Genomic DNA, 55,560 nt, shown 5'->3' on the forward strand with positions numbered 1-55,560 from the left:
TCCTAAACCGACGTTTTATAGATTGCCATGGGTCGTCCTGGCCGATAACTTCACCTGATTTTTTTGCAGAATTTATTGGGTGAAAAATATGCAAATTGGCCATGTAAGGGTGTCAACAAATGACCAAAATACGGATCTTCAGCGCCACGCCCTCGAACGCGCAGGATGTGACCAGATTTTCGAAGAAAAAATGAGCGGAACAGTGGCAAACCGGCCAGCACTCAAAAAACTTCTCAAGGCACTGAATGAGGGGGATACGCTGGTGGTTTGGAGGCTGGATCGACTCGGTCGAAGTATGCGAATTATCTTCCGCTGGTAACTATCATTATTTGTGGTGTAAGTAATTGAAATTTCTACTTTTGAAATTAGAAGCATTCGATTAACATAATGTTGATAATGATTTATTCTAGGTATCACTCTAACTGTAAATGGTTTGAGTAATATAAATTTTAAGAAAAGTGAGGAAAAATGAACAAGCAAGAAGTTATCGATGGTCTCAATCTTTTCAAAAAAAGATTGCTTGGCGAAGTGTTACAGGCATTTCAGTCTCGTGGACGTGAATTTGGCAATGAAAGATTTAATGCATGGCGTAGAAAATTCTCTCAATTTTTAGACGAAACTCTACCTGGTGAAACAAAGGTTTTAAATGCAAAGCTAACACATTATGCATATTCAGTAAGGTATGGTGAAAGTGATGCTCAGCGATTTTGGCGAGAAGATGGGGAAACAATGGATGCTTACATTGACTCATTGATTTTGGATGTAGAGAATGATGAGTACGATATTCGTGAAATAAAAGATGACAAAAAATATGAAGTCGAAATAAGTCAAAGTGAAAAACCTAAGAATAAAGTTTTTATAGTGCATGGGCATGATGGCGAGGCCAAACAACGTACCGCGCGTTTTATTGAGAAGCTTGGCTTTGATGCGATCATTCTTCATGAGCAGGCTAGTAGGAGTATGACGATAATTGAAAAGATTGAAAAATACTCAAACGATGTTGGTTTCGGAATTGTTTTATATACACCAGACGACATGGGAAATGTAAAGAGTGTAGCTGAAAGCGGCGATTTAAATTACAGGGCTAGGCAGAATGTTATATTTGAACATGGTTTTTTAATAGGTAAGATTGGACGCGAAAACGTAACTCCATTGGTGGAGGGGGCAATTGAACTCCCTAATGATATTAGTGGAGTTGTTTATATAAATGATAGTGATTGGCAAGTTGACATAGCAAAAGAAATGAAGGCCGCAGGCTATGATATTGATTTCAATAAGCTTTTATAGATAAGTGATTTAAGGCTCTTTTATACTTTTTCTTAATATCTGGCTCTAATTGTTAAAGTGAGCCAGATTGTTGAATTTATTCAAAACTAGATTTTCGTTCTTTTTAATTGAAAGTCACATCTTTTCCATAGTCTATTTCTAAGCTATGGACGAATTTGGCTAGATATTTAGTGATTATATTAGTGCTTGAGATTATGAGAAAATTAACTTCGAGTCAGATCTCCTACAAACAATGACAATTCATTTTGATTCTTTCAATTTTGGATAGGGTTGCCATGTTCATTCGAACGTCAACTGTAAAGTGGGTCATAAAAAAAAGAGAAAAAAGTATAAATAAGGTTAAGTTCGGAGGCGAAATTATGTCAGGGAATAAATTGGAACTATTAAAAAGTCATTGTTGCCTGTATTGAGATTTATATAGTCATATTTTTCATGAGACTGGCCAGAAGAAATAGGCGTATGCGTGCCGACTTATTGCGAATGACGTAGACAGAAAACAGATGGCGATCATCTATGATGTGGCTGTTTGTACTCTTTTATAAAAAACTTTACTTCAAAACGGCTCAAATCTCTTCATATAGAGATGCGGTCATTAAGTAAAGTTATTGAAACTGTTCTATTGTGATTGCTTATTAAAAAAGAAACGAGAGCCTTAGTAAAAACCCTCGCTAAGAAATTCGATAATAGAGCAATTTTATTTATGGAATTAGGTCATCAATTAAATCATTGAAACCCGAGCCTTGCCGTGAAACAATCTCATATAAATTTATTAATGTGGAATCGCAATACCTGCTTTTCCAGAGAACTTCATAATTATCAGTGACTATCGCAAGTTGGGGTTCTTCGGTCCATGCCCACTCCACATCATCAAAGAAATGTTTATATTTCCTCAGATAGATAACAAGCTTTTTCCCTTTATAATCACAAGTATAAACCGCGCCGATACGATCCTCGTTCGCCTCAGTAAGCGCGAAAATAGCTTTTGAAAGTACAACTTTCCATACAAGTTTATCTTCCGATGTCTCCCTGCTTAATTTGACATAAAGTTTATTTAAATCATTGTCCTTAAACATTAGTCCCACCTCATGTCTTTCATTATTTGATCTAAATGTACTGTTAATGAAGATAAATCTTGGTATATATCCCACGCTTTATCTTTATTGCTAATTTTTATTACTTTTCGTCTTCCGAAGAAGCGAGTTTTTGGAGCAATCAAATCTAAAATGTTTATAACCGCATTTTTTTGGTCGCTTTCAACTTTACTCAGCAAATTATCAATTACTGGATAGCAAGTCTTAACCTCCATAGAAAACCTTCGGTTAAACTCAATCCAGTTATTGTCAAGTTCACGGCTTGTTAATATGCTAAATATTTTGTTAGTAGTTTGAGAGATTTCAGTCTTAATTTCAGGGAGCCTGCCTTTGTTTTTGAATTTTTTTTTCAAGAAATTAGTAGTCCTGATAACCCATAATGTCATGAAAAAACTTATGATGGTTAAAATGGTTGCCGCATCCGTAATCGATTGTGATATATGGAAACCCATACTCCTGCCCCTATGAACATCCCAAGCATATTATGTATAAGATTCATCAAATTGCAATCATTACATAGAGTACATAATGACCATGGTTTGAAGTTACAGCGTGTGTTCGTACTAAGTAGGATTTTGTGGTTAATGCAAAATTATCTTGACTTTGCTGTTATTAGAATGGGCATGGTTCATTCGTTTTGCTCATTATATGGATTCTGCAACAAATGTAGCTTCACTTTTGGTAGCATACCATTATCGCTTTGGTTAATTATCAACCGTTAATTTTCGCGTTTCCTACAAAATTATACCGGATGCCACAAGAAATTATCTCTTAAGCTAAAAGTTTGTAAACTATCTCCTTTGCTTCTTTCCCGGCCATATTCTGCCGCACCAAATCACGATCCGCTTCACAAGTTAGCACAACATATCATCAAGATCTTTATCAGCCGCAGATGTGACTAGATGAAAGCCTTCTGCTTAATGACCACGTTTAACCAGCGAGCTCCCCCCCAGAAAACAGGATCAAAGTGCAACTGCTCGTCACGTTCGCTCAGCAGGAAAACTTTAGTCTCTGGTGAGAAGTTGTAACTGCCAATCGGCTCTGGGTCATATACGATGACGCGATCGCCTTCATCGGCTAGATAAGCCAGATACTCTTCACGGCTTTCTGCTTGTGCGAAACGTCCACACAGAAACTTCCAGTCAGTAGACTGAATGTATAGGGCTGGGAGAAAAAGTAGCGCACTGGTTAAGTCTTACTAACGGATTCGAGGCGATTATGCTGATGAGTAAGAGATGCGTAAAGCGATACGTTGTGAAACTGGAAGGTGATACGCAAAAGTGTAAATTGTGGGGGCATAATTGGGGGCAAAATTGAAGCGGGGGCATGATTTGGGGCGTTAAAACGGCCTATATTGTCCGATAAAGTCCACACAGAGCTTTTTATAAGTCGCTGATTTATTAGTTACTTACTGATTTAATAGTGATTCTGATTTCTACCAAATAGTCTAACGCTGATTATGTTGTTGTGGTGATAAACATTGACTAAACCGGGGAAAAGCATCCCCCTTTTCGGGCGAAAAGGGGGAGAAGGGGTTACTTAAGCTCGTCAACCATAGTGACGGCGCGACCAATATAGTTCGCCGGGGTCATCGCCTTGAGACGCGTTTTCTCGTCCTCCGGCAGTTCCAGACCGTCGATAAACTGCTTCATGCCTTCAGCGTCCACGCGTTTGCCGCGGGTCAGCTCTTTCAACTTCTCGTACGGTTTTTCAATGCCGTAGCGGCGCATCACGGTCTGGATTGGCTCCGCCAGCACTTCCCAGTTGTGATCCAGTTCGTCCAGCAGACGATCGCGGTTCACTTCCAGTTTGCTCACGCCTTTCAGGGTGGACTGATAGGCGATCAGCGAGTAGCCAATGCCTACGCCGAGGTTACGCAGTACGGTGGAGTCAGTCAGGTCACGCTGCCAGCGGGAAACCGGCAGTTTGCTCGCCATATGCTGCAGCATGGCGTTCGCCAGGCCCAGGTTGCCTTCGGAGTTTTCGAAGTCAATCGGGTTCACTTTGTGCGGCATGGTGGACGAACCGATTTCACCGGCGATGGTTTTCTGTTTGAAGTGGTTCAGCGCGATATAGCCCCACACGTCACGATCGAAGTCGATCAGGATGGTGTTGAAGCGGGCGATGCAGTCAAACAGTTCCGCGATGTAGTCATGCGGCTCGATCTGGGTGGTGTATGGGTTCCACTGAATGCCCAGAGAGGTCACGAACTCTTCGCTGAACTGGTGCCAGTCCACTTCCGGATAGGCGGCGATGTGGGCGTTATAGTTGCCAACGGCACCGTTGATTTTGCCGAGGATCTCAACCTGTTCCAGCTGACGATACTGACGCTCCACACGGTATGCCCCGTTCGCCATCTCTTTACCCATGGTAGATGGGGTAGCTGGCTGGCCGTGGGTACGGGAAAGCAGCGGAATGTCGCGATATTCCACAGATAGCGCTTTCACCGCGTCGATGATTTTACGCCAGTATGGCAGCACGACTTCTTTGCGCGCGGTGGAGAGCATCAGCGCGTGAGACAGGTTATTGATGTCTTCAGAGGTACAGGCAAAGTGAATGAATTCAGACACGGCGTGCAGGGCAGGAACGCTTTCCACTTTCTCTTTCAGGAAATACTCAACCGCCTTCACATCGTGGTTGGTGGTGCGTTCAATGGTCTTAATGCGCGCAGCATCTTCTTCATTGAAGTCAGCAACGATTTTATCAAGGTAATCGTTTGCCTTTTCGTCAAAAGCAGGAACTTCCTTGATTGCTGCCTGGGCGGCCAGCTTCTGCAGCCAGCGCACTTCAACCTGAACACGGAACTTCAGCAAACCATATTCGCTGAAGATCCCGCGCAGCGCGCTGACTTTATCGCCGTAGCGTCCATCGACAGGGGATACGGCGGTCAGCGAGGATAATTCCATAATTCGCAACTCCGGGAGGTTAACAATGAGCAAGAATTTGTTTTGCCTGAGTGGTCAGGCGATTACGAGAAAACATTAACTGCAGGCGGCCGCCGCCGACCTGATGCCACAGCACGGCGGCGCGGATGCCTGCCAGCAGCGAGGCGCGAACCTTCGCCTGAACCTGTGGGCTTTGCAGTACCGCAGGAGAGCCGGTGACCTGAATGCGCGGGCCTAGCGGGCTGATGACGTCGACATAAATCCCCGCCATCGCGCTCAACAGCGTTTCCGACTGCAGGTCAAAATGATCGAGCTGACGCTGCAGCCCGGCAATGCGATCGCCCAGCGTATTCATTGCGCCTTTTGCGGCGTTCAGCTTACGTTCCAGTACCATCAGGCTTAACGTGTATCGGGTTAATTCCGCGTTTAACCCCTGACGGTTGCTGGCATTGAGCACGCCGAGCAGGGTTTCAAGACCGAGACGAAGATTGGCTTCACTGCCGCCGAAAACACCCAGCGTAGAGCCCGGGTTGAGATCGATAACGCTGTTAAGTGAAACGTGCAGGGCATCGGCGTCGCAGTGACCCTGATGCGCCAGCTGTTGCACCAGACGGGCTGACTGGCAAATTCCCGCCAGCGCCAGGGTGATGTCATAGTAGTTCTTCGCCACACGGTCTCCTTTATGTGTGCAATCGTATTAAACAGCAGGCAGCGGCATGCGCTGTTCAATGATCCCGCCGCCCAGGCAGATCTCACCGCTGTAGAAGACAGCGGACTGACCCGGGGTGACGGCTGCGACCGGCTCGTCGAAACGCACGTCAATGCGATCGTCATCAAGCGCGGTAATGGTGCAGGGAATGTCGGTCTGACGGTAGCGTGTTTTCACCGTGCAGCGGAGCGTGCCTTTCAGCGGCTCGCGATCGACCCAGTGCAGCTGCTGCGCGATAAGCCCAACGGACATAAGACGCGGATGATCGTGGCCCTGGGCGACAACCAGAATATTGTTTTCAACATCTTTGTCGACGACGTACCACGGATCTTCACTACCTTCTTTGGTCCCGCCGATACCCAGACCTTTACGCTGGCCGAGCGTGTGGTACATCAGACCCTGATGCTGGCCAATCTCTTCACCGTCGACGGTGACAATTTTACCCGGCTGTGCAGGCAGGTAACGTCCCAGGAAATCGCGGAATTTGCGCTCGCCGATGAAGCAGATGCCGGTGGAGTCTTTTTTCCTGGCGGTGATCAGGTCCAGCTCTTCGGCGATTTTACGCACTTCCGGCTTTTCCAGCTCGCCGACCGGGAACAGGCTTTGGGCAATCTGTTCGTGGCTCAGCGTGTAAAGGAAGTAGCTCTGATCTTTATTGCCGTCCAGACCGCGCAGGAGCTGGCTTTTGCCATTCACATCTGCGCGACGCACGTAGTGACCGGTCGCAATGTAGTCTGCGCCCAAATCTTCTGCGGCGAATTCCAGGAAGGCTTTGAATTTGATCTCTTTGTTGCAGAGAATATCGGGGTTCGGCGTGCGGCCCGCTTTATACTCTTCCAGGAACAGTTCAAAGACGTTGTCCCAGTATTCCGCCGCAAAGTTTACGGTGTGCAGTTCAATGCCAAGCTTGTCGCACACGGCCTGCGCATCGGCGAGATCCGCAGCGGCAGTGCAATATTCCTCACCATCATCTTCCTCCCAGTTCTTCATGAACAGGCCCTCCACCTTATAGCCCTGTTGCTGTAACAGGTAGGCGGAAACGGAGGAATCGACACCGCCGGACATGCCGACGATCACTTTTTTCTGGCTATTATCTGACATGGAATACTCACGACATTGAACTTCAAGGCGGCGTATTCTATCACGCCCCCCCACCGTTGACACCCTCTGTAAACGGCCAGTTAAATTCTCCGATGACATCCAGCGGCAGGCGAACCGCAGACTGCCAGCAGCGGATGCTTTCCGCAACCAGCGGCGAGCGCAGGTTTGGCGCGTTCAGGATCTCGTCGGCGGTCACCCACAAGCAGCGATCGATATCGTCATCGTGCGGTTCAGTGGCGCACGTTTCGCTAAGCTCAACGGTGAATAAAAAACGCAGGAAGGGGGTGCTATCGGGCGCGATCCACTGGTGCATGCGGATGAAATGCTGAGGCTCAGCGTGAATGCCGGTCTCTTCCCACAGCTCGCGCTTCGCTGCCTGGAGTAGGGTTTCATTGGCTTCAAGATGCCCGGCAGGCCGGTTCCACAGCGCTTTGCCGTTGATGCTCTCTTCAACAACAAGGAATTTGCCCTGGGCGTGAACCACACAGGCGACCGTAACATGCGGTTTGAACATCGTTTCTCCTTAAGGGACAGCGTCCCGCCATTCGCCGTTCGCCAGTGAATCCAGCGTGTAGCTGCCCATGGCGTAGCGAATCAGACGCAGGGTAGGGAAGCCAACGTGTGCCGTCATCCGACGAACCTGACGGTTGCGGCCTTCGTAAAGGGTGATTTTAAGCCAGCTTGTCGGAATGGATTTACGTTCACGAATCGGCGGGTTGCGCGGCCATAGCCATTCCGGCTCATTCACGCGCTCAATACCCGCGGGCAGGGTGGGACCGTCATTTAACGTCACGCCGCTGCGCAACGTCGCCAGCGTCGCGTCATCCGGTTCGCCTTCAACCTGCACAAAGTAAATTTTCCCGGTACGTTTACCCGGTTGCGTGAGCTTCGCCTGCAAGGCGCCGTCGTTGGTTAAGACCAGTAGCCCTTCGCTGTCGCGGTCCAGTCGTCCGGCGGCGTAGACGCCCTGCACGGGGATGTAGTCCTTCAGCGTGCTGCGCCCGGCCTCGTCGGTGAACTGCGGCAAAACATCGTAGGGTTTATTGAACAGAATCACCCGCGTCGGCTGGGTTTCTTGCGGTCTTCTGGTGGCTTGTCGCGAGCTGAATCGCTCAACCCGGTGTTTTGTAAAAGAAGTTTTCTTCATGGTATTTTCAGGCGTTATCAATTGCCGCATTATAGCCTAATAACGAAGACCTTTCATGGCGTCGGACATTCAGGTACTATCGAAGGGCTCATTACAATTTATTAACATAAGATCAGTAACAACCAGAAGCGCTCGAAGGAGAGGTTAATGGAAAGCAAAGTAGTTGTTCCGGCGGAAGGTAAAAAGATCACCCTGCAAAACGGCAAGATTAACGTTCCCCACAATCCGATTATCCCGTTCATTGAAGGCGACGGTATCGGTGTAGACGTTACCCCGGCAATGCTGAAAGTGGTTGATGCCGCTGTTGAGAAAGCCTACAAAGGCGAGCGTAAAATTTCCTGGATGGAAATTTACACCGGTGAGAAATCGACTCAAGTTTATGGCCAGGACGTCTGGCTGCCAGCAGAAACGCTGGACCTGATCCGCGACTACCGCGTTGCAATTAAAGGCCCTCTGACGACGCCAGTTGGCGGCGGTATCCGCTCCCTGAACGTGGCACTGCGTCAGGAGTTGGACCTGTACGTGTGTCTGCGTCCGGTTCGTTACTATCAGGGCACCCCAAGCCCGGTTAAGCACCCTGAACTGACCGACATGGTTATCTTCCGCGAAAACTCAGAAGACATCTACGCGGGTATCGAATGGAAAGCGGACTCTGCTGACGCAGAAAAAGTGATTAAATTCCTGCGCGAAGAGATGGGCGTGAAGAAAATTCGCTTCCCTGAGCATTGCGGTATCGGCATTAAGCCGTGCTCCGAAGAAGGGACCAAGCGTCTGGTGCGTGCGGCCATCGAATACGCGATCACCAACGACCGTGACTCTGTGACCCTGGTTCACAAAGGCAACATCATGAAGTTCACCGAAGGCGCGTTCAAAGACTGGGGCTACCAGTTGGCGACCGAAGAGTTCGGCGGTGAGTTGATCGACGGCGGCCCGTGGCAGAAGATCAAGAACCCGAACACCGGCAAAGAGATCATCATTAAAGATGTGATCGCCGATGCGTTCCTGCAGCAGATCCTGCTGCGTCCTGCTGAATACGACGTAATCGCCTGTATGAACCTGAACGGTGACTACATCTCTGACGCCCTGGCAGCGCAGGTTGGTGGTATCGGTATCGCCCCTGGCGCGAACATCGGCGACGAGTGCGCCCTGTTTGAAGCGACCCACGGTACTGCGCCTAAATACGCAGGCCAGGACAAAGTGAACCCAGGCTCTATCATTCTGTCCGCAGAGATGATGCTGCGTCATATGGAATGGTTCGAAGCCGCAGACCTGATCGTTAAAGGTATGGAAGGCGCGATTAACGCGAAAACCGTCACTTACGATTTCGAACGTCTGATGGAAGGCGCTAAGCTGCTGAAATGTTCAGAGTTTGGCGACGCTATTATCGCGAATATGTAATCTACTCGCTGGATTAAATATCAACGGGAGCCTAAGGGCTCCCGTTTTTTTAACCCGATAAGTGTTATAATCACGCTTGTTGTTGAAAATATTAAACCGAGTCAACTCAACCTGAAAATTTAGCCTTTCCCTTGATTAATTACTTTACTGAAAAGGGGAAGTATCGCTCTTCTGAATTTGTGCTTGATTTTAGTCTTAAAGGTTCTGCCTGCCATGAGCTCATTCCATATTTTCTTCTTTTTTATATGGATTTCGTGCGCATCCTGGGGAACATTAATCGTAGAGTTCTTGGCTTCATCAGAAAGATGCACAGGGTGAGGTACAACAGAATATACCTCAACCAATGACATATCTTCAAACAGCCCCCATTTATCAGACACAATCCAGACAGGGTAAAGTCCTTTTAGTAACGATCTTGCGGCTTCACTGTTTATGATATAACTATGTGCCGTCGTGGCAAGTAAGGTTTTATGTAAAGAATAATTGCCAGAAATAGCTTTTAATGGTTTTTTAAAATACTTGTTTGTGCGGCTTAGCAAGATAACCGAAGGACGCTCTGAAGGAACGGTGATGTTTTGGAGTACCTTTTGAAAATCTTCGGTCAAAACAACGTCATCTTCCAGGATCAGAGCATTATTGATATTTTCATCAATTATTTTTTTGTAGATTTGCTGATGGCTTAGTGCACAGCCGATCTCACCGGGAAGAAAAGCGTAATTTACTTGAGCGGTGACACTTTGCCTCTCTTTCTCTGACAACTCTCTGCCATCTACGGCCTCTACAAACTCAGCAGAAAGCCCCAGAGCAACAAGCTGGGCCTCAATTTTCTGCCTTCTTTCTACGGACTGTTTAAGATTTACAATAAAAATCTTCATAAAAAACCTATTATTAAAAGCCTTATTGTGGTCACGAGTCGAACTCTGTAGCTGAGCAGCAAAAAAGATGCATGGCATGAATATGTCTGTCTATCAAGCTCAACCCGTAACTACATCCCACTGCGGTATTATGCTTGTCGCTGTTACTGCTGCAATAGCTATCTTCATTCTTAAGCGAGAAATGTATCTGTGGATGGCTAAAACGGGTCGAAAGGGCTTTAATCGCCTGTTGAAGCAATCAATCAACTAACTGAGCCTTCCCTGGGCTTTTGTCGAAGAGCGTCGTCAGATATAATCGTGATATTGCCCTTTAATTGTCAGGCGTGAGACAGGTATGAACAACGATATCCCACTTAAATTTCATGACATCGTGGATGAGTACTCGACGGAAGCCGCTGAAATGGTGAGCGAAGCGGAGCGAGATCAGCTGGCACACTATTTCCAATTGTTGATCACCCGCTTGACGAATAATGAAGAGATCAGCGAGGAAGCCCAGCAAGAGATGGCCAGCACAGCAGGGATCCGCACGATGCGTGTTGATGACGTTGCGAATTTCCTGAATCAGTGGGGCAACGAGTAACACGTTGATGGCATAGGGCGTCGGGTCAACGTGTAGACATCCCAGCTCACCGCCCTTCAGTAATTTGAGTTATACTCTATCCGATTGAGTGAATCAGGATAACGTTTGGCAATAAGCTATATTTTGTTTCACTTTCTTCCCCTTCAAAAACGTGCTCGCAGAAATCAGGTTGAGACAAATTACGCAACCAACCAATACTGGTGGTTTCATTTGCATGGCTTAAGTACAATTTATTTTCCTCTTATACTGACCTTTGCTACAGTGACAAGAGTTGTCAGCCAGGGATATCAGGCGTGATAAGGTGGATTAGCTCGTGCATGTGAAAAACGCGTTTAACACAACAACCATTACCGTCATCATCGTCTCACTGATTATTTCGCTGTCGCTTGTCGTTCAGATCGCCACGTCCAGACAGCAATCAATTCAACAAATTAATACCAGCGTTGCCAACCTGAGCCATACCCTTGATGTGTACACTGAGGGGATTATGCGCCAAAGTGAAATGTTGATTACCACTGTCTCTGACATGATTGAAATTTATGGCATGACACCGCAGCAGGCTGTGAATATTCAGCGGATAATAACAAATCAGGATGATTTACTTTCTCAGATAAATAATGTCGTCGTCTACGATGCGAAAGGGGATATCTTCACGGCATTGCACGAGGGGTTTTCCGGTTCCCGTAAAGGGGCAGACAGGCCATTTTTCGTCTATCACAAAGAAAATAAAAATTCGCAGATTTTTATTGGTCAACCTGTGGTGAGCAGAACAAACGGTAAATGGGTGATTACCATCAGTCGACGCCTGGAAACGCACTCGGGGGCCTTTAACGGGGTTGTCGTGGTTACGCTGGGTATCGAAAACTTTCTTGCGCTATATGGACAAATTAACATTGGTCATTCTGGGGTTATCGGTTTAACGACGCAAACAGGTGTATTACTGGTTCGGCACCCTTTTAAAAATAACTATATTGGCGCGATTGTTTCTGACTCACCCCTCTTTAAAGAGTATCTCAAGGTACAGAACGCCGGGATAGCCAGTTCCGTCTCGCGGTTTGATAAAATTGAACGCATCTACGCGTTTGAGAAAAATAAACGCTATGGTTTGGTGACGACCGTGGCGGTCAGCAAGGAGGAGGCGCTGTCTCCCTGGCGCAAGCAGGCCATTCAGCTCGCCGTCGTTATTCTTATTTTAACCGCCGTGCTCATCGTGGCTTCCTACTTTTTGTATGTAGACTTATCCAGAAAAAACCGGGTTAACAAAGAGCTTCAGATCATTGCCTCTGAAGATGCATTGACCGGGCTTTTCAATCGCCGCGCATTTGATGAAAAGATCCTGTCTGAAATTGCGCGCTGTGCGGCTGACAATTCCCCGATTTCGGTGCTGATCGTGGATGCGGATTTCTTCAAAAAATATAATGACAACTACGGGCACCCGGAAGGGGATCGCTGTCTTAGCCTTCTGGGAGAGTGTCTCAGGAAAAGCCTTACCCGGAACAACCAAATTGTGGCGAGATACGGCGGTGAGGAATTTGCGCTCATCTTGCCTGACACCGATATCGAGGAGGCGTGTCGCCTTGGCAAATCGATTATTCGCAATGTCTGCTCCCTGAATATTGAACACGATTTCAGCCCCTTTGGGCGGGTAACGGTAAGCGTAGGAGTCTCAACCGCGCGTGCCGTGGAGATTGCAGGTAGCCAGCAGAACATTATTATTGCTGCCGATCGCGCGCTCTATCAGGCAAAACGGGCCGGACGAAACCAGCACGCCTTTATTGCGGTATGACGTGTCTGTCTTGCAGGCAAAAAAAGCCCACTCAAGAGTGAGCAAGAAATACTGGAAGCAATGTGAGCAATGTCGTACTGAATACCTGAGTGTTTCACTCAACTATTCAGTATTGAGAAAGATAATCTTTCTCAACAAAAGATGCAACCCCACACTTCATGTGGAACGGCATTTTTTATAGCTCAGATTTTACTCAATCAAACCCTGTGATGCTTATCACAAATTTCCTTTCTTAAATCCTGTGCCATCCTTTTCTGTGTCGTTGATTTAATGACAAAAACCATACAGAGAGGAAAGCTATGGGAATTTTATCCTGGATTATCTTTGGGCTGATTGCGGGGATCCTGGCGAAGTGGATTATGCCGGGCAAAGATGGTGGTGGGTTCTTCGTAACCGTCATACTGGGGATCGTGGGTGCAGTCGTTGGCGGCTGGATCAGTACCCTGTTCGGGTTTGGCAAAGTAGATGGCTTCAATTTTGGCAGCTTTGCCGTCGCGGTAATTGGCGCCCTGGTGGTTCTGTTTATCTACAGAAAAATCAAAAGCTAAATCTGTTATTTGCTGAAAAAGGCTGCCAGATGGCGGCCTTTTTACATTGGAGGTTTACCACCAGCCGAACTGTGAACCTGCGACAGCCACGATTGCCACGATCAACATAATGATGGTTGTTTTTCTCATTTATGCCCCCGGCGCAGCGTAACCGCCAATGAAAAACCAGGCTAAAAAAATCACCGCCGTTATAAAAATAACAACCGGGAAGAGGATCCCTATTCGCATGCCATCACCTTTATCGTTTTACGTAACGCCGTAGAGTGTACGGCGTTAATCCATCGTGAGAAAGCGTGTTTTGCTTTTTCCTTTTTTGTCTTGATACATCGCCATATCTGCCGCCTGTAACGCGCTGTCCGCATCGGTGCTGGTGGGATCGACTTCGACGATACCCAGACTCGCACCCGGATACACAATATGAACCTGACCGAACCAGTATTCACCCGCAATGCGGGCGCTAAGTCGGGTTTTCAGCAGATTAATTTGCGTCCTTTCGGCTTCCTCTGTGCTTTGACTCAGACAGGCTACCAGAAACTCATCGCCGCCTAATCTTCCGACGATCTCGTCCTCGGTCTGTTCGTCAGTGAGTCGTTTGCCCACTTCGATCAGGAATCGATCGCCCGTCTCATGCCCGAAGCGATCGTTAATCAGTTTGAAATCATCCAGATCGATAAACGCAATAATGGCGTTGCGTTTAAGGTGTTTAGCTAAGGAAAACAGGGTGGTGAGATTCTCGAAAATCGCCCGACGGTTGGGCAACCCCGTGAGGGCATCGGTATAAGAGTGGGCGATGAGTGCTGCATTGGCTTCGCGAAGCTGGGCCACCAGGGACTCTTTCTGAATGTACTGTGCAATTAAACCGGCAAACAGCTTCAGCACGTGTTCACCGCGCTCGCTAAGCTGCTTCTTCTCCGTGCTGGTCGCGCACAGGGTCCCGTAAATCGAACCATCAGCCAGGTGAATAGGGATACTCATGTAGGTTGTAATCCCAAGCGCTTTTGCGGCTTCGCAATCAGGCCAGCGACCCGGCACGTCGTTGCTGAACAGAGTATCGCTATCTATCGCACGCTTGCACAGGGTATCCCCCCACGGAACGCTCAGCCCTTCAGGGATCTGCATCTGCTTACTGTTGCGGGCATAAAGAATGTGCTGCAACCGTGCGTTGATATCCACCTTTGTCAGGTAGGTGGATTCCATTTCGGTCACAATTTCCAGCATCTCCAGCAGCTGGCGTACAAGACTTTCTAAGGATTGCTCGGTGGCGAGTGTTTCAGAAACACGGGCAAGGATGATATCCGACATGACGTGGGTTGACTCCCATACAGAAGACGTCTGCAACTGCATGTTATGCTGAAATTTTCCAATTTCGACATAGTAAAACATGAATATAACAAATTTTATACATTCTCCGGGGCGATTCAGGAGACAAAAAGGCCCCGGTACAGAGACCGGGGCAAAGACATCTTGATTACGGAATGATGTTCTCTGGTCATATCGAGAACACGCTGCACTGTAAGGGGCAAAAGTGCAGTAACGATGGAGAAATCATGGAGAAAACCCGCCTGACCCGTTACCCTGACGTTTTCAGGACGCTTTAAGGATCGCGATGATGAAATATCTGTTACTGGCACTGGCGTTACCGCTCGCAGCATGCACAACAAAAGCTACTCAACCTGACGCCCCTATGCCGCCGCATGCGGTAGGGATGGCGAACCCGGCCTCCGTGTTCTGCCTGGAGAAAGGTGGCGAACAGATCCCGGTGCAAAGTCCGCAGGGTGTGCGTACCGAGTGCAAACTGCCTGGCGGTGAAGTGATTGATGAGTGGGATCTCTATCGTCGGGATCATCCGCAACCTGCCAGGTGACAGCGGGATACTGTCTGCGATACACTTCTCTTTAGGATTATTCTTAGCCAGTTTCTGGCGATATTGACCGCGAGAGAAGTATGTTTCAGTTAAAGCCGGGTAGCCTGGCGATAATCATTGGCGCGCGTACGCCAGCTGGCCGCCGCAACGTTGGAAAATCAGTGGAGCTGTTTGGTCTTTGCCAGCCAGGTCAGCGTTTTGTTAATCCAGTAAACGGCGTGATGACGCAGCTGCCTGCAACGGCGGACCGTGCGCTGTGGCTGGTGACGGGAGATGTCTATGCGTTTGATAATCAGCATGGCTTTGCGTTTGTCCGCCCGGAACATCTGCTGCCGCTGACGCCGGACGAAACATCGCAGACCTGTGATGAACTGCCGATCGGTTGATTACAGATGGCGCAGCCAGTCAGCCAAAACCAGGGCATGATTTTGCGCCTCGTCTTTAGCGCCATAGAGCAGGGTTAAGGTCTGCCTGTTTGCCAGAGCTGCCAGGCGCTGGCCTTCGTCCTTATGCTGAGCCAGTTCTTCCCGATACGCCTTACTGAAGGCGGTGAAATCAATCGTTTCGCTATGAAATGCTTTGCGCAATTCATTTGAAGGCGCGAGCGTTTTACACCATTCATCATACGCGAGGTCTGTTTTTTTCACCCCGCGTGGCCACAACCTGTCCACCAGAACCCGATAACCGTCGTCCTGACTGGCCCGATCGTACAGGCGCTTGCACTGAATCATATTTCATCCCTCCCAATTTAAGGTATTGTGATAATTGCAGAAGATCGGTAGTCTGAGGTTCCTTATGTTATCTGATAATTCTTTGGCATAAGGACTCCCTCATGGAACACCTCCCGGTTAAAACGACGCTGCGCATTGCCCTTGTTGGCGATTATAACGCTAATGTGGTTGCGCATCAGGCGATCCCACTGGCAATTGACGATGCCGCTGCTGTACTGGATCTCACCGCCGATTATGACTGGCTTGCAACAACGGAGCTGACCAGTCCGGAAGACCTGGTAGGCTATGATGCCATCTGGCTGGTGCCTGCAAGTCCCTATAAGAACACCGAGGCGGCCTTCATCGCCGCACGCTACGCCCGTGAAAACAGTATTCCCTTCCTCGGGACCTGCGGTGGATTCCAGCATGCATTGATTGAGTACGCGCGCAATGTGCTGGGCTGGAGCGATGCTGCTCACGCCGAAACGGATACCGAAGGGACGATGGTGATTGCGCCGCTGACCTGCTCGCTGGTGGAAAAAACCGATGCCATTGAACTGCGCAACAATACGCTCATCGCGAAAGCCTATGGAAAGCCGGAAATTGTAGAGGGTTATCACTGCAACTATGGCGTGTCGCCAGAATTTGCGCAGGAGCTGGAGAGCGGTGATATGCGCGTGACGGGCTGGGACGAGCAGGGCGACATTCGCGCAGCCGAACTGGTTACGCATCCGTTCTTTGTGATCACCTTATTCCAGCATGAACGTGCAGCGCTTGAAGGGCGTCCGGTGGTGCTGGTGCAGGCGATGCTGCGCGCGGCGCGCGGATAAAACAAGGGCAGACTATCGGGTCTGCCCTTGTCATTAGCGGGGTGTGATCTCCCGGTCACGCCCGGCAAGCACGCCGCAAACCGCCATCACCGCGGCGGCCAGCGCGCAGGCCATCAGTGGAATGCGCCAGTCCCCGGCTGTGTCGTGAATTTTCCCCATCAGCGGTGGCCCGCAGGCGGCCAGCAGATAACCAATCGACTGCGCCATACCGGATAACGCCGCCGCCTGGTGCGCAGAGCTGGCGCGCAGGCCGATGAAGGTCAGGCCGAGGATCATGGTCGCACCCGAGCCAAAGCCAAACACCAGCGTCCATATTACCGCCATGTCAGGCGCAAACCAGAACCCCGCCGCGCTCACCGCGCACATCAGTGCCACGATGCCGGCGATCCCGCGCTGATCCTTCAGGCGATGGAGGAGCAGTGGGATAGCAAGACCCGGCACGGCGGTGGCCAGCTGTAGCAGGCCGTGCATCGAACCTGCCTGTGTTTCACTGTAGCCGTGACTGAGTAATATCGCCGGCAGCCAGCCGATGATCACGTAGTAAATCAGCGAGTTGATTCCCAGAAACAGAGTCACCTGCCAGGCAAGGGCAGAGCGCCAGATGGCGCGATTGTGCAACGCACCTGCGCCGGTCACGGTGGCGGCAGGGGTCTGACGCCACTGCGGCAGCCACAGCAGCAGGGCGACCAGCGGGAAGATCATCAGCATCAGCAGCGCGCCGTGCCAGCCCGCATCACCCAGCGCCAGGGGAACAATCAGCGCAGAGCCTAACGCAGCAGACGCCCCCATTGTCAGGGAATACGCCCCGGTGAGCTTAGCCACCTGTCCCGGGAAGTCGCGCTTGATTAACCCCGGTAACAGCACATTGCCCAGTGCGATACCACAGCCGATGACCGCCGTACCGATAAACAGCAGAGAGGCCGAAGGCAGGGAACGCACGCCAATTCCGGCGCAAATTAGCAGCAGGGCGAGAAACAGGCTGCGCTCCATGCCGATACGGCGGGCGACACCTGCGGCGAGGGGAGAGATTAACGCGAATGCCAGCAGAGGCAGCGTGGTGAGCAAACCCGTTTGCGCGGTGGTTAAGCCGTAGTCCTGACGGATGGTGTCAAGCAGCGGCGCCGCCCCGGTAAAGGTGACGCGAAGCGTGGTGGCAATCATCAGGATGCCTGCAATCAGCAGCGCGCCGTGTTTTCCTGACGTTCGAATAGCTGTAGTCATTATGTTCTCATACGTTCAAGCGAGCGCACACAATACCGATTTTCAGCCTGGTTGAAATCAAGCTAAAATGACAGTTTATCGCTAATATCGGACAACTTTATGATCGGTCTTGGGTTGGATGGCTACGATCCGGATAGCCAGCACGACGCTGCGGTGGCGTTTCGCATCCGCGTGGTGGCTGAAGAACAGCATATTTCGCTGCATCATCACCGTAAAGGTCAGCTGATTCTGGCGCTGGGGGGCGCGATCACCTGCGATGTGGAAAACGCCATGCTGATGGTGCCGCCGCAGTATGCGGTATGGGTTCCGGGGGAGATGCCGCACAGCAATAAGGCCACGCCAGGCGCACAGCTGTGTTTCTTATTTATTGAACCCGGCGCCGTCAGTTTGCCCGATCGCTGTTGCACCCTGAAAATCTCCCCGCTGGTGCGGGAACTTATTTTGTCGCTGGCGGATAAATCGCGTGAAGAGCTGCGCCTTGCGGCCACCTCGCGCCTTGTGGATGTCCTGTTTGACGAGTTACCGCTCCAGCGTCAGGAGCATCTGCAGTTGCCCGTGTCACCCCATCCTAAAATTCGGCTGATGAGCGAGAAGATGGCAGAAGAGCCTGCCGCCTGGCAAACGCTGGCGCAATGGGCGAGCCACTTTGCCATGAGCGAGCGCAACCTGGCGCGGCTGGTCGTAAAAGAGACGGGGTTAAGCTTCAGGCGCTGGCGACACCAGCTGCAGTTGATTGTCGCCTTGCAGTTGTTGATTGGCGGGAACTCCGTGCAGCAGGTGGCACAGTCACTGGGGTATGACTCTACCACCGCCTTTATTACCATGTTCAAGAAAGGGTTGGGGCAGACGCCTGCTCGCTATATTGCCAGCCTGACTACGACTTCCCAATAAACAGCGAAACCAGCCCGGCGGCAATCAGCGGCCCCACCGGCACGCCGCGGAACAGCGCTACGCCGAGCACGGTGCCTACCAGCAGGCCCGCCACCAGCGAGGGCTGGCTGCTCATCAGCGTCACGCCGCGTCCACCCAGCCACGAGACAAAAACACCCACCGCGATCGCCACCAGCGATTTCCAGTTCATGAACGAATGCAGCAGTGTCGAGGCGGGAAGCGTGCCGCTGGCGATCGGAGCCATCACGCCAATGGTCAAAATGATAATCCCGATGGTGAGGCCTTGTTTTTCTATCCACGGGAAAAAGGTATTGAGCGGGGTCACGCGCACAATAATTAGCACCAGAATCGAGATGGCGACCGTGGTGTTATGGCTGACAAAGCCGAGCGCGGCGAGTGCCAGGAGAATGAGCAGAGTAGGGTCAAACATAGGGAATCCTTGCCAAAATAATTAACCTGCTTACTGTACGCGCAAACGCGATGCAGGACAGTTTTAAAAAGATTTTGTTGTTGTCATAACCTTGTCATTTACGCGGATTAAAACGGAGGCAGATATCGCAAAAGGGGTCGCCATCATGAACGATCACATGTTTGTTGAAACGCTGATTATCTCCTCATCGTTTTTCGCTATTGCCGTGATTCTCGTCGCCTCCGTACTGTTTCTGGAAAGAAAAGGCTGACGGGGGCGTCAGCCTTAGCGGTTACGCTTTATGGAAGGTCACCAGCTCAGGACGGGCGATGCGCAGGTAATCCTGGGTATCCATAATGACGGATTTCTCCAGCAGGCCAGCGTTAAACGCGATCTCGTCGAAGCGCTCGAACAGCAGCGGGTCGGCCACCAGCGCCAGGTCAGGATGGAAGCTAAAGGGCGGGATAGCGCCGAAAACGCAGGCGGTCAGGGTATCGACTTCCGCCGGGCTGGCGAGCGAGGCCTTAAGCCCGCCAAAATGGCTGGCAAGCTTGCTCAGGTCGGCCTGCAGGTCGGCGGCCAGAATCGCCAGAACGTGTTTTTTTACGCCGTTGCCTTTCACTTTGCACACCAGCGCTTTTGCGCCTTGTCTCAGATCGGTCCCGCGAATTTCACTTACCGCTTCACATTTCCCCACTGCCTCATGCTCCATCACCCGAAACCGCGCGCCCTGCCCGGTAAGTAAGGTAATCAGTTGCTGGTGAGTTGCCGTCCCAATAACATCTTCAGACATAACGATTTTCCCGGTAATAAACCCATTTATAGCTTGCTACATTATCACGGGATGAACGGGGTCGAAAGAAAACAGCCAGCGGATTCGCTGGCTGCTGGGTTATGCATTGCTGGTGGCAGACTGCTTGTGGAACAGCTCCCGGAATACCGGATAGATATCATCCTGATCGCGGATATGCTGCATGGCAAAGTTATCGAACATCGACTGCAAATGTTCATACTCCCGCCACAGAGTCTGGTGCGCGCGGCGGGTGATTTCGATATAGCTGTAGTAACGCACGACGGGCAGAATTTTCTTCGCCAGAATTTCATGACACAGCGGCGAGTCGTCTGCCCAGTTATCGCCATCCGACGCCTGCGCGGCATAGATGTTCCACTGCGCCGGGTCATAACGCTCTTTCACCACTTCATCCATCAGCTTCAGGGCGCTCGATACAATGGTCCCACCGGTCTCTTGTGAGTAGAAGAACTCGTGTTCATCCACCTCTTTCGCCTGAGTGTGGTGGCGGATATAGACCACCTCCACGTTCTTATAGGTTCTGCTCAGGAACAGGTAGAGCAGAATATAAAAACGCTTCGCCATATCTTTGGTGGCCTGGTCCATTGAACCGGAAACGTCCATCAGACAGAACATCACCGCCTGGCTGGATGGCTCTGGACGTTTTTCGTAGTTCTTGTAACGCAGGTCAAAAGTATCAATAAACGGCACGCGGTCGATTTTTGCCCGTAGCTCGGCAATCTCTTTGCGCAGGCGCTCCTCTTCCAGCAGTTGCGCCGGTTCCGTGTTTTCCACGACCTTCAGGCTGGTTTCCAGCTCGCGCAGTTCACGTCGTTTACCTGCTGTCATCGCCGTCCGTCGCGCCAGTGAGTTCTGCAGCGAACGCACGACGCTGATATTGGCGGGCACGCCGTTTGCGGTATAACCCGCGCGATGGGTTTTGTATTCGTTAAGCTGGCGGTGCTGGTTCTTTTTCAGATTAGGCAGCGCCAAATCCTCAAACAGCAGGTCGAGATATTCATCTTTCGAGATCTGGAAGACAAATTCATCCTGACCTTCACCGTCCTGGCTGGCTTGTCCCTGACCGCTTCCAGAACCGCCGCCACCGCCTTGTGGACGCTCGATTCGGTCATTCTGAACAAAGTGATCGTTACCTGGGTGGACGCGATGGCGCAGACCGCCTCGCCCCTGATGAAACATCGGTTCGCTGATGTCATCAGTGGGGATGGAGACAGACTCGCCGCTGTCTACGTCAGTCACCGAGCGTTTGTTGATGGCCTCGGAGATCGACTGTTTAATTTGCGCTTTATAACGACGCAAGAAGCGCTGGCGGTTCACCGTGCTCTTGTTTTTGCCGTTAAGACGCCGGTCAATAAACCAGGTCATATACCCCCCGTACTGCATTTGCCAACTTGCATTTTGTAGGCCCGGTATGCGTAAACGCTACCGGGCACTTGTTTTAAGACGATTTGCGCACGCGCAGGTACCATTCGCAGAGCAGGCGGACCTGTTTGCGGGTATAGCCTTTCTCCATCATACGGTCGACAAAATCGTCGTGCTTTTTCTGCTCGTCGGTTGAGGTTTTGGCGTTAAACGAGATAACCGGCAACAGCTCTTCGGTATTGGAGAACATTTTTTTCTCAATGACCGTGCGCAGTTTTTCGTAGCTGGTCCAGTTCGGGTTACGCCCGTTGTTATGCGCTCTGGCGCGCAGGACGAAGTTGACAATCTCATTACGGAAGTCTTTCGGGTTGCTGATACCGGCAGGCTTCTCAATTTTTTCCAGTTCCGCGTTCAGGGATTCACGGTCAAACAGCTGGCCGGTATCCGGGTCGCGGTACTCCTGATCCTGGATCCAGAAGTCAGCATAGGTGACATAACGGTCGAAAATGTTCTGCCCGTATTCTGAATAGGATTCCAGGTAGGCGGTCTGGATCTCTTTGCCAATGAACTCGGCGTATTTCGGGATCAGGTAGCCTTTCAGGAACTCAAGGTAGCGTTCAGCGTGCTCCTGCGGGAACTGCTCGCGCTCGATTTGCTGCTCCAGGACGTAGAACAGATGCACTGGGTTGGCCGCCACTTCCGCATGGTCAAAGTTAAAGACACGGGAGAGGATCTTAAACGCGAAACGCGTGGACAGACCGTTCATCCCCTCGTCGACGCCAGCGTAATCGCGGTACTCCTGATAGGACTTCGCTTTCGGGTCGGTGTCCTTCAGGCTTTCACCATCATAGACGCGCATTTTCGAGTAGATGCTGGAGTTTTCTGGCTCTTTCAGGCGCGACAGAATGGAGAAGCGAGACAGCGTTTCCAGCGTTCCCGGTGCGCAAGGTGCGTGCACCAGCTCACTGTGGTTAAGCAGTTTCTCGTAAATTTTGATCTCTTCCGAGATCCGCAGGCAATAAGGCACTTTGACAATGTAAACACGGTCGAGGAACGCCTCATTGTTTTTGTTATTACGGAAGGTGACCCACTCAGATTCGTTGGAGTGCGCCAGAATGATGCCGTTAAACGGCAGGGCGGAAATACCTTCCGTCCCGTTGTAGTTCCCTTCCTGGGTGGCAGTCAGCAGCGGATGCAGCACTTTAATCGGTGCTTTAAACATCTCGACGAACTCCATAATCCCCTGGTTTGCACGGCACAGGGCGCCGGAGTAGCCATAGGCATCCGGGTCGTTTTGCGCGTGATGTTCCAGCTTACGGATATCGACTTTACCGACCAGGGCCGAAATATCCTGGTTGTTCTCGTCGCCGGGTTCCGTTTTGGCGATGGCAATCTGTTCCAGAATTGACGGCCAGACTTTGACGACGCGGAATTTGGTAATATCGCCACCAAACTCGTGCAGGCGTTTTGCCGCCCACGGTGACATAATCGTGCCGAGATAGCGGTGCGGGATGCCAAACTCTTTATCAAGGATCTGCGCATCTTCCTGCGGATTAAACAGGCACAGCGGATGGTCATTGACCGGGCTGCGTTCCCCGTTGGCACTCAGCACGTAAATCGGCACGCGTTGCATCAGCGCTTTAAGGCGCTCGGCAAGCGACGATTTACCGCCACCCACAGGACCCAGTAAATAGAGGATCTGCTTCTTCTCTTCCAGACCCTGAGCAGCATGCTTCAGGTAGGAGACGATCTGCTCGATGGCATCTTCCATGCCATAGAACTCTTCAAACGCCGGATATCGGGCGACGACCCGATTCGAAAAGAGACGGGAAAGCCGTGGCTCCAGGGCAGTATCAACCATGTTAGGCTCACCAATAGCCATCAATAGCCGTTCTGCCGCATTGGCATAGGCACTGCGATCTTGCCGACAAATGGTAAGAAACTCCTGCAGTGTGAACTCTTCGTCCTTGGCAGCTTCGTAGCGCTGGCGATAGTGATCGAATATATTCATGGCATGCCGTCCTTTCGTTTTTTAGCACAGGATAAGAGCCGTTCGTATGAGTAGTGGAGGCTCCCGGAAGAGAATTTCTCGCACCTCACTGCCAGAGCAGCAACCTGTGTGCCAGGTCAGACGCTAAGAAGTGCGGGGGTGTGCAGCAAAATCTCTTCTTAAATTAAAGCGTAGATGGCATTTGCAAAACTTGCATGCTGAGAAAATCTAATTTCAATGACATATCAATAACTCATCCAAAAATTCCCACGTGCGTAATAAGGCGAAGCCGCGTTTTTCATTCAGGGTTCACATAAATGAAAGCAGCCTGTCATCTGAAAAGTAAAAAATAACGGGTTAATCAGACTCATTAGTCAGCAAAAAATTTTGGGATGAACGGGAATGGCGGTTACACTTCACCCGCTGATTATTTGACTACAGGAAAGAATGGATTGTGACCAAACTCAAACTTCTGGCATTGGGCATCCTTGCCGCTACCGCAGTGAACACCGCACAGGCAGAAAGTCAGTGGACTGTTGGCGCGGGCGCGGGTGTCATTAACAGCCCGTACAAACAGTATGACCGCGACGTGTATCCCGTTCCCGTTGTCACCTATGAAGGCGATAACTTCTGGTTCCGTGGCCTGGGCGGCGGCTACTATCTGTGGAACGATACGGCTGACAAGCTGTCGATCATGGCGTATTACGACCCGACGCACTTCAAGCCAGGCGACAGCGACAGCAACGCGCTTCGCCAACTGGACAAGCGCAGAAGCTCGCTGATGGCGGGTCTTTCTTACGTACATAATACCCAGTACGGCTTCCTGCGTACTGCGCTGGCGGCGGATACGCTCGACAACAGCAACGGCTTTATCTGGGATCTGGCGTGGCTTTATCGCTACACCAACGGCGCGCTGACGCTGACGCCGGGCATTGGTGTGCAGTACAGCAGCGAGAACTACAACGACTACTATTACGGCGTCTCTAAAGCTGAATCTCGCCGTAGCGGTTTGAAAAGCTACAGCGCGGATGATGGCTGGGATCCGTACCTGGAGCTGACCGCGAGCTATAACTTCCTGGGTGACTGGAACGTTTACGGTACTGGCCGTTACTCCCGCCTGAGTGATGAAATCAAAGATAGCCCGATGGTCGACAAATCCTGGTCAGGCCTCTTCTCTGTGGGTGTGACCTACAAGTTCTGAGTGTGCATCATTAGCGTGCATTCTGTGCATCAAAACGGGGCGCTATGCGCCCCGTTTGTTTTATTTTGGTGCAACAGAACAGTGTTAACGCTTCACAATCTTAATTGTCTGTCCTAAACGAGAGGGCTTTTCTTCGCTTGCTTTTTGCGGCGTGCTCACGCAGGCGGTTTCTACGCAAACAAAGGTTTTATAACCGTCATCCGTTACGTCCGCCATGCTGACAGAAAGCGCCGGGCCTGGGTTCCAGCCGACTACGTCGCTGTGATGGCGATGAACCACTTCAATACCGCGATTCAGGGCACCGTCATGGATCACGCTGCATGCTTCCGGATGCAGGTAAACGCGGTCGGTACGGTCAGGGAACGTTTGCACCCCGTCGCTCAGCTTGCCTTCCTTCGCGTTATCCACCTTGTCGATAAAGGTATCACCAAGACCGCTCACTTTTACCGCGCTAATATCACCCACGTTGAAATAGGTGTGCAGGGCTGACGTGGTTTCAAACTCGCCATGGGCTTCCAGCTCAATTTCGCAGGTTTTCGCCAGCTTGAAGCGGGCATAAAGGGTGAAATCGTGCGGCCACAGGGCGCTAGTTTCATCGTTTGCCTGCAGTTCAAAGGTCAGCACCGCGCCGTTATCATCTTCGTTGTGTGCTTTCAGCGTCCACTGTTGATTACGGGCAAAACCGTGAGACGGCAAACCCGGTTGTGCGGAAGGGCCAAACCACGGCCAGCAGATCGGCACGCCGCCACGGATAGCTGCTCCTTTTTTGAATGAGGTCGCATCGCTCAGCCATAAGCCTTCCACTTCTCCTTCCGGTTTCCAGGAGAGCAGGTGAGCGCCGTTCAGCGCCACGGATGCTTTTACGCGCGGATGGTCTACAACGATAATATCAGCACCGTCGATCTGACGGCGGGAGAGCACAGGGGTAAGTTGTTCGACTACCGGAAGTGCAAAAATTTTATTAATCATTAAGCAATCCTCTGTCTTAAAACAATAAAAAAGGCGACCGAAGTCGCCTTTTGGATCAAACACTCATCTCAACTTATTTGGAGATGTGAGCGATCAGGTCCAGTACTTTGTTAGAGTAGCCGGTTTCGTTGTCGTACCAGGAAACCAGTTTAACGAAGTTGTCGTTCAGTGCGATACCTGCTTTAGCATCGAACACGGAAGTGCACACTTCGCCGTTGAAATCGGTAGATACAACGTCGTCTTCGGTGTAGCCCAGAACGCCTTTCATTGCGCCTTCGGAAGCAGCTTTGATTGCTTTCTTAATTTCTTCATAAGAAGCAGCTTTTTCCAGACGAACGGTCAGGTCAACAACGGACACGTTAGGAGTTGGAACGCGGAACGCCATACCCGTCAGTTTGCCGTTCAGCTCTGGCAGTACAACGCCTACAGCTTTAGCAGCACCGGTAGAAGATGGGATGATGTTCTGAGCTGCGCCACGGCCGCCGCGCCAGTCTTTGTGAGACGGGCCATCAACAGTTTTCTGAGTAGCGGTAGTTGCGTGAACGGTGGTCATCAGGCCTTCAACGATACCGAAGTTGTCGTTGATAACTTTAGCCAGTGGAGCCAGGCAGTTGGTGGTGCAGGATGCGTTGGAAACGATGTCCTGGCCAGCGTATTTTTCGAAGTTAGCACCACGAACGAACATTGGGGTGTTGTCTTTGGAAGGACCCGTCAGAACAACTTTCTTCGCACCAGCGGTGATGTGTTTACGTGCGGTTTCGTCGGTCAGGAAGATACCGGTAGCTTCAGCTACAACGTCAACACCAATTTCGTTCCATTTCAGGTTAGCTGGGTCTTTCTCAGCAGTAACGCGGATGGTTTTACCGTTAACAACCAGGTGGCCGTCTTTCACTTCAACGGTGCCGTCGAAACGACCGTGAGTTGAGTCGTACTTCAGCATGTACGCCATGTATTCAGCGTCCAGGAGATCGTTGATACCAACGATTTCGATGTCAGAACGTTTCTGAGCAGCACGGAAAACAATACGGCCGATACGGCCAAAACCGTTGATACCTACTTTGATAGTCATATATTCCACCAGCTATTTGTTAGTGAATAAAAGGTTGCCTGTAAAATTACAAAAACCTTACGCAGCGTCAAGCGGAATCGTGTCAATCATTGCGACAAATCAATCCTGTGACTAACGTTTGTGCGACTGACTCGCCTCACTTTCCCTTTGAGCTAGCAACCACATGGGGGCTGCGGCCGGAATTTTAAAGGCCTCGCAGGATAAAAATGTGAAACAGATCACAATTGCCTGACCGCCTTTTCGCGACACATAAGTTTAGAACAAAAGTGCACGCAAGGGTGTTAATGTTTTGTTAGAATTCGGGTCAGAAGATGTCTGTTTCTACAGCGAGATGTAAGCATATGTCGAACCAACGTAACCCCGACGATTTGAAAAAAAACCTCACAGAAATGCAGTTTTACGTGACGCAGAACCACGGAACGGAACCGCCATTCACCGGGCGTTTACTGCACAACAAACGAGACGGCGTCTACCACTGTCTGGTGTGCGATGCGCCGCTGTTTAATTCGCAAACAAAATATGATTCAGGCTGTGGCTGGCCAAGCTTTTACGAGCCGGTGAGCGATGACGCGATCCGCTATCTGACGGACTCCTCGCACGGCATGGTACGCACTGAGATTCGTTGCGGAAACTGTGATGCGCACCTCGGGCATGTCTTCCCTGATGGGCCTCAGCCAACGGGTGAGCGTTTTTGCGTGAATTCAGCCTCGTTAAGCTTCACTGATGACGAAAATGGCGATCACACTAAAGGTTGAAAAATCGATTCAGCAAATTATTCCTTTAAAAGGGAGACATCATGAATATTGATGACATGATTAGCGGTATGACACCGGAGGTTTATCAGCGTCTGGTGACGGCCGTTGAACTGGGAAAATGGCCAGATGGTGTGGCGCTCACCCCGGAGCAAAAAGAGAACAGTCTGCAGCTGGTGATGTTATGGCAGGCGCGCAACAACACTGACGCGCAGCACATGACTATCGATACCAAAGGCCAGATGGTGATGAAAAGCAAGCGCGAGCTGAAAGAAGACTTCGGCATCACGCCGAAGCCGATTGCGACCATGAAAATGCAATAACGGTGCGGGTTGATGCCCTCACCGAACCCTCTCTCACGGGGAGAGGGCTTGATGTCTTACTACTTATGCGGGATCCCGAGCGACTCCGCCAACTGCTTCGCTAACTGATTGTTGTCGTCCGCGCCGTACTCCCAGAACATCGCCCCTGCCAGACCTTTCTCTTTGATGTAGTCCGCTTTGATCGCCACAGAACGTGGGTTCTCATAGGAAATTGCAAACAGCGCCTTCCCGTCGGCAGTATTCACCGACAGCCATGGCACCTTCGCCTGGTCATCCCAGTGCTCGGTAAAGCGCTTCTGCGGATCGTTCAATAGCTTCTTCACGATATCGTTGTACTTCACGTAGGTATCTTTGGTCAGGTCATAACCGAGTGACGTGAACAACCCGATCTCCTGAGGTCCGAAGTAGGGCTGGGTCACCGGATTTTTTTGCGCATCCGGTTTCGTCCAGTCGATCCCCGGCTCGACGGCGCGTTTCGGCACGCGGCCATAGAAACCGATCCCGAGGTTCATCTGCTGTGGCTTCAGCCCGGCGGCCAGATAATTGTTCACCACAAAATCGACGCTGTATTTATCGGCCGCGGCAACCGTCGGCCAGGCGCTGGAGTCGTAAAGGTTCGCGTTGAAATACTGCGTCCCGTACGCCATGTCGTAGGTCATCAGGTTGATATAATCGAGCAGCGGGGCGATGGCTTTGACATCCACCCAGCTTTTCGGACTTTCCGCATTCGCGCCTACCGCGATGGTGACCAGTTTTTCCTGCCCGAACGCCTCACGCATCTCTTTCAGCAGGGCGGTGAAGTTATCCCGGTCGGCAGGCGTGCTGGCAACCAGCCCCCACGCGCCATTGACCGGATACTCCCAGTCGAGATCGATCCCGTCCAGGCCGTATTTACCGACGATCTCCTGCGCGGAGCGGATGAACACCGCGCGCGTCTCTTTAGTTGCCGCTGCGCCAGAGAAGCCACGCGCCCCCCAGCCGCCAACAGAAAGCAGCACTTTGAGGTTCGGGTTTTGTTTACGCAGGGTTGGGATCAGTGCCAGGTCGGAGGCGACTTTTGGCGATAGCCAGATCTGATGCAGCTTTGCCGGATCTTTTAGGGCGGCGTTGGTTTCGTCTTTCTCACTGTTGTAAACAAGACCAAACGAGTAGTTCAGGTGAGTGATCTGGCGGACGTCCAGTGTATTGATATCGCCACCCCCGTTAAAGTAGCCCACGGACATCAGGGTACTGGCGGAGGCAACTGACGCGCAAAGCAAGGGTAATGCTGCCAGCAAGGGCAAACGTTTCATACAAGTTCCTCTTTGACTTATCAAAAAAAACCACGCCACAGAAAAAGCGTGGCGGAAAAATAACCTGATGAGAATAGCATTGCCGCTTCGCTGAGGATGCGAGGGAGTTCACTTTATGGGAGATGGAGAGGGGGTTGCCGGGTGGCGCTGCGCTTACCCGGCCTACAAAACCAGAGAAGTCGGCCGGGTAAGGCAACGCCGCCACCCGGCTAAAAAGGCTTACGCCTGCGTTTCCAGCCAGTCTTCCAGCGTATACAGCGTTGCGCCTTCGGCGGCCATATCCATAAACGCCTGGGCGCTGTCCTGCGGGTTAATGTTCACCCCGCGGCAGCCGTCGGTGATGACGCTGACGGTATACCCCAACTGGAGCGCGTCCAGCACGGTAAACTTCACGCACTAATCCGTCGCCAGGCCCAGCACAATCAACTCCGTGATTTCGTGGTGACGTAACCATGCGTCCAGCGCCGTTTTCTGGCGATGCCCGTTATCAAAAAACGCGCTATAGCTGTCGATAGTCGGGTTTTCCCCTTTATGGAACACCGCGTCGATGGCCTTATGATTCAGGAGGGGATGCAGCTCCGCGCCTTCCGTCTGCTGTACACAGTGATCCGGCCAGAAGGTTTGCGCCAGCCCGTCGAGTTCACCCTGGGTGAAGGGCGCAACGTCGTGCTGGCTGGCAAAACTGCCGTGGTTCGCCGGGTGCCAGTCCTGGCTTGCGACAACCGCCTCACCGCGGGCTTTGCACCAGTCAATCAGCGTATTCGCCACATCAACGGTGCTGTCACCTTCCGCGACGGCCAGCGCGCCGCCCGCGCAGAAATCATTTTGCAAATCGACCAGTAACAGGGCGCGTTGCTTCATGTGGCCTCCTTATTCGTCCGGGGTCAGCTCGCCGCGCAGGTTTTGCATCATCGCGCTACGAATGGACTGGATGTCCAGATCCTGGCTCAGTAAATAGTGAAGTTTAGTCAGCGTTGCCTCAACGGTCATATCGAAGCCGCTGATGACTCCGGCATGTGCGAGCGCGTTGCCGGTAGCGTAGCCGCCCATGTTCACCTTGCCGGACATACACTGGGTCAGGTTCACCACCACGATCCCGCGCTCGCTGGCTTCCTGAAGCTCTTTCAGGAATTCGCCGTTCTGCGGGGCGTTGCCGACGCCGTAAGAGCGCAAAATCAGCGCTTTCACTGGCTGACGCAGGAAGTTACGTACCACGTCCGCAGAGATCCCAGGGTAAATCGTCACCACGCCAATCGGTTGTGGGGTAATCGGGTGCACAATCAGCTCACCGGCGGTGTTCGGCGCAGGCGGCGTGCCCAGACGACGGATATGAATACCCGCTTCCAGCAGCGGCTGCAGGTTAGGTGAGGCGAAAGCGTCAAAGCCGTCTGCGTGCGCTTTGGTAGTGCGGTTCCCGCGATACAAACGGTTATTGAAGAACAGAGACACTTCGTTAATCGGATAATTCGCCGCAACGTACAGTGAATTAAGCAGGTTGATCTGCCCGTCCGAGCGCAGCTCCGCCAGCGGGATTTGCGAGCCAGTGACGATAACCGGCTTGCCCAGATTCTCCAGCATGAAGGAGAGCGCGGAAGCGGTAAACGCCATGGTGTCGGTGCCGTGCAGGATCACAAAGCCGTCGTACTGGTCGTAATGGGCTTTAATATCATCCGCGATGTGCTGCCAGTCTTCCGGCGTCATGTCGGAGGAGTCCATCAGCGGCTCGTATTCGTGGATGGTAAAGTCAGGCATTTCCGGGCGGTGGAATTCAGGCATCAGTGCAAGCTGACGCTGCAGGTGGCCGGAGACAGGAATATAGCCGTTTTCAGAGCGCTGCATCCCGATGGTACCGCCAGTGTAGGCTACATAAATCGATTTCTTCTGCATGGGTGTGAGTTCTTGTTCTTCAAAAGAAAAAATCCCCTCTTCGTGGGAAGAGGGGACGGTTTTTAACGGACGTTCGCGCAGGTCAGGCAAAACGCGTAACGACTTTGTGGATCATTAAAGGCCGCGAGCTTATCGCTTTCCGCCTTCATCGCTTTCGCCGCCGTGGCAACAGGCGCAGGCAGGTAAGCCTGCAGCGCCTCCGGCAGCATGGCGCGAACGGAAACGGACATGCTGTCCATCACCATATCGAAGAACGACGGCTCGTCCTGATAATACTCAACGTGCCACTGCTTGAGCTTCGCCAGTTCGGCCGCTTTCTTAACGGCGTCGTCAAAGTCACCCAGACTGTCGACCAGACCGTTGTTCTTCGCGTCCTGCCCGGTCCAGACGTGGCCCTGCGCAATCTGGTCAATCTGGTCTGGCGTCTTTTTACGCGAGTCGGCAACCAGCGTGATAAAGCGCTTGTACCCGTTTTCAATGCTGAGCTGCATCATCTCAGAGACTTCAGGCGGCAGAGATTTCGTCACCGACACATCCGCCAGCGGAGAAGTAGAAACGCCATCGGTATGCACGCCCAGATAGTCCAGACTGTTTTCCACAGTGTTGATCACCCCGAAGATGCCGATAGAGCCGGTCAATGTGCTTGGGTTGGCGACAATGTAGTTCGCTGGCGTCGAGATCCAATACCCGCCCGATGCGGCCATTCCGCCCATTGATACCACCACCGGTTTGCCAGCGGCGCGAGCCGCGGCCAGTTCGGCGCGGATCACCTCTGAAGCACTCACGCTGCCGCCAGGGCTGTTTACGCGCAGAACAATCGCTTTCACTTTCGGATCAAGGCGCGCATCGCGGATTTGCGATGCGGTGGTGTCCCCGCCAACGTTCCCCGGGGTCTCCTGTCCGTCCATGATAGCGCCGTTAGCAAATACCACGGCAACGCTGTCGCCGGTCTCATCCGGTTTTTTTGCTGCGTAGTCATACATGCTGATGGCGCTGAAGTTTTTATCCTCTTTGCTCCAGCCAAACTGTTTGGTCAGCGCTTTTTCGACATCCGCACTGGAGCCCAGCGCGTCAACCAGCTTGTTGTCGAGCGCATATTTCGCGGTATCGCCGTCAACCTTACGCAGCCCGTCCAGCATGCCGCGCGCGCCAGGGAAGACCTGTTCAGCGGTAATCTGACGGTTGGCGGCAATGGTGCCGAGATAGTTCTGCCACAGTTCGCCAATCCAGCGGCTGTCCGCTTCACGGGCAGCAGGGGACATATCGTCGCGGATAAACGGCTCAACCGCAGACTTATAGGTACCGACGCGGAAGACGTGGGTGGTGACTTTCAGCTTGTCGAGCAGCGACTTGTAATACAGCCCGTTGGTGGCAAAACCATGAAGGTCGACCGTACCCTGCGGCGAGAGCCAGATTTTATTGGCAAAGCTCGCCAGATAATATTGCCCCTGGCTGTAGCTGTCGCCCACGGCAATCACCGGTTTGCCGCTGTCGCGGAACTCGCGCAGCGCTTTACCGATGTACTGCATGGAAGGCTGATCGCCTCCGGCAAAATCTTTCAGATCCAGCACGATCCCGGTGATGTTGCGGTCGTCTTTGGCCTGACGAATGGTATCGACGATATCGAACAGGGAGTTTTCCTGCAGACGGTCGGATGTTGCGCCAAACAACTGGCGGCCAATCACGCCCAGACGGTTGCTGGTAGAGGGTTTATCAACGATGACGCCGGTGATGTCGAGTAACAGCGCCCCACGGGTCGAATGTTGGGCCTGGTTGGCGTTGCTGATGTGCATCCAGACGCCTACGCAAACCAGCACCAGGAAGATGAAAAAGATGTTCATCACCAGGTTGCGGACGAAGTTGAGCAGTCGCCACGTCCATTTAAAGAAACCGGCAAAGATTCGCCAAAGGGTTCGCATGTATTCTCCCTAACCAGAAAATGACTGTTTCCGTCGCCACGTGACGGTAATGTTGGGCTATCGTAATGACCCAACCGCCACTTGTCAGCAGGAATCGCCTGACACGCTGTAACAAAATCTGCCGCCGTGTTAATTTTGTGAGTAAATTTCAAGAAAGGAGTTAACCAATGGATGCACTTGAACTGCTTGTTAACCGCCGTAGCGCGTCGCGTCTGGCCGAGCCTGCTCCAGCGGGCGAGCAGCTGGAAAACATTCTGCGTGCGGGCCTGCGCGCGCCGGATCATGGCACGCTCCAGCCCTGGCACTTCTTTGTGATTGAAGCCGAAGGCCGCGACCGCTTCAGTGCGTTACTGGAAAAAGGCGCGGTTGCTGCTGGTCAGGATGAGAAAGGGATTGATAAAGCCCGCAGTGCGCCTTTCCGCGCGCCGATGATCATCGCTGTCGTGGCGAAATGTCAGGCCGACCATAAGGTGCCGGTCTGGGAGCAGGAAATGTCCGCAGGCTGCGCGGTGATGGCGATGCAAATGGCCGCCGTCGCGCAGGGCTTCAATGGCATCTGGCGCACCGGGCCGCTGACCGAGAGTTCGGTCGTGCGTGATGGCTTTGCCTGTGGCGAGCACGATAAAATTGTCGGCTTCCTCTATCTTGGCACCCCGCAGCTTAAAGCCTCCAGCACCATCAGCGTGCCGGACACCACGCCTTTCGTCAGCCGTTTCTGATAACCCGCGCTAAACTGTCTGGATTCTGAGCATCCGCCGCAGAATTCAGACAGTCATACTTACCTCTTTATGGAATGAGCGCTACCATAGCGCGATTGAGATGACAGGAGACGTCCATGAGCGAGCAAACCATTCGTTTAACGCAATACAGCCACGGAGCCGGTTGCGGTTGTAAAATTTCCCCGAAAGTGCTGGAGACCATCCTGCACAGCGAACAGGCGAAGTTTGTCGACCCGAACCTGCTTGTCGGTAACGAAACGCGTGACGATGCAGCGGTTTATGACTTAGGTAACGGCACCAGCATTATCAGCACCACTGATTTCTTTATGCCGATTGTCGACAACCCGTTCGATTTCGGGCGCATTGCGGCGCCCAACGCCATCAGCGATATCTTCGCGATGGGCGGTAAGCCGATCATGGCGATTGCCATTCTGGGCTGGCCGATTAACACCATTCCACCTGAGATTGCCCGTGATGTGATTGAGGGCGGGCGCTTTGCCTGTCAGCAGGCGGGGATTGCCCTGGCCGGTGGTCACTCTATCGATGCGCCGGAGCCGATCTTCGGCCTGGCCGTTACGGGCGTGGTACCGACCGAGCGTGTGAAGCGCAACAGCACCGCGCAGGCGGGCTGCAAGCTGTTCCTCCCCAAGCCGCTGGGCATTGGCGTACTCACCACCGCCGAGAAAAAATCCCTGCTGAAGCCCGAGCACGTGGGTCTGGCAACGGAAGTGATGTGCCAGATGAACCTCGCGGGTGCGGCTTTCGCCAACATCGACGGCGTGAAGGCGATGACCGACGTGACCGGTTTTGGTCTGCTGGGGCACCTGAGTGAAGTCTGCCAGGGCGCTGGCGTTCAGGCGCAGGTCTGGTATCAGGACGTGCCGAAGCTGCCGGGCGTGGAAGAGTATATTGCTCAGGGCGCGGTGCCGGGCGGTACCCAGCGCAACTTCGCCAGCTACGGTCACCTGATGGGCGAGATGCCTGAAGCGTGGCGCAACCTGCTGTGCGATCCGCAAACCTCCGGCGGCCTGCTGCTGGCGGTTACGCCGGGATCCGAAGCCGACGTTCAGGCGACCGCCGCTGAGTTTGGCATCACCCTGACGGCGATCGGCGAGCTGGTGACCGCGCGCGGCGGCCGACCGATGATTGAGATCCGTTAATTCGATGCGGTTGTTTATTGCCGAAAAGCCGAGCCTGGCCCGCGCCATTGCCGATGTGCTGCCTAAACCGCATCGCAAAGGCGACGGCTTCATCGAATGCGGTAACGGGCAGGTGGTCACCTGGTGTATTGGTCACCTGCTTGAGCAGGCGCAGCCGGATGTCTACGACAGCCGCTATGCCCGCTGGAACCTGAACGATCTGCCCATCGTGCCGGAAAAATGGCGCCTGCAGCCCCGGCCTTCGGTCACCAAACAGCTCAACGTGATCAAGCGCTTCCTGCATGAAGCGGCTGAAATCGTGCATGCGGGTGACCCGGACAGGGAAGGGCAGCTCCTGGTCGATGAAGTGCTGGACTACCTGGAGCTGGCGCCGGAAAAGCGCCAGCAGGTGCAGCGCTGTTTAATTAACGACCTCAACCCGCAGGCCGTCGAGCGGGCAATCTCGCGCCTGCGCGCCAACAGCGAGTTTATTCCACTGTGCGTCTCGGCTTTAGCCCGCGCCCGCGCCGACTGGCTGTACGGTATCAATATGACTCGCGCCTACACCATCCTCGGGCGCAACGCGGGCTATCAGGGCGTGCTCTCCGTGGGCCGCGTGCAGACGCCGGTGCTGGGGCTGGTGGTTCGCCGTGATGAAGAGATTGAAAACTTCGTCGCCAAAGATTTCTTTGAAGTGAAAGCGCATATCGTCACCCCAAAAGACGAGCGCTTTACCGCCGTCTGGCAGCCGAGCGACGCCTGCGAGTCATACCAGGATGAAGAGGGGCGTCTGCTCCATCGTCCGCTGGCGGATCACGTGGTTAACCGCATTACCGGGCAGCCCGCTATCGTCACCAGCTATAACGATAAACGGGAATCAGAACCCGCGCCGCTGCCATTTTCGCTCTCTGCACTTCAGATTGAGGCGGCCAAAAAGTTTGGCCTGAGCGCGCAGAACGTACTGGATATCTGCCAAAAGCTCTACGAAACCCATAAGCTCATCACCTATCCGCGTTCGGACAGCCGCTATCTGCCGGAAGAACACTTTGCCGGACGCCACTCGGTGATGAACGCCATCGGCGTGCATGCGCCGGATCTGCTCCCGCAGCCGGCGGTCAACCCGGACACCCATAACCGCTGCTGGGATGATAAAAAGGTGGATGCCCACCACGCGATTATCCCGACGGCGCGTGCCAGCAGCGTCAATCTGACCGAGAACGAAGCGAAGGTGTACAACCTGGTCGCTCGTCAGTACCTGATGCAGTTCTGCCCGGACGCGGTGTTCCGTAAATGCGTCATTGAGCTTGAGATTGCCAAAGGCAAGTTTGTCGCCAAAGCGCGTTTCCTTGCGGAAGCGGGCTGGCGCACGCTGCTCGGTAACAAAGAGCGCGACGAGGAGAATGACGGCACGCCGCTGCCGGTGGTCGCTAAAGATGACGAGCTGCTGTGCGAGAAGGGCGAAGTGGTTGAGCGTCAGACCCAGCCGCCGCGCCATTTCACCGACGCGACGCTGCTTTCCGCCATGACCGGGATCGCCCGTTTTGTGCAGGATAAAGATCTGAAGAAGATCCTCCGCGCCACCGACGGTTTGGGTACGGAAGCAACCCGCGCGGGGATTATCGAGCTGCTGTTTAAGCGTGGTTTTCTCGAGAAAAAAGGGCGCTATATCCATTCGACAGAGCCGGGCCGGGCACTGATTCACTCCTTGCCAGAGCTGGCCGCGAGGCCGGACATGACCGCGCACTGGGAGTCGGTGCTGACGCAGATCAGCGAGAAGCAGTGCCGCTATCAGGACTTTATGCAGCCGCTGGTCGGGACGCTTTACCAACTGATCGATCAGGCGCGCAGCACGCCGGTGAAAACGTTCAGAGGGATGGTTGCACCCGGTGGTGGCGCGAAGAAAACGTTTAAAAAGAAAAAGAGCGCGGCAGCCTCTTAAACCGTAGGCCGGGTAAGGCGCAGCCGACACCCGGCGAAAAGCAGCTCTGCGGCCTTAAAAAAGCCCGGTGGCGCTAACGCTTACCGGGCCTACAAGGGCGAGAATGCAGCGAAAGCTTAAATCACGCCCTGCCCAATCATCGCATCCGCCACCTTCACGAACCCGGCAATATTCGCCCCGCGCACGTAGTTGGTTTGCGATGCTTCACCGCCGTACTCCACGCAGGCATGGTGAATATCCAGCATGATGTGGTGCAGGCGCGCATCCACTTTCTCCGCCTTCCAGCCGAGGCGCGCGGCGTTTTGCGCCATCTCGAGGCCGGAGGTCGCCACGCCGCCCGCGTTAGCGGCCTCGCCCGGCGCAAACAGCACGCCCGCTTCCAGGAACAGGTCCGTCGCGTCGATGGTGGTCGGCATATTCGCCCCTTCAGCTACGGCTTTCACGCCGTTGCTAATCAATGTACGCGCGGCTTCAACATCCAACTCGTTCTGCGTTGCGCACGGCAGGGCGATATCCACCCGCACGCCCCACGGCTGTTTCCCTTCCAGGTAGGTCAGGCCAAACTCTCGGGCATAATCCGCCACGCGACCGTCGCGGCTGGCTTTGATTTCACACAGGCGCGCCAGTTTCTCTGCTGTGAAGCCCGCTTCATCCACCACCGTGCCGCTGGAGTCAGAGGCGGTTACCACGCGAGCGCCAAACTGCATCGCTTTCTCAATAGCGTACTGCGCCACGTTACCGGAGCCGGACACCGCGACGCGCATCCCTTCAAAACCTAAGCCGTGACGCTTGAGCATGGCTTCGGTGAAGTAAACCAGGCCGTATCCGGTCGCTTCCGGGCGGATCAGACTCCCGCCAAACGACAGCCCCTTGCCGGTAAAGACGCAGGCGCTGTTATTAGAGAGTTTTTTCATCATCCCGGCCATAAAGCCCACTTCACGTCCACCGACGCCGATATCACCGGCAGGAACGTCGGTGTCAGGACCAAGATGACGATACAGTTCGGTCATTAGCGCCTGGCAGAAGCGCATCACTTCGCCTTCGCTTTTGCCTTTCGGATCGAAATCGCTGCCGCCTTTCCCGCCGCCCATCGGAAGCGTGGTGAGGGCGTTTTTAAAGGTCTGCTCGAAGCCGAGGAACTTCAGAATCGACAGGTTTACGGACGGGTGGAAGCGCATGCCGCCCTTAAACGGGCCAATGGCGGAGTTAAACTGTACGCGCCACGCACGATTGACTTGCACCTGATTGCGATCGTCAACCCATGTCACGCGGAACTGGATCACGCGTTCTGGCTCGACAAGGCGTTCAAGCAGAGACATCTGACGGTAGCGCGGATTTTGTTCAAGGAAGGGCCACAGCGTGGTCATTACTTCACGAACGGCCTGCGCGAACTCGCTTTGGTGCGGGTCGCGCTGCTGAACATGGGCAAGGAAACTTTCCAGAGTGCGTGTCTGATCCATAGATATAAGAACCTCTTATAGTAATTTATGTGTGTTGCTTATGCGATTTGTGTTGTTTTTTTGACTATACCACCCGTACCGCTTTGTGAGGCAAGCAGAAATGTGTGCCGAAAGGGAAATTCATGAGAGAGGGCGGGTCATAACCAAAAGCGATGGCGAGATAAATTAAAGGTTCTGCTCAGGTTTACCGTTATAGTCAATATCAGGACACATACAGGAAGACAAGTCGATGAACCGTTACGTGATGACCGCGTTATGTTTGATGTTTACCGCTGGCGCTCAGGCTGACCGCATTCGCCCGGATGTGGAAGTGAACGTGCCGCCAGAGGTTTTTAGCTCCAGCGGCCAGCGCGCGCAGCCGTGCAATCAGTGCTGCATCTATCAGGATCAAAACTATTCTGAAGGGGCGGTGGTTAAAGCGGACGGTGTTTTACTGCAGTGCCAGCGTGATGAACGCACCATTAGCACGAATCCGCTGGTCTGGCGTCGCGTAAAATAATAAAGGCCTCCAGCAGCGGAATATCCGCCGGGGCTAAGTCGTAGGCGAACGCCTCTTCCGGTGTACACCACACCAGCGCGCTGTGGTAGTGCGCCGTGAGCTCTCCACTGAAGACGGGAACATGCCAGGCGTGCAGGTTGATTAATCGCTGCGACACTTCGCGCTGGTGGCTTGCCACGTAGTGCGCAGGCTGAGCCTCAATACCCAACTCTTCACGCAGTTCGCGGATCAGCGCCTCGGGCTGGGTTTCACCGGCTTCGACTTTCCCGCCTGCAAATTCCCACATTCCCGGCTGGTCGGCGTGGGCAGGGAGCTGCGCCAGTAAAATGTTGTCGTCTTTTTCGATGATGGCGGCAACGACATCGAGTGTTTTCAGCATGGTCGTCAATAATTGTTAGCAAAAAAAGACATATTATCGTGCTCTTTCTCAGAGTCCAGCTATCAGGAGAATCAGGTGAAAAAGACCACCACCTGGGTTGCCCCCATCGAATCCCTTCCCGCCAGCCTTAAGCCGATTGCCGCCATGCAGAAAAAAAATTTTGGCGCGGTGCTTAATCCCACTCGCTGGTGGGGACGGATGCCGCGTCTGTTCTGGCTGGTGGCGCTGTTCGTCGGTTATCTGGAGCGCCGCAAGGCACCTCTTTCCCCGGTGCTGCGTTCACTGCTGATGACACGCGTGTCGCAGCTGTGTCACTGCGCATTTTGTATTGATGCCAACAGCCTGCGGCTTGCCGAGCGGGCGGGCGCGCTGGATAAAGTTCAGGCGGTGAGCCACTGGCGTGAAAGCGATGTATTCAGCGACGAGGAGTGCGCTGCGCTGGCGTATGCCGAAGCCGTCAGCGCCACGCCGCCTCAGGTGGATGACGTGGTCAAAGCGCAGTTGAAGCGCCACTTTACAGACGACGCGATTACCGAAATGACGGCGTTGATTGCGTTTCAAAACCTCTCGGCACGTTTCAATGCCGCGCTCGACATTCCTGCTCAGGGGCTGTGCGCTACCTTTAAAGAGAAACCCCATGCTTGATAAACACCTGCATCCTCGCCTGAAACCTCTCCTTAACCAGCTCGTGGCCGTGCTGGATAAATCCTTTATTACCCCTGATGGCCTGACGTTAACGGGATTTGCCGTCGGCGTGCTGGCGCTGCCGTTTCTGGCGCTCGGCTGGTATTTTGCTGCGCTGGTCGCCATCGTATTCAACCGCCTGCTGGATGGTCTGGACGGTGCGCTGGCGCGCCGCAGGGGATTAACCGATGCGGGAGGGTTTCTGGATATCGCGCTCGATTTTCTGTTTTACGCGCTGGTCCCGTTTGGCTTTGCCCTGGCTGCGCCCGCCGAGAATGCGCTGGCCGCCGCCTGGCTGTTGTTCGCGTTTATCGGCACCGGCAGCAGTTTTCTGGCGTTTGCGGCGCTGGCGGCGAAACACGATATCGACAACCCCGGCTATGCGCACAAGTCGTTTTATTACATCGGTGGGCTAACGGAAGGGACGGAAACCATCGCGCTGTTCGTACTGTGCTGCCTGTTTCCGGCGCACTTTACGCTGTTTGCGTGGATATTCGGCGCGTTGTGCTGGCTGACCACCACAACGCGCATCTGGAGCGGCTATGTGACGCTGAAGTCACTCAACGCTTAGAGGGTACTCTCAGGCCCGCGTTTGCCGGTAGAGACCGGATTTTGCGGATGACTGCTCCATTCGTACCAGCCGCCGTCATAGACGGCGACGTTCTTCCAGCCCATCGCGCGGGCGTACATAAAGCTTTCTGACGCCCGCCAGCCGGTGCCGCAGTAAAACGCGACGTGCTGCTCAGGCTGGATGTGCCAGGTCTTCCACATAGCGGCTATATCATCGGCGCTGCGCATGGTGCCATCCGGGTTATGGAAATCTTCCATGTGGGTCGCGTCGCTGCCCGCGTGACCCCAGCGCGCCCCGGCAATTTCACCTTTGGGCTTGATGTAGCTGTAGCCGCTGGTGTCACCGATAAACTCCGGCCACGAACGAATGCTGACCAGCGAGGCATCCTGACGATGCAGCATGCCGCGCGCCTGTTCCATATCCACCATCAGCTGCGGCTGGCCGGGGATCGGTGCACCGAAATCCGGGGCGGGCTTCACGTTTGCGGGCATACCGCGCTCAACCGGCAGGTTGGCCTCTGACCATGCTTTCCAGCCGCCGTCGAGAATGCGAACATCCTTCACGCCCGCATACAGCATGATTTGCGCCACGCGCGCGGCGGCGTAAACGTCACGGCCATACAGAATGACGGTGGTATCGTGACGGATCCCGTGCTTCGCCAGCATCGCTTGCAGCGCGTCGTCAGAAACCTTATTCCACAGCGGCTCGCTTTCCCCCTCGTTAGTGTCGATGTAACCCGCGCCGGGGATATGGTTCAGCAGGTAAAACTTCGGTGCGCCCCAGGCGGCTTCAATCACTTTCCAGTCGCCAGCCGGGGCGGCGGTGACCGGTTTGCCTTGTTGCAGCTGGTGGATCCACTGCGGGTAGACAAGTTGTTCAAAGTGCGGCAGGCGCTGCAGGCGGTCGGGCGTTTGCAGGGCATCGCTGAGAAGCGACACATGCGCGTATCCGGCCTTCTCCAGGCGGGCTTTAACGGCCTGGTTTTCGGCATCGCGACCGTAAAGGGCAATGGGCGTGGAGGGGGTAAGCTGATGCTGCTTTATCCACGCGCTAATCTGCTCGTCGCTCATGGCACTAAGCCAGGAGGCCGCCAGGTTGAGCGCGGCGGGTTCATGCCCGGAGGGGCCGCTGAGCGTTTGCGGCCAGCCGTTGTAAAACGCGCTGGGGCGGGTGTCGATGGCTTTGCCCTGTTGTGCCTGCAGTTCGGCCAGCGTAAGCGAAGAGGACATATCAGCCGCCACGGCGGAGAGTGAGGCGAGGCCGCAGAGCAGGGCCAGCGCGGTCAGTTGAGAAACACGTTTCATCGAATAACCTGACGTCAGTAAAAGAGGGGGGCATTGTCGTCTCTCCCGGATCTGAAAACATTGCGTTAGCACATTATTGCCAGCGAGAAATCTCGATCACCTTGCCACCGGGCGGAATGTCTTCCTCATCATGGGTGACCAGCACCGCTGGAATATTACGCGCACGAACGGCGTCAAACACCCAGGTTCGAAACGTCGTTCGTAACGCTTTATCGAGGCGGCTGAAAGGTTCATCCAGCAATAATGCCTGCGGCTCCGCAAGCAGGGCGCGCAGCAGGCTGACCCGGGCGCGTTCTCCGCCGGAAAGCGTAGCAGGGTCGCTGGCAGAGTAATTTTCCAGCCCGGCAGAACGTAGCGCCTGCTCAACGCGTTCTCGACGCGCCTCGCCTTTAATGCGGGAAGGCAGGGCGAGCATCAGGTTTTGCCCGACGCTGAAGTGGTCAAACAGCAGGGCGTCCTGAAAGAGGATCCCTAAACCACGCGTTTCCACGGGCAAGGTGTCACAGCGGCGTTCTTCAAGCCACAGTTCTCCCTGCGCCTTAAAATCAGAAGATAACGCCCCCACCATCCAGGAGAAAAGTGTCGATTTCCCGCTTCCGGACGGCCCCATCAGGGTCATTATCTCCCCGCGCGGTACACAAAAATTGACCTGCCGGAAAAGCGGTTCAATGGTGAGATTTTGCACCTTTAACATTATCGTAATCCTCGACGGTAGCGGCCTGCCAGTCTGGATAAGAGGGCGGCGGTGCCAAAAACGATGCCCGTCACTAACAGTAATCCCAGCGCGCGGGTAGCCAGGACTGGAAGACTTCCTCCGCTGCTGAGCGCCACGGTTTCAGTGGTCAGCGTGGCAAAACGCCCGGCACCCAGCCACAGTGTGGGCATGTATTGCGCCATGCTCACCGAAAACCCGGTGGCAAAAGCCAGTAACGCCGGGCGTACCAGCAGGGGGCATTTTAGCATCCAGAATATTTTCATCCGTCCCCAGCCACGCGTTCTGGCGGAGAGGAACAGTCGGGGATCCAGCTTTTGCCAGGCAGGTTGCAGCACCAGCAGCGTCCAGGGCAGCACCCACAGCAGGTGCCCCCAGAGCACGGCAGCGAACTGCCCGTCGATGCCCAGCGTGAGCGCAACGGCATATTGACCGGAGACAAGAGGTAGAGCGGGCAACGCGAGCGGCAGCCAGATCCACAGCGCGCGTCTTTTGGGCCCCCATTCGAGCCAGAGAAAACTCAGCCCAAGCGCCAGCACGCCAGAGAGCATCCCCAGCGTAAGGCTGGTGGTTAACGGGGACAGCGCGGCCGCTTCGGGACGCGCTAAACCGAGCAGCACGATGGCACAGAGGATCCCACATCCCGGTAGCCACCAGGCGAGCGACTTTTTCGGTACCGGCAGGGACGCGCGGCGCCTGACGCCGGAAAGGTTCGGCAAGGTGCGTCGCCAGGCTCTCCAGATGCCGAATCCCACGCCGGCCAGCAGCGCCAGAGTCAGGAGTAAGAGAAGGCAAACGAGCGTTCCCTGCGCCTGCTGCTGCGCATCGCCCTGGCTGAGCCACTGCCAGGCCAGCACCGCCAGCGTGGGGGGATTACCTGGCCCCAGAATAATGGCAACATCCACCACAGACAGCGACCAGGCCAGAACGGCCAGCATCACGGCCCCCAGCGCGGGGGCAATGGTCGGCAGGACCAGCCAGCACAGGCGCTGAAGGCGTCCGTAACCGAGGGTACGCAAAACCACATTCTTCTGCGCCAACTGCGCTTCAGGTAGCGCGGCATAGAGTGCCCACAGGACAAACGCGCTCCCTTTGACCGCGAGCGTCAGCCCCAGCCCGATGCCATAACGATCGAGTTGCCGTGAGCAGAAAGTGCAGACCTGATAAAACAGCCCTCCCTCGGCAAACAGGAGTAACGCGCTGGTCGCGAAAGCGACGTGGGGCACCGCCAGCATCCAGGGTAACTGCGTGCACAAGCGATGCCAGCGTTCGCCGGGCCACAGCAGCGTGATGAACCCCAGGGCAATCACCAGCGAACCCAGCGTTGCCAACAGCGTCGAGACCAGCGTGGCGGCAAACGCCTGCGGCAACTGGGGATCGTCGGCCAGTGCCTGCCAGCTATCGAGCGACAGCGCCGGGGTAAACAGCATAGCGACGGCAGGAAGCAGCGGGAGATAAATCACCGCCATTACCAGCCAGATCGCCGCGCTTAGCGGGTGCCGTAACGGCGAAGCCATTCCTGCTCCAGCGCGTTAACCCAGGCGGCGTGCGGTTCAGGAAGAACTGCCGGTAACGCTTCTGGCGTGTGGCTGCGAAGCCGCTTCGCCTCATCGGCGGGTAGCGTTCCCGCGTCCAGCACGCTCGGGTCACCCCACACGGCCGGGTCGGCTTTGCGGATCTGCGCCTGCGGTGAAAGCAGGAAGTTTGCCACCACTTTTGCCCCCGCACTGGCGCTGGCATTCGCCGGAATGGCGACAAAATGGACGTTACCGATTGTGCCGTTCTTAAACCCGAAGCTGTAGCTGTCGGCAGGCAGTTCACCGCTGGCGACCTTTTGCCGGGCATGCGCTGGGTTAAAGGTCATCGACAGAGTCAGGTTGCCGCTGGCGAGCAGGGCATCCATGCGCGCGGGCGAGGGCGGAAAATCTTGCCCTTTACGCCACAGTAGAGGATGCAGCGTGTCGAGGTAGCGCCACAGCGGCGCGGTAACCTGCTGGAAGGTATCATCCGGCGCTTTTTTTAGCGCGTCAGGCTGCGTGGTGAGCGTCAGAAGCAGCTGTTCCAGGAACGCCGTGCCGGTAAAGTCAGGCGGGCGCGGATAAGTGACATTGCCCGGATGCTGCTGCGCCCAGGCCAGCAATGCCTGAGGGGTATCTGGCGGCGCAGGCATGCTTGCTTTACGGGCGATAAAGGTCAGCTGCGCGCCGCCCCACGGCGATTCTGCTCCCTCGGTTGGTATGGCAAAATCCTCCGTAACCGGTTTACGCGTATCAACGTATCGCCAGTTCGGCAGCTGTTGCGCCCATTCGGTTTGGAGCAAACCCGCCTCTTTTAGGGTGCGGAAATTTTCTCCGTTAACCCAGAGTAAATCGACCGAGCCGTTGTGGTTTCGCCCTGCGGCATGTTCCGTCTGGATGCGTTTTACCGCATCGGCGGCATCCGCCAGACGAACAATTCTGAGGTCAATCGCGTAGTGCGTTTTCATTTCGCCGCTAACCCAGTCCAGGTAGCGGTTTACCGCCGGATCGCCACCCCAGGCATTAAACCAGACGGTCTGGCCTTTTGCCTGTTGTTGAAGGGATTGCCAGCTGTCTGCAGAAAAGGCTGGCGTCGCCAACAGCAGGCTTGTCAGAAACGCGCAAAAACGCACACAGCGCATAATGCCTCACTTTTTGAACGAAGAGGTGTAACGGGAAAAGAGCCAGCGGGTGGCCAGCGGGAATAACCCCAGTAGTGTAAAGGCGAACAGCACACCCGGCGACAAAATATCGCGCAGTGATGTCACTCTTCCTAGCTCGCGCCCGGCGTTGAGAAAGACAACCGTTGCAGGCAGCATGGCGGCCTGACTTACCCACCAGTAGCGACGCACCGTGATGCGGGTCAGCCCCATCAGCAAATTCACCAGGAAAAACGGAAACAGCGGCATCAGGCGAAGGGCAAAAAGGTACCCCGCGCCGTCACGCGCCATCCCGGCATTGACCGTTTTCATCTGTAGCGTAAAACGCCGTTGCACCCCGTCGCGAAGCAGATAACGGCTGGCGAGCATCGCCAGCGTGGCGCCGAGTGTGGATGCAAACGACACCAGCAGTACGCCTTCCCACAAGCTGAAAAGTGCACCACCCAGCAGCGTCAGGATGGCTGCGCCAGGGATCGACAGGGCGCTTACCACGACATAGATAACAAAATAGGTGAGCGCACTTCGCAGGGGGGCATGTTCGACCTGCGTGAGCAACGCCTGCTGGTGCGTTTTTATCACGTCGAGGGATAGCGTACCCGGTGGCAGGAGGATGAACGCCAGCGCAAAGGCGCCCAGAAGGGCGCACAGGAAAAGTGTTTTTTGAATGTTCACACAGGGTTACAGCTTGAATTTCGCCCACACCGGCGCGTGGTCAGACGGTTTTTCCATGCTACGGATATCGTAGTCAATACCGGTTTCGATGCAGCGTTCTGCCAGCGGGGAGCTGGCCAGCAGCAGGTCGATGCGCAGGCCGCGGTTGTCATCAAAGCCTTTTGAGCGATAGTCAAACCACGAGAAGCGATCCTGCGTCTCCGGGTTGGCGGTACGGAAGGTATCCACCAGGCCCCAGTCCAGCAGGCGCTGCATCCACTCGCGCTCTTCCGGCAGGAAGGAACATTTGCCGGTACGCAGCCAGCGTTTGCGGCTGTCTTCACCAATGCCAATATCCAGGTCGGTCGGGCTGATGTTCACATCACCCATAATCAGCACCGGGTTGTCTTTGTTCAGTTCGGTGGTCAGATAGTCCTGCAGATCCTGATAAAACTTGGCTTTGGCCGGGAATTTGGTCGGATGGTCGCGGCTTTCGCCCTGGGGAAAGTAACCATTGATCACGGTGATGTTCCCCAGCGGGGAAGGCAGCTCCGCCATGATGATGCGGCGCTGTGCTTCTTCGTCATCGCCGGGAAAACCACGGCGCTCAGAAACGGGCGTCTCTTTGGTCAACAGCGCAACGCCGTAATGGCCTTTCTGCCCATGATAAAAGACGTTGTAACCGAGTTTCGCCACCTCTTCGAGGGGGAACATGTCGTCGTGAACCTTGGTCTCCTGCAGGCCGATCACATCTGGCTGATGTTGCTCAACAATGGCTTCAAGCTGATGAGGGCGGGCGCGCAGGCCGTTGATATTAAAAGAGACAAATTTCATAGTCGCTGCCAGTGCAAGGTGAATAGTGCATGGATGGTAGCAGAAATTGTGTCGTCTGTTATCCGCTTCGCCCAATTACTGCGACAGATAATGCCAACGGTGCAATTTTTGCACCATTCTGACGCACCTTGCCCCCAAACAGAGCGTAAATGGTCAATAAATTTCGCGAGCGATCACAATTCCAGAATTATATTTGGCCTGTGCATACTCTTTCTGATTTTCATGCGGCAAAGCGCCGCTTGTCGTAAAAATATTCACTTTTTATGCATTAACAGTGAATAACTCCATATCGTAACCTGTTGATATTCTGTCTTGCTATCCCGTTTATGCATTTTTATCGCTGGCTGGCACGAAGCGTGCAATCTACATTCACAGTGCAAATACCCAATTATTTAACATTCAAATAACTTTTTATTTACCGGATGAGGTCGCTATGTCTCTGTCAATTACGCGTGAAAATTTCGATGAATGGATGATGCCGGTTTACGCTCCGGCGGCTTTTATTCCGGTACGTGGGGAAGGCTCGCGCCTGTGGGATCAGCAGGGCAAAGAGTACATCGACTTTGCGGGGGGGATTGCGGTGAATGCGCTGGGCCATGCGCACCCGGCGCTGCGTCAGGCGCTGAACGACCAGGCGGCGAAGTTCTGGCATACCGGTAACGGCTTTACCAACGAGCCTGCGCTGCGCCTGGCAAAAAAACTGATCGACGCGACCTTTGCCGAAAAAGTGTTTTTCTGTAACTCGGGGGCGGAAGCCAACGAAGCGGCGCTGAAGCTGGCGCGTAAATATGCCCACGACAAGTTTGGCACGCACAAGAGCGGGATTGTGGCGTTTAAAAATGCCTTCCACGGCCGCACGCTGTTTACCGTCAGCGCAGGCGGTCAGCCTTCTTACTCTCAGGACTTTGCGCCGCTGCCACCGGATATCCGTCACGCCATCTATAACGATCTGCAGTCCGCCAGCGAGCTGATTGACGACACAACCTGTGCGGTGATCGTCGAGCCGATGCAGGGCGAGGGTGGCGTACTTCCGGCGCAAAAAGCCTTCCTGCAGGGGCTGCGCGAGCTGTGCGATCGTCACAATGCGGTGCTGATTTTCGACGAAGTGCAGACCGGCGTGGGCCGCACCGGTGAGCTGTATGCCTATATGCACTATGGCGTTACCCCGGACGTGCTCTCAACCGCCAAAGCGCTGGGCGGCGGCTTCCCGATTGGGGCTATGCTGACCACCGATAAATTTGCCAGCGTGATGACCGTTGGCACCCATGGCACCACCTACGGCGGTAACCCGCTGGCTACCGCCGTCGCCGGGCAGGTGCTCGACATCATTAATACCCCTGAGGTGCTGAAAGGCGTTAAGCAGCGTCACGACTGGTTTGTTGAGCGCCTGAATGCCATCAACAGCAAAATGGGGCTGTTTAAAGAAATTCGCGGTCTGGGGTTGTTAATCGGCTGTGAACTCACGCCGGAGTTTGCCGGAAAAGCTAAACTTATTTCACAGGAAGCGGCAAAAGTGGGCGTGATGGTGCTGATAGCCGGTGCCAACGTGGTGCGGTTTGCCCCTGCGCTGATCGTCAGCGAAGAAGAGGTGAGAACCGGCTTAGACCGTTTTGCGCTGGCCTGTGAACAGGTGAAATCCGGGGTGTCATCATGATGGTCATCCGTCCCGTTGAGCGCGGCGATCTCGCCGGGCTTATGCAGCTTGCCGGTAAGACGGGAGGCGGGCTGACCTCGCTTCCCGCCGATGAAAAAACGCTGTCGGCGCGCATTGAGCGCGCCCTGCACACCTGGCAGGGGACGTTGCCAAAAAGCGAACAGGGCTATGTGTTCGTGCTGGAAGAGACCGACACGGGCACCGTGGCCGGGATCTGCGCCATTGAAGTGGCCGTCGGGCTTAACGATCCGTGGTACAACTACCGCGTCGGTACCATGGTTCACGCCTCGAAAGAGCTGAACGTCTATAACGCGCTGCCCACGCTGTTTCTCTGTAATGACCACACGGGTGCCAGCGAGCTGTGCACGCTGTTCCTCGATCCGGCGTGGCGCAAAGAGGGCAACGGCTATCTGCTCTCCAAATCGCGCTTTATGTTTATGGCCGCCTTTCGCGATCGCTTTAACGAAAAAGTGGTTGCCGAGATGCGCGGCGTGATTGATGAGACAGGCTACTCGCCGTTCTGGGAGAGCCTGGGCGAGCGCTTCTTCTCGATGGAGTTCAGCCGGGCAGACTATCTCTGCGGCACGGGCCAGAAAGCCTTTATTGCCGAACTGATGCCGAAACATCCTATCTATACCCATTTCCTCACCCCGGAAGCGCAGGCAGTGATCGGCGAAGTGCATCCGCAGACCGCGCCCGCCCGCGCGGTGCTCGAGAAAGAGGGGTTCCGCTACCGCAACTATGTCGACATCTTCGACGGCGGCCCAACGCTTGAGTGTGACATTGACCGCGTGCGCGCCATTCGTAAAAGCCGTCTGGTGACGGTCTCCGAAGGACAACCCGCGCCGGGCGAATGGCCAGCCTGTCTGGTCTCCAACGAAAACTACAATAATTTCCGCGCCATGCTGGTACGTACTGACCCTAAATGTGAGCGTCTGGTACTGACGGCGGCGCAGCTGGATGCATTGAAATGTAACGCGGGCGACTCGGTTCGCCTGGTGCGTCTCTGCCCTGAGGAGAAAACAGCATGACTTTATGGATTAACGGTGACTGGGTAACGGGTGAAGGCGACCTGCGGGTAAAAACCAATCCGGTCGGCCAGGCGGTGCTCTGGAAAGGAAATGATGCCAGTGCCGGGCAGGTAGAACAGGCGGGCCAGGCTGCTCGCCGCGCGTTTCCGGCATGGGCAAAACAGCCCTTCTCCGTGCGCCAGGCGATTGTGGAAAAATTTGCCGGGCTGCTGGAGGCGAATAAGGCCGAACTGACGCGCATCATTGCGTCCGAAACCAGTAAACCGCGCTGGGAAGCGACCACCGAAGTGACGGCGATGATCAACAAAATCGCCATTTCGATCAAGGCGTACCACACCCGCACCGGCGAACAGCATACCGAGATGCCGGACGGCGCGGCCACGCTGCGCCACCGGCCACATGGCGTGCTGGCGGTATTTGGCCCGTACACCCTCCCGGGGCATCTGCCGAACGGCCACATTGTGCCCGCGCTGCTGGCGGGCAATACCGTTATTTTCAAACCGAGCGAGCTCACGCCATTAACAGGCGAGGCGGTGGTGAAGCTGTGGGAACAGGCCGGTCTGCCGCCGGGCGTGCTGAACCTGGTGCAGGGCGGGCGCGAAACCGGTCAGGCGCTGAGTGCGCTGAGCGATATCGACGGCCTGCTGTTTACCGGCAGCGCCGGAACGGGCTATCAGCTGCACCGCCAGCTGGCAGGGCAGCCGGAGAAAATTCTGGCACTGGAAATGGGCGGCAACAACCCGCTGATTGTCGAAGATCCTGATGATATCGACGCCGCGGTGCACCTGACGATTCAGTCCGCCTTCATTACCGCCGGACAGCGCTGTACCTGTGCCCGCCGCCTGTTGGTCAAGCGTGGCGCGCAGGGGGATGCCTTCCTGAAGCGTCTGGTAGAGGTGAGCGCGCGTCTGGTGCCTGCCGCGTGGGATGCCGACCCGCAGCCATTTATTGGCGGGCTTATTTCCGAACAGGCCGCGCTGAACGTGCTGAAAGCCTGGCAGGACCACGTCGCGCGCGGCGCGAAAACCCTGCTGGAGCCGAAGCAGGTTCAGCCTGGTACCTCGCTGCTGACGCCGGGCATTATTGAGATGAGCGGCGCGAGCAACGTGCCGGATGAAGAGGTCTTTGGCCCGCTGCTGTGTGTCTGGCGCTATGACGATTTTGATGCGGCCATTGCGATGGCGAATAACACCCGCTACGGCCTGTCAAGCGGGCTGATTTCACCGCATCGCGAGAAGTTTGATCAGCTGCTGCTTGAAGCGCGCGCCGGGATTGTGAACTGGAACAAACCGCTGACCGGGGCGGCAAGTACCGCCCCGTTCGGCGGCGTGGGCGCGTCGGGCAACCATCGCGCCAGCGCGTGGTATGCCGCCGATTACTGCGCGTGGCCGATGGCGAGTCTGGAAACTCCAGCGCTGACGCTGCCGGAGACGCTCAATCCGGGGCTGGATTTTACCGGAGGGGATCGCCATGAAAGCGCGTGAGGTTAACTTTGACGGGCTGGTGGGGCTGACGCACCACTATGCCGGTCTCTCATTCGGGAATGAAGCCTCGACGAAGCACCGTTTTCAGGTCTCCAACCCGAAGCTGGCGGCGAAGCAGGGGCTGCTAAAAATGAAGGCGCTGGCGGATGCCGGTTTCCCGCAGGCGGTCATCCCGCCGCAGGAGCGCCCGAACGTGGCTGTCCTTCGCCAGCTCGGCTTTAGCGGTACTGATGAGCAGGTGGTAGAAAAAGCGGGGACGCAAACGCCGCACCTGCTCTCTGCCGCGAGTTCCGCGTCGTCAATGTGGGTGGCAAACGCGGCGACCGTCGCGCCGTCAGCCGACACGCTGGATGGCAAAGTCCATCTGACCGTGGCGAACCTGAATAACAAATTCCACCGCGCCACCGAAGCGGAAACCACCGAGCGCGTGCTGCGCGCCATATTCCAGAATGACGCCCGTTTCGAGGTGCATCAGGCCCTGCCGCAGGTGGCGATGTTTGGCGACGAAGGGGCAGCCAACCACAACCGGCTGGGCGGTGATTATGGCGATCCTGCCGTGCAGCTGTTTATCTACGGGCGGGAAGAGGGCGGTCACAACGCGCCCACGCGCTATCCTGCACGCCAGACGCTGGCGGCGAGCCAGGCGGTTGCCCGGCTGAACCAGGTCAATCCGTCACAGGCGATCTTTGCCCAGCAAAATCCGCAGGTGATCGACCAGGGCGTATTCCATAATGACGTGATTGCTGTCTCCAACCGTCAAGTGTTGTTCTGCCATGAACAGGCGTTTGCGCATCAGGAGAGGCTGCTCGCCACGCTGCATGAGCATGTACCCGGTTTTACGCCGATTCAGGTGCCCACACAGGCGGTGAGCGTGCAGGATGCGGTAGAAACCTACCTCTTCAACAGCCAACTGCTGAGCCGTGACGATGGCAGCATGATGCTGGTGCTGCCGCAGGAGTCCCGTAATCATCAGGGCGTGTGGCGTTATTTGAGCGAACTGGTGAACGCGGATAACCCGATTGATGAACTGCGCGTCTTTGATCTGCGTGAAAGCATGGCCAACGGCGGCGGGCCAGCCTGTTTACGTCTGCGCGTGGTGTTAACTCAGGACGAAATGCAGGCGGTAAACCCGGCGGTGATGATGAACGATACGCTCTTTGCGCGGCTGAACGACTGGGTCGATCGTTACTATCGGGATCGCTTGACCCAGGCCGATCTGGTTGACCCGCAGCTTCTGCGTGAAGGGCGCGAGGCGCTGGATGCGTTATCGACAATCCTGCAGCTGGGATCGGTTTATCCGTTCCAGCGCTAAGGGGCTGATATGGAAAATTTACTGGCGCTGACGCTGGCAGACGAAACGCCCGAACAGACTGAGGGCGATGGCCCCTCATTCCACTGGCGCTGGCTGGGACGGGGTGTACTTGAACTGACGCCGTTTGCGCAAAGCGACATATCGCTTCTGCTGTCGAGCGGTATTCACGGCAACGAAACTGCACCCGTTGAGATTGTCGACCTGCTGCTGCGCGCGTTGTACCGTGGAGAGATTACGCTCGCGTGTCGCGTGCTGGTGGTGTTTGGCAATCCGCCAGCGCTGGCGCAAAACAAACGTTACCTGGTGAGTGATATCAACCGGATGTTTGGGGGCCGCTGGTCGCAGTTCCCCCAAAGCGATGAAACGGCGCGCGCGCAGTGGCTGGAGAGCGTAGTGACGACGTTTTTTGTCACCGCGGGGGGAACGCGCTGGCACCTCGACCTGCATACGGCTATCCGTGCCTCTTATCATGTGCGTTTTGGGGTACTGCCGCAGCGCAGTCAGCCCTGGGATGAAACCTTTCTGAGCTGGCTGGGGGATGCGGGGCTGGAAGCCCTGGTCTTCCATCAGCCGCCGGGCGGCACGTTCACCCATTTTACGTGTGAAAACTTCGCCGCGCCGGCCTGCACGCTGGAGCTGGGAAAAGCGCTGCCTTTCGGGGAGAACGATCTGACGCGCTTTGCTCCGACGCACTCTGCGCTTCGGGCGCTGCTCGGCGGCACCGCCCCGGAACATGCGCACGAGCCCGTCGTGCGTTATCGGGTCGTGCAGCAGATCACCCGTCGCAGCGATGCCTTCCTTCTCCATATGGCGGCCCACACGCTGAACTTCACGCCGTTCCGTCAAGGGGCACTCCTGGCAGAAGACGGTGACGAGCGATACGAGGTGCAGAGAGCCACAGAGTATGTTTTATTCCCCAATCCGTCGGTGGCGTTTGGTCTGCGAGCCGGACTGATGCTGGAAAAATTAGCCTGATAATTTCCCCTCTTGAAGTAAGAGGGGAAATTATTTTCTTAGCAATGAAGGCGGTTATATCTCTTTTGCAGAATATTCCTGGGTAATTGCTTTATTAATAAACGCCACTTCGTTATACTTCTACATAATCTCTTTAAAATCAGTATATTGAATATTTATGTTTCACCTCTCCATGTTTTATCCTTAATTCCTCCACATTTGGCGAAAAATTGTTTTTTACACTTTCATTGTTTTACCGTTGCTCTGACTAATTGACGATAAACCCCGTAAAGTGAATATCGTCAACACGGCATAGCGCCGAAGAATAACTGAAAGTAAGGAAATACATTATGCGTAAGTTAACTGCACTGTTTGTTGCCTCTACCCTGGCTCTGGGCGCTACCAGCATGGCGTTCGCCGCAGATACCGCCACCACGACCGCCGCGCCAACTGAAGGCAAAATGATGATGCATCATAAAGGCAAGCCGGGTATGCACCATGAGATGATGATGTTTAAAGACCTGAATCTGACCGACGCGCAGAAACAGCAGGTTCGCGACATCATGAAAAGCCAGCGTGACCAGATGAAACGTCCTCCGCTGGAAGAGCGCCGCGCGATGCATGACATCATTGCCAGCGACAGCTTCGATAAAGCGAAAGCGGAAGCGCAGATCGACAAAATGGCCGAGCAGCATAAAGCCCGCATGCTTGCCCACATGGAAACCCAGAATAAGATCTACAACATTCTGACCCCGGAACAGAAAAAACAGTTTAATGCCAATTTTGAGAAGCGTCTGACAGAACGTCCGGCGCCAGAAGGTAAAATGCCAGCACCAACCGAATAATCGGTTCACCCTCTTAAGACCGCCGGGATCCTGTTCACATAAGCAAAAACGCTGTGGACAGGACCGGCGGTTTTTTCTTTCTGCCCACCTCTTGCCTGCCGCCGCCAGCGCGGTATTCTCCTGTAGTCGCGTCAGAGATTTACTAAGGTTTGCCCACTCTGCTGCCGATAATACGTCTGTAGATTTCCAACGATAATAAACAAGACAGCAATGACAGCAATGTCGTTGCCCTGGCGCAGGTTGCGCCCCTCAGGAGTGGTGATGGAGTTCTTTGATATCCGTAAGATGCCGGTCAGTCTCTGGCGTAATGGCGCTGGCGAAACACGCGAAATATGTTGTTTTCCTCCCGCGACGCGTGATTTTTACTGGCGCGCCAGCATTGCCTCTATTGCCAGCAATGGCGAGTTCTCGTCGTTTCCCGGCGTCGATCGGGTGATCACCCTGCTGGAAGGGGGAGAGGTCACGCTGGATGCCGGTCAGGCATTTTTCCATACCCTGAAACATCACCAGCCCTACAGTTTTGCCGGCGATCTGCCGGTGAAAGCACTGCTAACGGATGGGCAGATGTCGATGGATTTTAATATTATGACCCGGCGGGATTGCTGCCAGGCGAAGGTTCGTGTCGCGGATCGGACCTTCACCACCTATGGCTCCCGCGGTGGCGTGGTATTTGTGTTAAGCGGGGCATGGCAGCTTGGCGAAAAATTGCTGACGGCGGATCAGGGGGCCAGCTGGGAGGAGGGCACGCATACCCTCCGGCTGCTGGAATCGACAGGAACGCTGTTGTTCAGTGAAATTACGTGGCTGCCAGGTCATTAAGCGAAATGATTTCGTACTTGCCGGTTAGCACGGGTTTACAGAGTATTTTGTAGCCGTCGTGGTCGAATCCGGCGGGGGTACGCAGCAGGGTTGCGGCGTCTTGCAACGTATCAACGGCGCCCAGCCAAAGCCAGTTGTGGACGATGTGATATTGCGTCATCAATTCACCCACTTCCTTCAGGGCAACGGCACCCTCCCATGGCCAGCATTTGACGCTGATGGCCCCCAGCCCGGCGAGCAGTCGGGCATTATGTTCCTCGACGCTCTCTTTCCCACAACAGGCACCCGCGCAGCGTTTCAGCGCCGAGCGGAAACAGGCGCGACCGCGCGTGGTGCCTTCTAATCCTAAAAGGCTGTAGCAAAGCTGTAAATCGTCGGCGAGCGCCTGCAAAGCCTGCAGTGCCGCGCGTTTATTGGCGAACAGGCCATAGAGGTTCGGCTCATGAGAAAAATCAACCTCACGGGCGTACACAACATGTGGTTTGCCGTTGCTGATCTGCAAGGAACAGAGCTGGCGATTGCGCCGAAGTCGCTTATTGAACAGCGGCTGCTGCTCTTTTATCAATCGGGCTTCCAGCAATAGCGCGCCCATTTCACCCGCAGTCGGAAACCAGGTGATGCGTCTCGACTGGCGGAGCATCGCGGCTTCGTCCGGCGTGCGCAGATGGGATAATACCCGGCTGCGAATATTCACGCTTTTACCGATATAGAGCGGAAGGGTGTCGCTTTCGCCGTGAAAGATGTACACACCCGGCTGTTTTGGCAACGCTTCAAGCCAGGGGCGAAGATGTTCGGGATATTCATAAATAGCCGCCGCTTCAAACTCAAGACGCGGGGCAGATTGACGCCTGCTCACATACTGCTCCATATACTGTTCAGGTATACAGTGTAGCAGGTGTGTTGTGGTTAAAAAAGAGCCGGGTGGCCTGATGCCCTCACCCCAACCAGGACGTGCAGCCTGATGCCCTCACCCCGACCCTCTCCCA

General features: G+C 54.3%; 57 protein-coding genes and 4 pseudogenes. 28 read left to right on the forward strand and 33 right to left on the reverse strand.

Annotated features, from left to right (window positions below):
• Positions 1-88 precede the first annotated feature (88 nt).
• The 3 genes and pseudogenes from ENTMO_RS24040 to ENTMO_RS26530 all read left to right on the forward strand — a co-directional run.
• Positions 89-301 (forward strand): annotated as a pseudogene (locus ENTMO_RS24040) (recombinase family protein); the annotation flags it as partial.
• A 167-nt stretch (positions 302-468) separates the two neighbouring features.
• On the forward strand, positions 469-1,287 hold the full coding sequence (locus tag ENTMO_RS0109815) for a TIR domain-containing protein (RefSeq protein WP_010429998.1): 819 nt from the start codon (positions 469-471) through the stop codon (positions 1,285-1,287).
• Positions 1,288-1,742: 455 nt separating this feature from the next.
• Positions 1,743-1,829, forward strand: a pseudogene (locus ENTMO_RS26530) (DNA-invertase); the annotation flags it as partial.
• A gap of 156 nt (positions 1,830-1,985) precedes the next feature.
• On the opposite strand, the gene ENTMO_RS0109820 reads toward ENTMO_RS26530, so the two are convergent.
• The 8 genes and pseudogenes from ENTMO_RS0109820 to rluE form a co-directional block, all read right to left on the reverse strand.
• Positions 1,986-2,360, reverse strand: coding sequence for a hypothetical protein (locus ENTMO_RS0109820; RefSeq protein ID WP_010429999.1), 375 nt, complete (start codon positions 2,358-2,360; stop codon positions 1,986-1,988).
• The gene (locus ENTMO_RS0109825) at positions 2,360-2,830 is read right to left on the reverse strand and encodes a hypothetical protein (RefSeq protein ID WP_010430001.1); all 471 of its coding nucleotides are present in this window, start codon (positions 2,828-2,830) and stop codon (positions 2,360-2,362) included. Before ENTMO_RS0109825 ends, ENTMO_RS0109820 begins: the two co-directional genes overlap by 1 nt.
• A gap of 488 nt (positions 2,831-3,318) precedes the next feature.
• A pseudogene (locus ENTMO_RS26330) lies at positions 3,319-3,510 on the reverse strand (SOS response-associated peptidase); the annotation flags it as partial.
• A 403-nt stretch (positions 3,511-3,913) separates the two neighbouring features.
• Positions 3,914-5,284 (reverse strand): adenylosuccinate lyase, encoded by a 1,371-nt coding sequence (purB, locus tag ENTMO_RS0109830; protein WP_010430003.1) that lies wholly within the window; start codon positions 5,282-5,284, stop codon positions 3,914-3,916.
• Between the two features lie 19 nt (positions 5,285-5,303).
• Positions 5,304-5,933, reverse strand: coding sequence for a high frequency lysogenization protein HflD (hflD, locus tag ENTMO_RS0109835; RefSeq protein ID WP_010430005.1), 630 nt, complete (start codon positions 5,931-5,933; stop codon positions 5,304-5,306).
• Between the two features lie 27 nt (positions 5,934-5,960).
• On the reverse strand, positions 5,961-7,073 hold the full coding sequence (gene mnmA / locus ENTMO_RS0109840) for a tRNA 2-thiouridine(34) synthase MnmA (protein ID WP_010430007.1): 1,113 nt from the start codon (positions 7,071-7,073) through the stop codon (positions 5,961-5,963).
• Positions 7,074-7,113: 40 nt separating this feature from the next.
• Positions 7,114-7,587 (reverse strand): NUDIX hydrolase, encoded by a 474-nt coding sequence (locus tag ENTMO_RS0109845; RefSeq protein ID WP_010430009.1) that lies wholly within the window; start codon positions 7,585-7,587, stop codon positions 7,114-7,116.
• Between the two features lie 9 nt (positions 7,588-7,596).
• Positions 7,597-8,250, reverse strand: coding sequence for a 23S rRNA pseudouridine(2457) synthase RluE (gene rluE / locus ENTMO_RS0109850; RefSeq protein ID WP_010430011.1), 654 nt, complete (start codon positions 8,248-8,250; stop codon positions 7,597-7,599).
• 117 nt (positions 8,251-8,367) lie between these two features.
• Here rluE and icd point away from each other — a divergent pair, with 117 nt between their 5' ends.
• Positions 8,368-9,618: an NADP-dependent isocitrate dehydrogenase gene (gene icd / locus ENTMO_RS0109855; protein WP_003857898.1), complete on the forward strand. Its 1,251-nt coding sequence runs from the start codon at positions 8,368-8,370 to the stop codon at positions 9,616-9,618.
• Positions 9,619-9,737: 119 nt separating this feature from the next.
• On the opposite strand, the gene ENTMO_RS0109860 is transcribed toward icd, so the two are convergent.
• Positions 9,738-10,493 carry a glycosyltransferase family 25 protein gene (locus ENTMO_RS0109860; RefSeq protein WP_029485042.1) on the reverse strand — a complete coding sequence of 252 codons (756 nt, stop codon included), beginning with the start codon at positions 10,491-10,493 and terminating at the stop codon, positions 9,738-9,740.
• A 334-nt stretch (positions 10,494-10,827) separates the two neighbouring features.
• Between ENTMO_RS0109860 and ENTMO_RS0109870 the strand changes: the two genes are divergently transcribed.
• The 3 genes from ENTMO_RS0109870 (at position 10,828) to ENTMO_RS0109880 (ending at position 13,407) form a co-directional block, all read left to right on the forward strand.
• On the forward strand, positions 10,828-11,073 hold the full coding sequence (locus ENTMO_RS0109870; RefSeq protein ID WP_010430020.1) for a DUF2543 family protein: 246 nt from the start codon (positions 10,828-10,830) through the stop codon (positions 11,071-11,073).
• Between the two features lie 313 nt (positions 11,074-11,386).
• A complete protein-coding gene (locus ENTMO_RS0109875; RefSeq protein WP_010430023.1) occupies positions 11,387-12,859 on the forward strand; it encodes a sensor domain-containing diguanylate cyclase in 1,473 nt (490 codons plus the stop codon).
• 299 nt (positions 12,860-13,158) lie between these two features.
• On the forward strand, positions 13,159-13,407 hold the full coding sequence (locus ENTMO_RS0109880; protein WP_010430025.1) for a GlsB/YeaQ/YmgE family stress response membrane protein: 249 nt from the start codon (positions 13,159-13,161) through the stop codon (positions 13,405-13,407).
• 54 nt (positions 13,408-13,461) lie between these two features.
• On the opposite strand, the gene yoaJ is transcribed toward ENTMO_RS0109880, so the two are convergent.
• From yoaJ to ENTMO_RS0109890, 3 genes are read right to left on the reverse strand one after another with little or no spacing between them, the layout of a single operon-like run.
• A complete protein-coding gene (gene yoaJ / locus ENTMO_RS26945) occupies positions 13,462-13,536 on the reverse strand; it encodes a protein YoaJ (RefSeq protein ID WP_071985424.1) in 75 nt (24 codons plus the stop codon).
• The gene (locus ENTMO_RS25895; RefSeq protein WP_010430030.1) at positions 13,537-13,635 is read right to left on the reverse strand and encodes a YoaK family small membrane protein; all 99 of its coding nucleotides are present in this window, start codon (positions 13,633-13,635) and stop codon (positions 13,537-13,539) included.
• A 45-nt stretch (positions 13,636-13,680) separates the two neighbouring features.
• Positions 13,681-14,709, reverse strand: a complete 1,029-nt coding sequence (locus tag ENTMO_RS0109890) for a sensor domain-containing diguanylate cyclase (RefSeq protein ID WP_029485043.1) — start codon at positions 14,707-14,709, stop codon at positions 13,681-13,683.
• Between the two features lie 307 nt (positions 14,710-15,016).
• Between ENTMO_RS0109890 and ENTMO_RS0109895 the strand changes: the two genes are divergently transcribed.
• Together ENTMO_RS0109895 and ENTMO_RS0109900 are read left to right on the forward strand one after the other, a co-directional pair.
• Complete coding sequence (locus ENTMO_RS0109895) at positions 15,017-15,271, forward strand: putative hemolysin (RefSeq protein ID WP_010430037.1); 255 nt, start codon at positions 15,017-15,019, stop codon at positions 15,269-15,271.
• Between the two features lie 80 nt (positions 15,272-15,351).
• Positions 15,352-15,657: a hypothetical protein gene (locus ENTMO_RS0109900; protein ID WP_010430039.1), complete on the forward strand. Its 306-nt coding sequence runs from the start codon at positions 15,352-15,354 to the stop codon at positions 15,655-15,657.
• Here the strand turns inward: ENTMO_RS0109900 and ENTMO_RS0109905 are convergent, their stop codons facing one another.
• Positions 15,658-16,002 carry a DUF488 domain-containing protein gene (locus ENTMO_RS0109905; RefSeq protein WP_010430042.1) on the reverse strand — a complete coding sequence of 115 codons (345 nt, stop codon included), beginning with the start codon at positions 16,000-16,002 and terminating at the stop codon, positions 15,658-15,660.
• A 101-nt stretch (positions 16,003-16,103) separates the two neighbouring features.
• On the opposite strand from ENTMO_RS0109905, the gene ENTMO_RS0109910 reads away from it, so the two are divergent.
• Positions 16,104-16,811 (forward strand): CTP synthase C-terminal region-related (seleno)protein, encoded by a 708-nt coding sequence (locus tag ENTMO_RS0109910; protein ID WP_010430044.1) that lies wholly within the window; start codon positions 16,104-16,106, stop codon positions 16,809-16,811.
• Positions 16,812-16,844: 33 nt separating this feature from the next.
• Here the strand turns inward: ENTMO_RS0109910 and ENTMO_RS0109915 are convergent, their stop codons facing one another.
• Positions 16,845-18,032: a CynX/NimT family MFS transporter gene (locus ENTMO_RS0109915; protein ID WP_010430048.1), complete on the reverse strand. Its 1,188-nt coding sequence runs from the start codon at positions 18,030-18,032 to the stop codon at positions 16,845-16,847.
• A 99-nt stretch (positions 18,033-18,131) separates the two neighbouring features.
• Here ENTMO_RS0109915 and ENTMO_RS0109920 point away from each other — a divergent pair, with 99 nt between their 5' ends.
• Entirely contained in the window at positions 18,132-18,923 is a 792-nt protein-coding gene (locus tag ENTMO_RS0109920) for an AraC family transcriptional regulator (RefSeq protein WP_010430051.1), read from the forward strand.
• Here the strand turns inward: ENTMO_RS0109920 and ENTMO_RS0109925 are convergent.
• Positions 18,907-19,353: a DUF441 domain-containing protein gene (locus tag ENTMO_RS0109925; RefSeq protein WP_010430052.1), complete on the reverse strand. Its 447-nt coding sequence runs from the start codon at positions 19,351-19,353 to the stop codon at positions 18,907-18,909. The genes ENTMO_RS0109920 and ENTMO_RS0109925 overlap by 17 nt on opposite strands.
• A gap of 145 nt (positions 19,354-19,498) precedes the next feature.
• Between ENTMO_RS0109925 and yoaI the strand changes: the two genes are divergently transcribed.
• Complete coding sequence (gene yoaI / locus ENTMO_RS25900; protein WP_010430055.1) at positions 19,499-19,603, forward strand: small membrane protein YoaI; 105 nt, start codon at positions 19,499-19,501, stop codon at positions 19,601-19,603.
• Between the two features lie 21 nt (positions 19,604-19,624).
• Here the strand turns inward: yoaI and ENTMO_RS0109935 are convergent, their stop codons facing one another.
• From ENTMO_RS0109935 to yeaG, 3 genes are all read right to left on the reverse strand, one after another.
• Positions 19,625-20,125 (reverse strand): YbaK/prolyl-tRNA synthetase associated domain-containing protein, encoded by a 501-nt coding sequence (locus ENTMO_RS0109935; RefSeq protein WP_010430058.1) that lies wholly within the window; start codon positions 20,123-20,125, stop codon positions 19,625-19,627.
• A 99-nt stretch (positions 20,126-20,224) separates the two neighbouring features.
• Positions 20,225-21,508, reverse strand: a complete 1,284-nt coding sequence (locus tag ENTMO_RS0109940) for a YeaH/YhbH family protein (protein WP_010430062.1) — start codon at positions 21,506-21,508, stop codon at positions 20,225-20,227.
• Between the two features lie 73 nt (positions 21,509-21,581).
• A complete protein-coding gene (gene yeaG, locus ENTMO_RS0109945; protein WP_010430065.1) occupies positions 21,582-23,516 on the reverse strand; it encodes a protein kinase YeaG in 1,935 nt (644 codons plus the stop codon).
• 433 nt (positions 23,517-23,949) lie between these two features.
• On the opposite strand from yeaG, the gene ENTMO_RS0109950 reads away from it, so the two are divergent.
• Positions 23,950-24,696, forward strand: a complete 747-nt coding sequence (locus tag ENTMO_RS0109950; RefSeq protein WP_010430068.1) for a MipA/OmpV family protein — start codon at positions 23,950-23,952, stop codon at positions 24,694-24,696.
• An 84-nt stretch (positions 24,697-24,780) separates the two neighbouring features.
• On the opposite strand, the gene ENTMO_RS0109955 is transcribed toward ENTMO_RS0109950, so the two are convergent.
• Entirely contained in the window at positions 24,781-25,665 is an 885-nt protein-coding gene (locus ENTMO_RS0109955) for a D-hexose-6-phosphate mutarotase (RefSeq protein ID WP_010430071.1), read from the reverse strand.
• A 73-nt stretch (positions 25,666-25,738) separates the two neighbouring features.
• Positions 25,739-26,734, reverse strand: a complete 996-nt coding sequence (gene gapA / locus ENTMO_RS0109960) for a glyceraldehyde-3-phosphate dehydrogenase (protein WP_010430074.1) — start codon at positions 26,732-26,734, stop codon at positions 25,739-25,741.
• 341 nt (positions 26,735-27,075) lie between these two features.
• Here gapA and msrB point away from each other — a divergent pair, with 341 nt between their 5' ends.
• Positions 27,076-27,489 carry a peptide-methionine (R)-S-oxide reductase MsrB gene (gene msrB / locus ENTMO_RS0109965; RefSeq protein WP_010430078.1) on the forward strand — a complete coding sequence of 138 codons (414 nt, stop codon included), beginning with the start codon at positions 27,076-27,078 and terminating at the stop codon, positions 27,487-27,489.
• 41 nt (positions 27,490-27,530) lie between these two features.
• Positions 27,531-27,809: a YeaC family protein gene (locus ENTMO_RS0109970; RefSeq protein ID WP_010430080.1), complete on the forward strand. Its 279-nt coding sequence runs from the start codon at positions 27,531-27,533 to the stop codon at positions 27,807-27,809.
• A 59-nt stretch (positions 27,810-27,868) separates the two neighbouring features.
• Here ENTMO_RS0109970 and chiD read toward each other — a convergent pair whose 3' ends face one another.
• The 4 genes and pseudogenes from chiD to sppA all read right to left on the reverse strand — a co-directional run bounded on the left by chiD (position 27,869) and on the right by sppA (position 32,907).
• The gene (gene chiD, locus ENTMO_RS0109975; protein WP_010430081.1) at positions 27,869-29,101 is read right to left on the reverse strand and encodes a chitinase ChiD; all 1,233 of its coding nucleotides are present in this window, start codon (positions 29,099-29,101) and stop codon (positions 27,869-27,871) included.
• 219 nt (positions 29,102-29,320) lie between these two features.
• Positions 29,321-29,962: pseudogene (pncA, locus tag ENTMO_RS24045) on the reverse strand (bifunctional nicotinamidase/pyrazinamidase).
• A gap of 9 nt (positions 29,963-29,971) precedes the next feature.
• The gene (gene ansA / locus ENTMO_RS0109985; RefSeq protein ID WP_010430087.1) at positions 29,972-30,988 is read right to left on the reverse strand and encodes an asparaginase; all 1,017 of its coding nucleotides are present in this window, start codon (positions 30,986-30,988) and stop codon (positions 29,972-29,974) included.
• A 62-nt stretch (positions 30,989-31,050) separates the two neighbouring features.
• Positions 31,051-32,907 (reverse strand): signal peptide peptidase SppA, encoded by a 1,857-nt coding sequence (gene sppA, locus ENTMO_RS0109990; RefSeq protein ID WP_010430089.1) that lies wholly within the window; start codon positions 32,905-32,907, stop codon positions 31,051-31,053.
• A 167-nt stretch (positions 32,908-33,074) separates the two neighbouring features.
• Here sppA and ENTMO_RS0109995 point away from each other — a divergent pair, with 167 nt between their 5' ends.
• The 3 genes from ENTMO_RS0109995 (at position 33,075) to ENTMO_RS0110005 (ending at position 36,704) form a co-directional block, all read left to right on the forward strand.
• Positions 33,075-33,626, forward strand: coding sequence for an NAD(P)H nitroreductase (locus ENTMO_RS0109995; RefSeq protein ID WP_010430090.1), 552 nt, complete (start codon positions 33,075-33,077; stop codon positions 33,624-33,626).
• Positions 33,627-33,742: 116 nt separating this feature from the next.
• Positions 33,743-34,786: a selenide, water dikinase SelD gene (gene selD, locus ENTMO_RS0110000; protein ID WP_010430092.1), complete on the forward strand. Its 1,044-nt coding sequence runs from the start codon at positions 33,743-33,745 to the stop codon at positions 34,784-34,786.
• 4 nt (positions 34,787-34,790) lie between these two features.
• Positions 34,791-36,704 (forward strand): DNA topoisomerase III, encoded by a 1,914-nt coding sequence (locus tag ENTMO_RS0110005; protein WP_010430094.1) that lies wholly within the window; start codon positions 34,791-34,793, stop codon positions 36,702-36,704.
• A 116-nt stretch (positions 36,705-36,820) separates the two neighbouring features.
• Here ENTMO_RS0110005 and gdhA read toward each other — a convergent pair whose 3' ends face one another.
• On the reverse strand, positions 36,821-38,164 hold the full coding sequence (gene gdhA, locus ENTMO_RS0110010) for an NADP-specific glutamate dehydrogenase (RefSeq protein WP_010430096.1): 1,344 nt from the start codon (positions 38,162-38,164) through the stop codon (positions 36,821-36,823).
• 229 nt (positions 38,165-38,393) lie between these two features.
• Here gdhA and ENTMO_RS0110015 point away from each other — a divergent pair, with 229 nt between their 5' ends.
• Positions 38,394-38,663, forward strand: coding sequence for a YnjH family protein (locus tag ENTMO_RS0110015; RefSeq protein WP_010430098.1), 270 nt, complete (start codon positions 38,394-38,396; stop codon positions 38,661-38,663).
• Here ENTMO_RS0110015 and ENTMO_RS0110020 read toward each other — a convergent pair.
• Positions 38,626-39,042, reverse strand: a complete 417-nt coding sequence (locus ENTMO_RS0110020; protein ID WP_010430101.1) for a pyrimidine (deoxy)nucleoside triphosphate diphosphatase — start codon at positions 39,040-39,042, stop codon at positions 38,626-38,628. The two genes, ENTMO_RS0110015 and ENTMO_RS0110020, sit on opposite strands and share 38 nt — an antisense overlap.
• A 75-nt stretch (positions 39,043-39,117) precedes the next feature.
• Between ENTMO_RS0110020 and ENTMO_RS0110025 the strand changes: the two genes are divergently transcribed.
• Positions 39,118-39,687 carry a carboxymuconolactone decarboxylase family protein gene (locus ENTMO_RS0110025; RefSeq protein ID WP_010430102.1) on the forward strand — a complete coding sequence of 190 codons (570 nt, stop codon included), beginning with the start codon at positions 39,118-39,120 and terminating at the stop codon, positions 39,685-39,687.
• Positions 39,680-40,297, forward strand: coding sequence for a CDP-alcohol phosphatidyltransferase family protein (locus ENTMO_RS0110030; RefSeq protein WP_010430104.1), 618 nt, complete (start codon positions 39,680-39,682; stop codon positions 40,295-40,297). Before ENTMO_RS0110025 ends, ENTMO_RS0110030 begins: the two co-directional genes overlap by 8 nt.
• Here the strand turns inward: ENTMO_RS0110030 and ENTMO_RS0110035 are convergent.
• The 6 genes from ENTMO_RS0110035 to xthA form a co-directional block, all read right to left on the reverse strand.
• Positions 40,294-41,601 carry a rhodanese-like domain-containing protein gene (locus ENTMO_RS0110035; RefSeq protein WP_010430105.1) on the reverse strand — a complete coding sequence of 436 codons (1,308 nt, stop codon included), beginning with the start codon at positions 41,599-41,601 and terminating at the stop codon, positions 40,294-40,296. The two genes, ENTMO_RS0110030 and ENTMO_RS0110035, sit on opposite strands and share 4 nt — an antisense overlap.
• A 73-nt stretch (positions 41,602-41,674) precedes the next feature.
• On the reverse strand, positions 41,675-42,295 hold the full coding sequence (locus ENTMO_RS0110040) for an ATP-binding cassette domain-containing protein (protein WP_010430108.1): 621 nt from the start codon (positions 42,293-42,295) through the stop codon (positions 41,675-41,677).
• Positions 42,295-43,830 carry an ABC transporter permease family protein gene (locus ENTMO_RS0110045; RefSeq protein ID WP_010430110.1) on the reverse strand — a complete coding sequence of 512 codons (1,536 nt, stop codon included), beginning with the start codon at positions 43,828-43,830 and terminating at the stop codon, positions 42,295-42,297. Before ENTMO_RS0110045 ends, ENTMO_RS0110040 begins: the two co-directional genes overlap by 1 nt.
• Positions 43,803-44,963, reverse strand: a complete 1,161-nt coding sequence (locus tag ENTMO_RS0110050) for an ABC transporter substrate-binding protein (protein WP_029485044.1) — start codon at positions 44,961-44,963, stop codon at positions 43,803-43,805. The genes ENTMO_RS0110045 and ENTMO_RS0110050 overlap by 28 nt, the downstream gene beginning before the upstream one ends.
• A 15-nt stretch (positions 44,964-44,978) precedes the next feature.
• The gene (locus tag ENTMO_RS0110055) at positions 44,979-45,662 is read right to left on the reverse strand and encodes a TVP38/TMEM64 family protein (RefSeq protein WP_010430115.1); all 684 of its coding nucleotides are present in this window, start codon (positions 45,660-45,662) and stop codon (positions 44,979-44,981) included.
• Positions 45,663-45,668: 6 nt separating this feature from the next.
• On the reverse strand, positions 45,669-46,475 hold the full coding sequence (xthA, locus tag ENTMO_RS0110060) for an exodeoxyribonuclease III (RefSeq protein ID WP_010430117.1): 807 nt from the start codon (positions 46,473-46,475) through the stop codon (positions 45,669-45,671).
• A gap of 433 nt (positions 46,476-46,908) precedes the next feature.
• Between xthA and astC the strand changes: the two genes are divergently transcribed.
• From astC to ves, 7 genes are all read left to right on the forward strand, one after another.
• Complete coding sequence (gene astC, locus ENTMO_RS0110065) at positions 46,909-48,129, forward strand: succinylornithine/acetylornithine transaminase (protein WP_010430119.1); 1,221 nt, start codon at positions 46,909-46,911, stop codon at positions 48,127-48,129.
• Positions 48,126-49,160 (forward strand): arginine N-succinyltransferase, encoded by a 1,035-nt coding sequence (gene astA, locus ENTMO_RS0110070; protein WP_010430122.1) that lies wholly within the window; start codon positions 48,126-48,128, stop codon positions 49,158-49,160. The genes astC and astA overlap by 4 nt, the downstream gene beginning before the upstream one ends.
• Positions 49,157-50,644 carry a succinylglutamate-semialdehyde dehydrogenase gene (gene astD, locus ENTMO_RS0110075; RefSeq protein ID WP_010430124.1) on the forward strand — a complete coding sequence of 496 codons (1,488 nt, stop codon included), beginning with the start codon at positions 49,157-49,159 and terminating at the stop codon, positions 50,642-50,644. The genes astA and astD overlap by 4 nt, the downstream gene beginning before the upstream one ends.
• Positions 50,631-51,956 carry an N-succinylarginine dihydrolase gene (gene astB / locus ENTMO_RS0110080; protein ID WP_010430127.1) on the forward strand — a complete coding sequence of 442 codons (1,326 nt, stop codon included), beginning with the start codon at positions 50,631-50,633 and terminating at the stop codon, positions 51,954-51,956. The genes astD and astB overlap by 14 nt, the downstream gene beginning before the upstream one ends.
• Before the next feature lie 9 nt (positions 51,957-51,965).
• On the forward strand, positions 51,966-52,931 hold the full coding sequence (gene astE / locus ENTMO_RS0110085) for a succinylglutamate desuccinylase (RefSeq protein WP_010430130.1): 966 nt from the start codon (positions 51,966-51,968) through the stop codon (positions 52,929-52,931).
• Between the two features lie 329 nt (positions 52,932-53,260).
• Positions 53,261-53,755, forward strand: coding sequence for an ATP-independent periplasmic protein-refolding chaperone Spy (gene spy / locus ENTMO_RS0110090; RefSeq protein ID WP_010430133.1), 495 nt, complete (start codon positions 53,261-53,263; stop codon positions 53,753-53,755).
• 261 nt (positions 53,756-54,016) lie between these two features.
• Positions 54,017-54,574 (forward strand): environmental stress-induced protein Ves, encoded by a 558-nt coding sequence (ves, locus tag ENTMO_RS0110095; protein WP_010430135.1) that lies wholly within the window; start codon positions 54,017-54,019, stop codon positions 54,572-54,574.
• On the opposite strand, the gene cho is transcribed toward ves, so the two are convergent.
• Entirely contained in the window at positions 54,552-55,430 is an 879-nt protein-coding gene (gene cho, locus ENTMO_RS0110100; protein ID WP_029485045.1) for an excinuclease Cho, read from the reverse strand. The genes ves and cho overlap by 23 nt on opposite strands.
• Positions 55,431-55,560: the final 130 nt, after the last annotated feature.

It is taken from the genome of Enterobacter mori LMG 25706, from assembly GCF_000211415.1.
Classification (GTDB): domain Bacteria; phylum Pseudomonadota; class Gammaproteobacteria; order Enterobacterales; family Enterobacteriaceae; genus Enterobacter; species Enterobacter mori.

Excerpts from the sequence above, each read along its gene's own strand:
- ENTMO_RS0109815 (WP_010429998.1), top strand. The coding sequence starts at position 469 with ATGAACAAGCAAGAAGTTATCGATGGTCTCAATCTTTTCAAAAAAAGA.
- ENTMO_RS0109820 (WP_010429999.1), bottom strand. The coding sequence starts at position 2,360 with ATGTTTAAGGACAATGATTTAAATAAACTTTATGTCAAATTAAGCAGG.
- ENTMO_RS0109825 (WP_010430001.1), bottom strand. The coding sequence starts at position 2,830 with ATGGGTTTCCATATATCACAATCGATTACGGATGCGGCAACCATTTTA.
- purB (WP_010430003.1), bottom strand. The coding sequence starts at position 5,284 with ATGGAATTATCCTCGCTGACCGCCGTATCCCCTGTCGATGGACGCTAC.
- mnmA (WP_010430007.1), bottom strand. The coding sequence starts at position 7,073 with ATGTCAGATAATAGCCAGAAAAAAGTGATCGTCGGCATGTCCGGCGGT.
- ENTMO_RS0109845 (WP_010430009.1), bottom strand. The coding sequence starts at position 7,587 with ATGTTCAAACCGCATGTTACGGTCGCCTGTGTGGTTCACGCCCAGGGC.
- rluE (WP_010430011.1), bottom strand. The coding sequence starts at position 8,250 with ATGCGGCAATTGATAACGCCTGAAAATACCATGAAGAAAACTTCTTTT.
- icd (WP_003857898.1), top strand. The coding sequence starts at position 8,368 with ATGGAAAGCAAAGTAGTTGTTCCGGCGGAAGGTAAAAAGATCACCCTG.
- ENTMO_RS0109860 (WP_029485042.1), bottom strand. The coding sequence starts at position 10,493 with ATGAAGATTTTTATTGTAAATCTTAAACAGTCCGTAGAAAGAAGGCAG.
- ENTMO_RS0109870 (WP_010430020.1), top strand. The coding sequence starts at position 10,828 with ATGAACAACGATATCCCACTTAAATTTCATGACATCGTGGATGAGTAC.
- ENTMO_RS0109880 (WP_010430025.1), top strand. The coding sequence starts at position 13,159 with ATGGGAATTTTATCCTGGATTATCTTTGGGCTGATTGCGGGGATCCTG.
- ENTMO_RS25895 (WP_010430030.1), bottom strand. The coding sequence starts at position 13,635 with ATGCGAATAGGGATCCTCTTCCCGGTTGTTATTTTTATAACGGCGGTG.
- ENTMO_RS0109890 (WP_029485043.1), bottom strand. The coding sequence starts at position 14,709 with ATGTCGGATATCATCCTTGCCCGTGTTTCTGAAACACTCGCCACCGAG.
- ENTMO_RS0109895 (WP_010430037.1), top strand. The coding sequence starts at position 15,017 with ATGAAATATCTGTTACTGGCACTGGCGTTACCGCTCGCAGCATGCACA.
- ENTMO_RS0109900 (WP_010430039.1), top strand. The coding sequence starts at position 15,352 with ATGTTTCAGTTAAAGCCGGGTAGCCTGGCGATAATCATTGGCGCGCGT.
- ENTMO_RS0109905 (WP_010430042.1), bottom strand. The coding sequence starts at position 16,002 with ATGATTCAGTGCAAGCGCCTGTACGATCGGGCCAGTCAGGACGACGGT.
- ENTMO_RS0109910 (WP_010430044.1), top strand. The coding sequence starts at position 16,104 with ATGGAACACCTCCCGGTTAAAACGACGCTGCGCATTGCCCTTGTTGGC.
- ENTMO_RS0109915 (WP_010430048.1), bottom strand. The coding sequence starts at position 18,032 with ATGACTACAGCTATTCGAACGTCAGGAAAACACGGCGCGCTGCTGATT.
- ENTMO_RS0109920 (WP_010430051.1), top strand. The coding sequence starts at position 18,132 with ATGATCGGTCTTGGGTTGGATGGCTACGATCCGGATAGCCAGCACGAC.
- ENTMO_RS0109925 (WP_010430052.1), bottom strand. The coding sequence starts at position 19,353 with ATGTTTGACCCTACTCTGCTCATTCTCCTGGCACTCGCCGCGCTCGGC.
- yoaI (WP_010430055.1), top strand. The coding sequence starts at position 19,499 with ATGAACGATCACATGTTTGTTGAAACGCTGATTATCTCCTCATCGTTT.
- ENTMO_RS0109935 (WP_010430058.1), bottom strand. The coding sequence starts at position 20,125 with ATGTCTGAAGATGTTATTGGGACGGCAACTCACCAGCAACTGATTACC.
- ENTMO_RS0109940 (WP_010430062.1), bottom strand. The coding sequence starts at position 21,508 with ATGACCTGGTTTATTGACCGGCGTCTTAACGGCAAAAACAAGAGCACG.
- yeaG (WP_010430065.1), bottom strand. The coding sequence starts at position 23,516 with ATGAATATATTCGATCACTATCGCCAGCGCTACGAAGCTGCCAAGGAC.
- ENTMO_RS0109955 (WP_010430071.1), bottom strand. The coding sequence starts at position 25,665 with ATGATTAATAAAATTTTTGCACTTCCGGTAGTCGAACAACTTACCCCT.
- gapA (WP_010430074.1), bottom strand. The coding sequence starts at position 26,734 with ATGACTATCAAAGTAGGTATCAACGGTTTTGGCCGTATCGGCCGTATT.
- msrB (WP_010430078.1), top strand. The coding sequence starts at position 27,076 with ATGTCGAACCAACGTAACCCCGACGATTTGAAAAAAAACCTCACAGAA.
- ENTMO_RS0109970 (WP_010430080.1), top strand. The coding sequence starts at position 27,531 with ATGAATATTGATGACATGATTAGCGGTATGACACCGGAGGTTTATCAG.
- chiD (WP_010430081.1), bottom strand. The coding sequence starts at position 29,101 with ATGAAACGTTTGCCCTTGCTGGCAGCATTACCCTTGCTTTGCGCGTCA.
- ansA (WP_010430087.1), bottom strand. The coding sequence starts at position 30,988 with ATGCAGAAGAAATCGATTTATGTAGCCTACACTGGCGGTACCATCGGG.
- sppA (WP_010430089.1), bottom strand. The coding sequence starts at position 32,907 with ATGCGAACCCTTTGGCGAATCTTTGCCGGTTTCTTTAAATGGACGTGG.
- ENTMO_RS0109995 (WP_010430090.1), top strand. The coding sequence starts at position 33,075 with ATGGATGCACTTGAACTGCTTGTTAACCGCCGTAGCGCGTCGCGTCTG.
- selD (WP_010430092.1), top strand. The coding sequence starts at position 33,743 with ATGAGCGAGCAAACCATTCGTTTAACGCAATACAGCCACGGAGCCGGT.
- ENTMO_RS0110005 (WP_010430094.1), top strand. The coding sequence starts at position 34,791 with ATGCGGTTGTTTATTGCCGAAAAGCCGAGCCTGGCCCGCGCCATTGCC.
- gdhA (WP_010430096.1), bottom strand. The coding sequence starts at position 38,164 with ATGGATCAGACACGCACTCTGGAAAGTTTCCTTGCCCATGTTCAGCAG.
- ENTMO_RS0110015 (WP_010430098.1), top strand. The coding sequence starts at position 38,394 with ATGAACCGTTACGTGATGACCGCGTTATGTTTGATGTTTACCGCTGGC.
- ENTMO_RS0110020 (WP_010430101.1), bottom strand. The coding sequence starts at position 39,042 with ATGCTGAAAACACTCGATGTCGTTGCCGCCATCATCGAAAAAGACGAC.
- ENTMO_RS0110030 (WP_010430104.1), top strand. The coding sequence starts at position 39,680 with ATGCTTGATAAACACCTGCATCCTCGCCTGAAACCTCTCCTTAACCAG.
- ENTMO_RS0110035 (WP_010430105.1), bottom strand. The coding sequence starts at position 41,601 with ATGAAACGTGTTTCTCAACTGACCGCGCTGGCCCTGCTCTGCGGCCTC.
- ENTMO_RS0110040 (WP_010430108.1), bottom strand. The coding sequence starts at position 42,295 with ATGTTAAAGGTGCAAAATCTCACCATTGAACCGCTTTTCCGGCAGGTC.
- ENTMO_RS0110045 (WP_010430110.1), bottom strand. The coding sequence starts at position 43,830 with ATGGCTTCGCCGTTACGGCACCCGCTAAGCGCGGCGATCTGGCTGGTA.
- xthA (WP_010430117.1), bottom strand. The coding sequence starts at position 46,475 with ATGAAATTTGTCTCTTTTAATATCAACGGCCTGCGCGCCCGCCCTCAT.
- astC (WP_010430119.1), top strand. The coding sequence starts at position 46,909 with ATGTCTCTGTCAATTACGCGTGAAAATTTCGATGAATGGATGATGCCG.
- astA (WP_010430122.1), top strand. The coding sequence starts at position 48,126 with ATGATGGTCATCCGTCCCGTTGAGCGCGGCGATCTCGCCGGGCTTATG.
- astD (WP_010430124.1), top strand. The coding sequence starts at position 49,157 with ATGACTTTATGGATTAACGGTGACTGGGTAACGGGTGAAGGCGACCTG.
- astB (WP_010430127.1), top strand. The coding sequence starts at position 50,631 with ATGAAAGCGCGTGAGGTTAACTTTGACGGGCTGGTGGGGCTGACGCAC.
- astE (WP_010430130.1), top strand. The coding sequence starts at position 51,966 with ATGGAAAATTTACTGGCGCTGACGCTGGCAGACGAAACGCCCGAACAG.
- spy (WP_010430133.1), top strand. The coding sequence starts at position 53,261 with ATGCGTAAGTTAACTGCACTGTTTGTTGCCTCTACCCTGGCTCTGGGC.
- ves (WP_010430135.1), top strand. The coding sequence starts at position 54,017 with ATGGAGTTCTTTGATATCCGTAAGATGCCGGTCAGTCTCTGGCGTAAT.